53 protein-coding genes and 2 pseudogenes (1 of these 55 only partly in view) are annotated in these 56,208 nt (G+C 64.1%); 32 read left to right on the plus strand and 23 right to left on the minus strand.

Features of this window, described 5'->3' with window-relative positions:
• The first annotated feature begins 204 nt into the window (after nt 1-204).
• From ABDW57_RS18105 to ABDW57_RS18115, 3 genes are read left to right on the plus strand one after another with little or no spacing between them, the layout of a single operon-like run.
• Entirely contained in the window at nt 205-1,659 is a 1,455-nt protein-coding gene (locus ABDW57_RS18105) for an alkaline phosphatase (RefSeq protein ID WP_343731568.1), read from the plus strand.
• A gap of 25 nt (nt 1,660-1,684) precedes the next feature.
• A complete protein-coding gene (locus tag ABDW57_RS18110; RefSeq protein WP_343731569.1) occupies nt 1,685-3,079 on the plus strand; it encodes an alkaline phosphatase in 1,395 nt (464 codons plus the stop codon).
• Nucleotides 3,079-3,735 (plus strand): hypothetical protein, encoded by a 657-nt coding sequence (locus ABDW57_RS18115; RefSeq protein WP_343731570.1) that lies wholly within the window; start codon nt 3,079-3,081, stop codon nt 3,733-3,735. The genes ABDW57_RS18110 and ABDW57_RS18115 overlap by 1 nt, the downstream gene beginning before the upstream one ends.
• Nucleotides 3,736-3,831: 96 nt before the next feature.
• Here the strand turns inward: ABDW57_RS18115 and ABDW57_RS18120 are convergent, their stop codons facing one another.
• Genes ABDW57_RS18120 through ABDW57_RS18130 form a run of 3 tightly spaced genes read right to left on the minus strand, consistent with a single transcriptional unit; the run spans nt 3,832 to nt 11,131 of the window.
• Nucleotides 3,832-5,940 (minus strand): TonB-dependent receptor, encoded by a 2,109-nt coding sequence (locus tag ABDW57_RS18120; protein WP_343731571.1) that lies wholly within the window; start codon nt 5,938-5,940, stop codon nt 3,832-3,834.
• The gene (locus tag ABDW57_RS18125) at nt 5,937-10,010 is read right to left on the minus strand and encodes an EAL domain-containing protein (RefSeq protein WP_343731572.1); all 4,074 of its coding nucleotides are present in this window, start codon (nt 10,008-10,010) and stop codon (nt 5,937-5,939) included. Before ABDW57_RS18125 ends, ABDW57_RS18120 begins: the two co-directional genes overlap by 4 nt.
• 11 nt (nt 10,011-10,021) lie before the next feature.
• On the minus strand, nt 10,022-11,131 hold the full coding sequence (locus ABDW57_RS18130; protein WP_343731573.1) for an ABC transporter substrate binding protein: 1,110 nt from the start codon (nt 11,129-11,131) through the stop codon (nt 10,022-10,024).
• 204 nt (nt 11,132-11,335) lie between these two features.
• Between ABDW57_RS18130 and ABDW57_RS18135 the strand changes: the two genes are divergently transcribed.
• Nucleotides 11,336-12,718 (plus strand): MATE family efflux transporter, encoded by a 1,383-nt coding sequence (locus ABDW57_RS18135; protein WP_343731574.1) that lies wholly within the window; start codon nt 11,336-11,338, stop codon nt 12,716-12,718.
• 5 nt (nt 12,719-12,723) lie between these two features.
• Here the strand turns inward: ABDW57_RS18135 and ABDW57_RS18140 are convergent, their stop codons facing one another.
• The 6 genes from ABDW57_RS18140 to ABDW57_RS18165 form a co-directional block, all read right to left on the minus strand.
• Nucleotides 12,724-13,134 carry a hypothetical protein gene (locus ABDW57_RS18140; protein WP_343731575.1) on the minus strand — a complete coding sequence of 137 codons (411 nt, stop codon included), beginning with the start codon at nt 13,132-13,134 and terminating at the stop codon, nt 12,724-12,726.
• 10 nt (nt 13,135-13,144) lie between these two features.
• Nucleotides 13,145-14,347 carry a hypothetical protein gene (locus tag ABDW57_RS18145; RefSeq protein ID WP_343731576.1) on the minus strand — a complete coding sequence of 401 codons (1,203 nt, stop codon included), beginning with the start codon at nt 14,345-14,347 and terminating at the stop codon, nt 13,145-13,147.
• 203 nt (nt 14,348-14,550) lie between these two features.
• Entirely contained in the window at nt 14,551-14,766 is a 216-nt protein-coding gene (locus ABDW57_RS18150; protein ID WP_343731577.1) for a hypothetical protein, read from the minus strand.
• Nucleotides 14,767-14,773: 7 nt separating this feature from the next.
• Complete coding sequence (locus tag ABDW57_RS18155) at nt 14,774-15,055, minus strand: DUF1971 domain-containing protein (RefSeq protein WP_343731578.1); 282 nt, start codon at nt 15,053-15,055, stop codon at nt 14,774-14,776.
• Nucleotides 15,056-15,071: 16 nt separating this feature from the next.
• Complete coding sequence (locus tag ABDW57_RS18160; RefSeq protein ID WP_343731579.1) at nt 15,072-15,449, minus strand: group III truncated hemoglobin; 378 nt, start codon at nt 15,447-15,449, stop codon at nt 15,072-15,074.
• Nucleotides 15,450-15,516: 67 nt separating this feature from the next.
• Nucleotides 15,517-19,056 carry a CHASE domain-containing protein gene (locus ABDW57_RS18165; protein ID WP_343731580.1) on the minus strand — a complete coding sequence of 1,180 codons (3,540 nt, stop codon included), beginning with the start codon at nt 19,054-19,056 and terminating at the stop codon, nt 15,517-15,519.
• Nucleotides 19,057-19,174: 118 nt separating this feature from the next.
• Between ABDW57_RS18165 and ABDW57_RS18170 the strand changes: the two genes are divergently transcribed.
• From ABDW57_RS18170 to ABDW57_RS18190, 5 genes are all read left to right on the plus strand, one after another.
• A complete protein-coding gene (locus ABDW57_RS18170) occupies nt 19,175-20,908 on the plus strand; it encodes an ATP-binding protein (RefSeq protein ID WP_343731581.1) in 1,734 nt (577 codons plus the stop codon).
• Nucleotides 20,909-20,989: 81 nt separating this feature from the next.
• A complete protein-coding gene (locus ABDW57_RS18175) occupies nt 20,990-21,397 on the plus strand; it encodes a DUF2141 domain-containing protein (protein WP_343731582.1) in 408 nt (135 codons plus the stop codon).
• 12 nt (nt 21,398-21,409) lie between these two features.
• Nucleotides 21,410-22,828: a carotenoid oxygenase family protein gene (locus tag ABDW57_RS18180; RefSeq protein WP_343731583.1), complete on the plus strand. Its 1,419-nt coding sequence runs from the start codon at nt 21,410-21,412 to the stop codon at nt 22,826-22,828.
• On the plus strand, nt 22,825-23,991 hold the full coding sequence (locus tag ABDW57_RS18185) for a histidine kinase (RefSeq protein WP_343731584.1): 1,167 nt from the start codon (nt 22,825-22,827) through the stop codon (nt 23,989-23,991). Before ABDW57_RS18180 ends, ABDW57_RS18185 begins: the two co-directional genes overlap by 4 nt.
• Nucleotides 23,992-24,011: 20 nt before the next feature.
• On the plus strand, nt 24,012-24,752 hold the full coding sequence (locus ABDW57_RS18190) for a LytTR family DNA-binding domain-containing protein (protein WP_343731712.1): 741 nt from the start codon (nt 24,012-24,014) through the stop codon (nt 24,750-24,752).
• Here ABDW57_RS18190 and purT read toward each other — a convergent pair whose 3' ends face one another.
• Both purT and ABDW57_RS18200 read right to left on the minus strand, forming a co-directional pair.
• The gene (gene purT / locus ABDW57_RS18195) at nt 24,753-25,964 is read right to left on the minus strand and encodes a formate-dependent phosphoribosylglycinamide formyltransferase (protein ID WP_343731585.1); all 1,212 of its coding nucleotides are present in this window, start codon (nt 25,962-25,964) and stop codon (nt 24,753-24,755) included.
• A gap of 14 nt (nt 25,965-25,978) precedes the next feature.
• A complete protein-coding gene (locus ABDW57_RS18200) occupies nt 25,979-26,734 on the minus strand; it encodes a DUF481 domain-containing protein (protein ID WP_343731586.1) in 756 nt (251 codons plus the stop codon).
• A gap of 140 nt (nt 26,735-26,874) precedes the next feature.
• Between ABDW57_RS18200 and ABDW57_RS18205 the strand changes: the two genes are divergently transcribed.
• A complete protein-coding gene (locus ABDW57_RS18205) occupies nt 26,875-27,210 on the plus strand; it encodes a DUF4124 domain-containing protein (RefSeq protein ID WP_343731587.1) in 336 nt (111 codons plus the stop codon).
• A gap of 123 nt (nt 27,211-27,333) precedes the next feature.
• On the opposite strand, the pseudogene ABDW57_RS18210 reads toward ABDW57_RS18205, so the two are convergent.
• A pseudogene (locus ABDW57_RS18210) lies at nt 27,334-27,937 on the minus strand (LysR family transcriptional regulator); the annotation flags it as partial.
• An 86-nt stretch (nt 27,938-28,023) separates the two neighbouring features.
• Between ABDW57_RS18210 and ABDW57_RS18215 the strand changes: the two are divergent.
• Nucleotides 28,024-28,202, plus strand: a pseudogene (locus tag ABDW57_RS18215) (NAD(P)H-binding protein); the annotation flags it as partial.
• A 105-nt stretch (nt 28,203-28,307) separates the two neighbouring features.
• On the opposite strand, the gene ABDW57_RS18220 reads toward ABDW57_RS18215, so the two are convergent.
• Complete coding sequence (locus ABDW57_RS18220) at nt 28,308-29,108, minus strand: beta/gamma crystallin-related protein (protein WP_343731588.1); 801 nt, start codon at nt 29,106-29,108, stop codon at nt 28,308-28,310.
• A 73-nt stretch (nt 29,109-29,181) separates the two neighbouring features.
• Entirely contained in the window at nt 29,182-29,640 is a 459-nt protein-coding gene (locus tag ABDW57_RS18225) for an Lrp/AsnC family transcriptional regulator (RefSeq protein WP_343731589.1), read from the minus strand.
• A gap of 119 nt (nt 29,641-29,759) precedes the next feature.
• On the opposite strand from ABDW57_RS18225, the gene ABDW57_RS18230 reads away from it, so the two are divergent.
• Complete coding sequence (locus ABDW57_RS18230) at nt 29,760-30,041, plus strand: hypothetical protein (protein ID WP_343731590.1); 282 nt, start codon at nt 29,760-29,762, stop codon at nt 30,039-30,041.
• On the opposite strand, the gene ABDW57_RS18235 is transcribed toward ABDW57_RS18230, so the two are convergent.
• Complete coding sequence (locus tag ABDW57_RS18235; protein ID WP_343731591.1) at nt 30,026-31,324, minus strand: NCS2 family permease; 1,299 nt, start codon at nt 31,322-31,324, stop codon at nt 30,026-30,028. The genes ABDW57_RS18230 and ABDW57_RS18235 overlap by 16 nt on opposite strands.
• A 127-nt stretch (nt 31,325-31,451) precedes the next feature.
• Here ABDW57_RS18235 and ABDW57_RS18240 point away from each other — a divergent pair, with 127 nt between their 5' ends.
• The 3 genes from ABDW57_RS18240 to ABDW57_RS18250 are packed head-to-tail and all read left to right on the plus strand — an operon-like array spanning nt 31,452 to nt 34,881.
• The gene (locus ABDW57_RS18240) at nt 31,452-31,799 is read left to right on the plus strand and encodes an STAS domain-containing protein (protein ID WP_343731592.1); all 348 of its coding nucleotides are present in this window, start codon (nt 31,452-31,454) and stop codon (nt 31,797-31,799) included.
• Nucleotides 31,796-32,764, plus strand: a complete 969-nt coding sequence (locus tag ABDW57_RS18245; protein ID WP_343731593.1) for an MBL fold metallo-hydrolase — start codon at nt 31,796-31,798, stop codon at nt 32,762-32,764. Before ABDW57_RS18240 ends, ABDW57_RS18245 begins: the two co-directional genes overlap by 4 nt.
• 8 nt (nt 32,765-32,772) lie before the next feature.
• On the plus strand, nt 32,773-34,881 hold the full coding sequence (locus ABDW57_RS18250) for a CHASE2 domain-containing protein (protein WP_343731594.1): 2,109 nt from the start codon (nt 32,773-32,775) through the stop codon (nt 34,879-34,881).
• A 9-nt stretch (nt 34,882-34,890) separates the two neighbouring features.
• On the opposite strand, the gene ABDW57_RS18255 is transcribed toward ABDW57_RS18250, so the two are convergent.
• Both ABDW57_RS18255 and ABDW57_RS18260 read right to left on the minus strand, forming a co-directional pair.
• Nucleotides 34,891-35,481 carry an OmpA family protein gene (locus ABDW57_RS18255; RefSeq protein ID WP_343731595.1) on the minus strand — a complete coding sequence of 197 codons (591 nt, stop codon included), beginning with the start codon at nt 35,479-35,481 and terminating at the stop codon, nt 34,891-34,893.
• A gap of 3 nt (nt 35,482-35,484) precedes the next feature.
• On the minus strand, nt 35,485-35,925 hold the full coding sequence (locus tag ABDW57_RS18260) for a FecR domain-containing protein (RefSeq protein ID WP_343731596.1): 441 nt from the start codon (nt 35,923-35,925) through the stop codon (nt 35,485-35,487).
• A gap of 40 nt (nt 35,926-35,965) precedes the next feature.
• On the opposite strand from ABDW57_RS18260, the gene ABDW57_RS18265 reads away from it, so the two are divergent.
• From ABDW57_RS18265 to ABDW57_RS18290, 6 genes are all read left to right on the plus strand, one after another.
• Nucleotides 35,966-36,385, plus strand: a complete 420-nt coding sequence (locus ABDW57_RS18265; RefSeq protein WP_343731597.1) for an ATP-binding protein — start codon at nt 35,966-35,968, stop codon at nt 36,383-36,385.
• A 32-nt stretch (nt 36,386-36,417) separates the two neighbouring features.
• Nucleotides 36,418-37,056 carry a heme-binding beta-barrel domain-containing protein gene (locus ABDW57_RS18270; RefSeq protein WP_343731598.1) on the plus strand — a complete coding sequence of 213 codons (639 nt, stop codon included), beginning with the start codon at nt 36,418-36,420 and terminating at the stop codon, nt 37,054-37,056.
• The gene (locus ABDW57_RS18275; protein WP_343731599.1) at nt 37,057-37,710 is read left to right on the plus strand and encodes an HAD family phosphatase; all 654 of its coding nucleotides are present in this window, start codon (nt 37,057-37,059) and stop codon (nt 37,708-37,710) included.
• On the plus strand, nt 37,707-38,891 hold the full coding sequence (locus ABDW57_RS18280; RefSeq protein WP_343731600.1) for a nucleotide disphospho-sugar-binding domain-containing protein: 1,185 nt from the start codon (nt 37,707-37,709) through the stop codon (nt 38,889-38,891). Before ABDW57_RS18275 ends, ABDW57_RS18280 begins: the two co-directional genes overlap by 4 nt.
• A 196-nt stretch (nt 38,892-39,087) precedes the next feature.
• Entirely contained in the window at nt 39,088-39,864 is a 777-nt protein-coding gene (locus ABDW57_RS18285; RefSeq protein WP_343731601.1) for a DNA/RNA non-specific endonuclease, read from the plus strand.
• A complete protein-coding gene (locus tag ABDW57_RS18290; protein WP_343731602.1) occupies nt 39,861-40,109 on the plus strand; it encodes a hypothetical protein in 249 nt (82 codons plus the stop codon). The genes ABDW57_RS18285 and ABDW57_RS18290 overlap by 4 nt, the downstream gene beginning before the upstream one ends.
• Nucleotides 40,110-40,120: 11 nt before the next feature.
• On the opposite strand, the gene ABDW57_RS18295 is transcribed toward ABDW57_RS18290, so the two are convergent.
• Together ABDW57_RS18295 and ABDW57_RS18300 are read right to left on the minus strand one after the other, a co-directional pair.
• On the minus strand, nt 40,121-41,119 hold the full coding sequence (locus ABDW57_RS18295) for a diguanylate cyclase (RefSeq protein WP_343731603.1): 999 nt from the start codon (nt 41,117-41,119) through the stop codon (nt 40,121-40,123).
• 12 nt (nt 41,120-41,131) lie between these two features.
• Nucleotides 41,132-41,908 (minus strand): ATP-binding protein, encoded by a 777-nt coding sequence (locus ABDW57_RS18300; RefSeq protein ID WP_343731604.1) that lies wholly within the window; start codon nt 41,906-41,908, stop codon nt 41,132-41,134.
• 160 nt (nt 41,909-42,068) lie between these two features.
• Between ABDW57_RS18300 and queE the strand changes: the two genes are divergently transcribed.
• From queE to ABDW57_RS18325, 5 genes are read left to right on the plus strand one after another with little or no spacing between them, the layout of a single operon-like run.
• Nucleotides 42,069-42,704, plus strand: coding sequence for a 7-carboxy-7-deazaguanine synthase (gene queE, locus ABDW57_RS18305; protein WP_343731605.1), 636 nt, complete (start codon nt 42,069-42,071; stop codon nt 42,702-42,704).
• Nucleotides 42,704-43,153, plus strand: a complete 450-nt coding sequence (queD, locus tag ABDW57_RS18310; RefSeq protein ID WP_343731606.1) for a 6-carboxytetrahydropterin synthase QueD — start codon at nt 42,704-42,706, stop codon at nt 43,151-43,153. Before queE ends, queD begins: the two co-directional genes overlap by 1 nt.
• On the plus strand, nt 43,143-43,628 hold the full coding sequence (gene tadA / locus ABDW57_RS18315; RefSeq protein WP_343731607.1) for a tRNA adenosine(34) deaminase TadA: 486 nt from the start codon (nt 43,143-43,145) through the stop codon (nt 43,626-43,628). Before queD ends, tadA begins: the two co-directional genes overlap by 11 nt.
• 41 nt (nt 43,629-43,669) lie before the next feature.
• A complete protein-coding gene (locus ABDW57_RS18320; protein WP_343731608.1) occupies nt 43,670-44,611 on the plus strand; it encodes an alpha/beta hydrolase in 942 nt (313 codons plus the stop codon).
• Between the two features lie 10 nt (nt 44,612-44,621).
• On the plus strand, nt 44,622-45,542 hold the full coding sequence (locus tag ABDW57_RS18325; RefSeq protein WP_343731609.1) for an LD-carboxypeptidase: 921 nt from the start codon (nt 44,622-44,624) through the stop codon (nt 45,540-45,542).
• Here ABDW57_RS18325 and ABDW57_RS18330 read toward each other — a convergent pair whose 3' ends face one another.
• Nucleotides 45,543-46,049: a hypothetical protein gene (locus tag ABDW57_RS18330; protein ID WP_343731610.1), complete on the minus strand. Its 507-nt coding sequence runs from the start codon at nt 46,047-46,049 to the stop codon at nt 45,543-45,545.
• Between the two features lie 124 nt (nt 46,050-46,173).
• A complete protein-coding gene (locus tag ABDW57_RS18335) occupies nt 46,174-46,986 on the minus strand; it encodes a PEP-CTERM sorting domain-containing protein (RefSeq protein WP_343731611.1) in 813 nt (270 codons plus the stop codon).
• Between the two features lie 378 nt (nt 46,987-47,364).
• Here ABDW57_RS18335 and ABDW57_RS18340 point away from each other — a divergent pair, with 378 nt between their 5' ends.
• From ABDW57_RS18340 to ABDW57_RS18360, 5 genes are all read left to right on the plus strand, one after another.
• Nucleotides 47,365-48,966: an ABC-F family ATPase gene (locus tag ABDW57_RS18340; protein WP_343731612.1), complete on the plus strand. Its 1,602-nt coding sequence runs from the start codon at nt 47,365-47,367 to the stop codon at nt 48,964-48,966.
• A 6-nt stretch (nt 48,967-48,972) separates the two neighbouring features.
• Complete coding sequence (gene nadA, locus ABDW57_RS18345) at nt 48,973-50,118, plus strand: quinolinate synthase NadA (protein ID WP_343731613.1); 1,146 nt, start codon at nt 48,973-48,975, stop codon at nt 50,116-50,118.
• Nucleotides 50,115-50,981: a carboxylating nicotinate-nucleotide diphosphorylase gene (gene nadC / locus ABDW57_RS18350; protein ID WP_343731614.1), complete on the plus strand. Its 867-nt coding sequence runs from the start codon at nt 50,115-50,117 to the stop codon at nt 50,979-50,981. The genes nadA and nadC overlap by 4 nt, the downstream gene beginning before the upstream one ends.
• A gap of 105 nt (nt 50,982-51,086) precedes the next feature.
• Complete coding sequence (locus tag ABDW57_RS18355; RefSeq protein WP_343731615.1) at nt 51,087-51,866, plus strand: PEP-CTERM sorting domain-containing protein; 780 nt, start codon at nt 51,087-51,089, stop codon at nt 51,864-51,866.
• 87 nt (nt 51,867-51,953) lie between these two features.
• Nucleotides 51,954-52,709, plus strand: coding sequence for a transporter substrate-binding domain-containing protein (locus ABDW57_RS18360; protein ID WP_343731616.1), 756 nt, complete (start codon nt 51,954-51,956; stop codon nt 52,707-52,709).
• On the opposite strand, the gene ABDW57_RS18365 is transcribed toward ABDW57_RS18360, so the two are convergent.
• Both ABDW57_RS18365 and nadB read right to left on the minus strand, forming a co-directional pair.
• A complete protein-coding gene (locus ABDW57_RS18365; RefSeq protein WP_343731617.1) occupies nt 52,696-53,235 on the minus strand; it encodes a GNAT family N-acetyltransferase in 540 nt (179 codons plus the stop codon). The genes ABDW57_RS18360 and ABDW57_RS18365 overlap by 14 nt on opposite strands.
• Nucleotides 53,235-54,848 carry an L-aspartate oxidase gene (gene nadB / locus ABDW57_RS18370; protein WP_343731618.1) on the minus strand — a complete coding sequence of 538 codons (1,614 nt, stop codon included), beginning with the start codon at nt 54,846-54,848 and terminating at the stop codon, nt 53,235-53,237. Before nadB ends, ABDW57_RS18365 begins: the two co-directional genes overlap by 1 nt.
• A 165-nt stretch (nt 54,849-55,013) precedes the next feature.
• Between nadB and ABDW57_RS18375 the strand changes: the two genes are divergently transcribed.
• Nucleotides 55,014-56,208, plus strand: partial view of a TIGR03013 family XrtA/PEP-CTERM system glycosyltransferase gene (locus ABDW57_RS18375; protein WP_343731619.1) — the 5' portion only. The gene runs 179 nt beyond the window's last position; the window shows 1,195 of its 1,374 coding nt (coding positions 1-1,195); the start codon lies at nt 55,014-55,016; its stop codon lies beyond the right edge, outside the window.

Genomic DNA, 56,208 nt, shown 5'->3' on the forward strand with positions numbered 1-56,208 from the left:
CCGTGATCAGCGCCGTCATGCATAAACTCGCACACCTCATTTATGGCGTGATCCATACCGGCAAGCCTTTTGATCCCAATTACCTGTCAAAAGGCCTTGCTATTCAAGACGGTATCTGACCCCGACTCTGGCACGGATTTCGTCATAGGCCGGTCATAAACGTTTGCTATCTTGCAAGCCTTTCTAATAAGCCGGATTGACGCTATGAATTGTAAGTCTCTTTTGGTCGCTGCATTGAGTGCCGCTTTCCTGGTCGCCTGCAGCAGCGATAACGCGCCTGACCAGACTCTCCCCACCACGCCAGTGGCCGCCGCGCCGAAGAATGTGATTTTCTTTCTCGGTGATGGCATGGGCCTGACTACCATGACCGCCGCCCGTATCTATGCCGTCGGCGAGGATGGCGAGCTGACCATGGATACGCTGCCGGAAACCGCATTCGTCAAGACTTTCTCCAACGACGCCCAGGTGACCGATAGCGCACCGTCCATGGCCGCTTACATGACCGGCGTGAAGATGAACAATGAGGTGATCTCGATGTCGCAAAACACGGTGGCTGTCGATCCGATCGCCGATGCGGCCGGCAATAAGCTGGGCAATAACTGCGGCGCCAATAACGGCACCGCCGCCGCCACGCTGCTGGAACTGGCCAAGGCCGCCGGCCTGTCGGCCGGTGTGGTCAGCACCGCGCGCGTGACCCACGCCACCCCAGCCGCCACCTATGCGCATATCTGCCACCGCGATCTGGAGAACGATATCGCCGCAGCCGCAGTGCCAGGCGGCACCGGCTATAACAGCGCGCTCGGCACCACCGGCCTGGATGTGCTGATGGGCGGCGGCAGCCAGTTCTTCAAGCCAGTCAAGGACGGCGGCAAGCGCGCCGACGGCCGCGATCTGATCGCTGAACTGAAGGCCAGGAACTACGCCTACGCCAGCAACGCCACCGAGTTCAATGCCATTGACGGCACCAAGACCGACAAGCTGCTCGGCCTGTTCACCTCCAGCCATATGAGCTATGACCTCGACCGCGATCCGGCCAAGGAGCCCAGCCTGGCCGAGATGACCACCAAGGCCATGGATGTCCTGGCCCGCAACAGCAAGGGTTACTTCCTGATGGTGGAGGGCGGCCGCATCGACCACGCGCTGCACGAAACCACCGCCAAGAAGGCGCTGCAGGACACCGTCGCTTTCGATAACGCCATCAAGGCTGCCATCGCCAAGGCCAAGTTGACCGATCCAACCCTGGCCAACACGCTGATCGTGGTCACCGCCGACCACGATCACACGCTGGTCCTGAACGGCTACGCCAAGCGCACCGGCAAGACCACCGCCGCCAACGCCGGCGTGCTGGGCGTGGTGAAGAACTATGTCACCGGCGCGGTGGACAAAGATCTGGACGGCGCCCCGTACTCGATCATCGGCTTCGGCAACGGCGAGAATCGCGTGCAGGCCAGCCGCGCCAGCCAGGCGTCGCTGGACGATACCGTCACCAGCGGGAATACCTACCATCAGGAGGCCGTGGTGCGCATGGGCGTCGGTTCTGAAACCCACGGCGGCACCGACGTTTTCCTCGGCGCTATCGGCAAGGGCGCGGATACCTTCAATGGCACCATCGACAACACCAAGGTGTTCAACCTGGTGAAGAGCGCAGCTGGCCTGTAAATCATTTGAGATCGGAATATCGTACATGAAACGCACTTTTATCGCAGCCGCGCTGACGCTGACTTTCGCCCAGGCCGCCCACGCGGCAGGTGAGGCCAAGAACATCATCTTCTTCCTGGGCGACGGCATGGGCCCATCCACCATCACCGCTTCGCGCATTTACAAGTACGGTGAGGCCGGCAGTCTGACCATGGACACGCTGGAACGCACGGCACGCATTAAGACTTATTCGAACGACGCGCAAACCACGGACAGCGCGCCATCGATGGCCGCTTACATGACCGGTGTGAAGATGAACAACGAGGTGATCTCGATGTCGTCCGAAACCGTGGCCACCAATCCCGGCAAGGACGCCAACGGCAACCTGGGCATCAACAACTGCGCGGCCAGCAATGGCACCGCCGCTGTCACGATTCTGGAACTGGCCAAGGCCAAAGGTAAAGCCGTCGGCGCCATCACCACCACGGAACTGACGCACGCCACCCCGGCATCGACCTTCTCGCACATCTGCAACCGCAACGCGCAATACGCGATTGCCGCACAGGTGGTGCCGGGCGGCGCTGGTTATAACACTGCGCTGGGCGACGGCGTGGATGTGCTGATGGGCGGCGGCCGCAATCACTTTACGCCCTACAGCGCCACCAACACCGCCGGCCGTGCCGATGGCCGCAATCTGCTGACCGAACTGGCCGCCAAAGGCTATGTCGTGGCCTCGACCAAGGCCGAGATGAACGCCGCTTCCGCCGGCAAGAAGTTCATTGGCCTGTACAGCAGCAAGAGCCACCTGGAATATGAGCTGGACCGCACCGCCACGCCGCCAGTGGGCGAGGGCGCCAATCAGCCTAGCCTGGCCGAGATGACGGTCAAGGCCATGGATCTGCTGTCGGCCAACAAGGATGGTTACTTCCTGATGGTGGAAGGCGGCCGTATCGACCACGCGCTGCACGGCACCAACGCCAAGCGCGCGCTGACCGATACCATCGCCTTTGACGACGCCATCAAGGCGGCGCTGGACAAGGCCAAGGCTACCGATCCTACGCTGGCCAATACGCTGATCGTGGTGACCGCTGACCATGACCACACGCTGGCTTTCAATGGCTACGGCAAGAAGGGCAATCCTATCCTCGACATCAATCGCGGTTATCGCGATAACCAGCCGAGCAAGGATGCCGATGGCAATACCTACACCACGCTGGTGTTTGGCAACGGTCCGAATCGTCCGAACACGCGCGCAAATCTCGACAGCGCGACGGTATTGGCCGATAACTATCTGCAGGAGACTGGCGTGCGTCTGGCCAGTGAAACCCACGGCGGCGGCGATGTGAAGCTGTTTGCCACCGGTGCTGGCGCCAAGAGCTTCAAGGGCACGCTGGATAACACCAAGGTATTCGGCCTGTTGAAATCTGCCTTTGGATTCTGATGAAACGTTTGTATCTGTTGATGGCCGCGCTGTCCGTGGCCGCTTCCGCCGCCGCGACTGACCTCGATGTGAAGATCGCCTATTACAGCAAGGTGGTCACGGCGGAGGGCGTGACGCGGGAAGCGCGTTACGAGGAAAGGATGCTGCGCCGCGCCGGCCATGTGTGGAATGCGCGCGTGCTGCCCGCGCATGCGGAGAACGATCACAAGGCCGGCCCGCACAAGCATTTCAATCACGTGGTGCTGCCGCGCCATGTGATGCTTGAAAACGGCAAGCCGCGCGTGGAATTCTTCGATGCGCATGCGAAGGAGGTGGTGTCGGTGCCGCCGGCGGAATACGACAACATCAGTTTCGACGGCTCCTGGGACCACGCCTACTATCTGCTGGACAGCAAGCGCCTGAAGGCGATGCCGCTGTCCGCTCGCGCCTCGTCCGTGCCCGGCGCCCGCTGGCGCGAGCGTGAAGAGAAAGGTTTGTTCGAGCGTGTGCTGTGGGACGATCAGCGCCAGATTCCGCTGGTGATTGAGAGCGGCGACAAGGCCGCCACTTTCTTCAATCGCATGGAGTTGAGCGTGCAGCCCGGCCTGACGCGCGAGCTGCCCTGGCAACAGCTGAAAGGCTACGCGCACAAGGAATACTCGGATTTCCTCGACTGATTTGTCAGGCGATGGTGTCGACCACGCCGCCTGTCACGCGCAGCGATGGCGTAGCCGATGCCGCGCGTGAGTCAGTCCGGCCGATGCATTTTCAACCTAGCGGGTCTGGATCGATGCCTGCAGCGATATCGCCCGCGGTGCCATGGGCAGGTCGTACGGCAGGGTGAGGCCGGGCGCCGGACTCGGTTCGCGCACGTCGGCGTTGAAGACATTGCGCAGCGCCAGTGTGTAGTTCCATTGGTTGCGCCCATTGCGCGTGCCGGCCGTCAGGTCCAGCGTGGTGTAGTCGCGCGGCGCGGGACGCAGGTCGCCCACGGCGCGCTTGCGGCCCGCCACCCAGTTGACTTGCGCGCCCGATTGGTAGCCGCTGGCGAAAGCCCAGTCGGCGCGCCCATACAAATGCTGGCGCGGCGCGTAGCCGGCGTCGGTGTGGGTGGTTTCGTCGATGGAGCGCTGCCACGCATAGTTGCCGGTCAGGCGCAGGTCGCGGTTTACCGTCCAGGCTGATTCCACCTCCACACCATGGCCGTTCTGATTGCCGGTGTTGGCGTAAGTGGCGCCGGTGCCCGCCAGTGCATTTGCCACGGTGCGGATGATGTCTTTCATGTGGTAGCGATACAAGGTCAGGTTGACCGTTGCATCGGTATTGGCCTGCCACGCGAACGACAGTTCGGTGGTGGTGTTGCGCTCCGGTTTGAGGTTGGGATTCCCCAGCGCCACCGGGTTGGTGATGCCATAGCTTTCCGCGAAGGCCGGGGCGCGGAAGGCGCGCCCGTACAGCAGCTTGACGGTGAGGTCGAAGCTGGCATCCCATACCAGCGCCGTACGCGGGTTGGTGGTGCCGCCAAAGTCCGAGTACTGGTCGTGACGCACGCCTGCTGTCAGCATCCAGTCGGTGGCGAAATTCCATTCGTCCTGCAGGTAGACGTAATCGATCTGGCGCCGCTGCGGGCGCAGGAACGGCGTGGTGTACGTGGTTTCCACCACCGACGGCAGCGGAATCGGCGTGCCGTTGGCGGTGTAGTTGAAGTTGCGGTATTCGCGGGTGCGATACAGGTCGATGTCGTCGTGCCCCACGCCCAGCCGCAGATGGTGGGCGCGCACGCCGCTGTAGTCCGCATATGCGGAGAAGCGGTAAGCGCGTTCCCATGTGTTTGGCGCGGCGATCATCCCGTCCGGGAACACACCGGTCGGCAGCACCGTGCCTGGGGGCAGCAGCCGGTACAAGGTCGATATCTCCTGCACATAGGACTGTGCGCTGAGACTTGTGCCCAGCCCCAGGTCGCGCGTCACTTGCGGTTCGGCCCAGGTCAGGCTGGCGGTGGCGCGGTCGCTTTGCTGGCGGCCGACCGGATCCAGCGCCGAGGCGATGCCGGCGCCGCTGCCCATGTCGAACCGGCGTTTGTAGCCGAAGCGCGCGCGCCATTGGCCGTAGGCCAGGTCCAGATTGGCATCGATGGCCTTCAACTGGTTATTCAGCTGGCCCGGCGCCAGCGAAGCATGGGTGCGGAACAAGGTGTCGTTGCGGCTTTGCGCATCGGCTTCGATGGTGCGGTGGAAGCCGTCGGTGCTGCCGACGCGCAGATAGGCCGCCACGTCCAGCGCGCCGACTTTGCCGCCGTGCTGCACCCAGGCGTCGTAGGTGCTGAAGGAGCCGGCGCGCACGCCGATCTCGGTGCCCGCGGTTTCGTTGGCGCCCTTGGTGATGATGTTGATTACGCCGGAGTAGGCATCCGATCCGTACAGCGCCGAGCCGGGGCCGCGGATGATTTCGATGCGCGCAATATGTTCGACCGGGTAGCCGCCCCACACATTGCCCTTGTTGCCGACGTAGGCGGTGGTGATCGGGACGCCGTTTTGCAGCATCAGAATCTGCGGCGTGTAGGCGCTGACGATGCCGCGCACCACGTACAGCGGCGAATAGCTGTTGGGTGTGCGGTTGACGTGGATGCCGGCCACGCTTTCCAGGATCTGATCGAGGTCGGTGGCGCCCATGGCGGCGATGTCGGCCGCCGTGATGACCGAGGCCACCGCCGGTGCGCGGCGCAGCGCTTGCAGATTGCCGGTGGCGATGCTGACGCTGTCGCCGGCGCCGTACACCAGCGCCAGTTCATCGTCATCCGCGACCGGCGTGGCCTGCGCGGCCATCAATGGGAGGGTGAGTGCCGCTGCTACGCACAGCCGTTGGGCGCCCGACTTCTTCAAGATGCTGACTCCGTATTTGTTTTTTTCATCAAACGTCGCGCCAGCTCCTCGAATTGATCGGCGGGGATGGCGGGACTGAGGTGGTAGCCTTGCATCAGATCACATTCGCGGCCCGCAAGGTAGGCCAGTTGGGCATCGGTTTCCACGCCTTCCGCCACCACTTCCAGACGCAGGCTGTGCGCCAGCGCGATGATGGCGCTGACGATGGCGCCGTCGTCCGGATCCTGCGGCAGATCCTGCACGAAGGAGCGGTCGATCTTGATGATGTCGACCGGGAAGCGCTTCAGGTAGGACAGCGACGAGTAGCCGGTGCCGAAGTCGTCGATCGACAGGCGCACGCCCAGCTCGCGCAGGCGGTGCAGCGCGGCCAGCGTGTCCTGCGCGTTTTCCATCAGCGTGCTTTCGGTGATTTCCAGCTCCAGCAGGTGCGGCGGCAGGCTGGTGTCGCCCAGCACCGCCTCCACCGAGGCGGCGAAGTCTTTTTGCAGCAGCTGGCGTACCGACAGGTTGACCGCCACGCGCATCTCCGGCAGGCCGGCGCGGATGAACTGCTGCAGCTGGGCGCAGGCGGTGCGCAGCACCCAGTCGCCCAGCTGGTTGATGATGCCGGTTTCCTCGGCCAGCGGGATGAAATCGGCCGGCGGTATCATGCCGCGCACCGGATGGCGCCAGCGCACCAAGGCTTCCATGCCGACGATGCGGCCGCTGTTCAGGCAGGCCTGCGGCTGGTAGAACACTTCCAGCTGCTGCTGTTGTTCCATGGCGCGCCGCAGGTCGCTCTCCAGCCGCACGTGTTCGGAGATGGAGTGTTCCATCGACGACTCGTAGAACTGGAAGCCGGTGTTGGTGCGCTTGGCGCGGTACATGGCGCTGTCGGCATGCTTGACCAGGTTGGCGACGTCGCTGCCGTCATGCGGGAACATGGCGATGCCGACGCTGGCGGTGACGAAGATGTCGTGGCCGTCGATCGGGAAGGGCGCGGACAGCGCACGTACGATGTTGTGGGCCGCGGTGGCGGCGGCGGCCGGGCTGTCCAGTTCATTCAGGACCACGGTGAATTCGTCACCGCCCAGGCGCGCCACCGAGTCGGCCAAACGCACGGTCTGTCGCACGCGCTGCGCCACCGCCTGCAGCAGGCGGTCGCCAATGGCGTGGCCGAGATTGTCGTTGACGTATTTGAAGCGGTCCAGATCCATGAACAGCACCGCCACCTGCTGGCCGGCGCTGCGCGCGTGGTCGATGCTCTTGCCCAGCAGTTCAAAGAACAGGGTGCGGTTGGGCAGGTTGGTCAGCACGTCGTTGTAGGCCAGGTGGCGGATGCGCTTCTCGGCGCGATTGGCCTCGATGATGCGGCGCACGCGCTGCGACAGCACGGCGTAGTGGATCGGCTTGGGGATGTAGTCGCTGGCGCCGGCGGCAAACGCGCGCTCCACCGAGGAGTTGTCCTGCAGCGCGGTGATCATCAGCACCGGGATGTCGGCGCCGTTGGGCAGTTCCTGCATGCGCGCGCAGGCGGTGAAGCCGTCCATCACCGGCATCATGGCGTCCATCAGGATCACGTCCGGCTGGAAGCGGCTCAGCATCGACAAGGCCTGCTGGCCGTCCGAGGCTTCCTCCACGCGGAAGCCGTCGCGCTGCAGGGTATGGCGCAGCGTGCTGCGGGTGCTGCGGTCGTCGTCCACCACCAGCACTTGCGGCGTGTCGTCGTTCAGGTGCAGGTCGTCCGGTTCGGTGTAGCTCAGTTCCGCGCGCAGGAAGGCGGCAACGGCCTGATATTGATCGTTCAGTGGCGCCAGCAGCGGCAGGATGCGCTCCGGCTGGCCGGCCGCCGCCAGCTGTTCCGCCTGCAGCGCCAGTTGCGCCAGAGCGTCGGCGCCGAAATTGCCGGACGAGCCCTTGAGCGCGTGGGCGCGGTTGCGGGCGGTGTCCATGTCGCCGTTGCGCACCGCCTGCGCCAGTTCGTCGAGGCAGATCGGCGTGTCTTCCAGATACGGTGTGACGGCATGCGGCAGCGAGCCGCCCAGCACTTCGCGCAGCTTGTCGAAGATGTCCAGGTCCAGCGGCGCCGGCCCCGCCGCCCGGCGCGCCGGCGGCGTGACGGTGAGCGAGGTTGGCGCCGGCGCGCCGGCCACGCCGCCGGGGCCACCCTGCGGCAGCCACTTTTCCAGCTTGTGGCGCAGTTCGACCAGGGTGATGGGCTTGGCCAGATAATCGTCCATGCCGGCGGCCAGGCACTTTTCCGCATCGCCGATCTGGGTGTTGGCGGTCATGGCGATCAGCGGCGTGCGGCGGCCCAGCGCCTGCTCGGCCAGGCGGATGTGGGCGGTGGCTTCGTAACCGTCCATCTCGGGCATGCTGCAGTCCATCAGGATCAGGTCAAAGCGGTCGCGCTGGGCGGCGCGCACGGCCTCCAGGCCGTCGGCGGCAAACTCGCATACGCAGCCGTTCATGGTCAGCATGCCGGCGGCCACCATCTGATTGGTGCGGTTGTCTTCCGCGATCAGCACGCGGTACTGGCGCGCGGGCAGGGCGCGCGGCGGCGCATGCGGCACGGTGGCAGCTGCCACCTGCGCCGGCTGCACCGGCGCGCGGCGCGACGGCACCGAGAAGGTAAAGGTGGTGCCGCTGCCGGCCACGCTGCGCACGCTGATCTCGCCGCCCAGCAGTTCCACCAGCTGCTTGCAGATGGCCAGACCCAGCCCGGTGCCGCCGTAGCGGCGGGTGGTGCTGGGGTCGGACTGCATATACGCTTCGAACAGGCGGCGCTGCACTTCCTCGCTCATGCCGACGCCGCTGTCGCGCACTTCAAATTCAAGTACCAGCGGCTCGGCCGTCATCGCGCTGACGCTGATGACCACTTCGCCGCGCTCGGTGAACTTGACTGCGTTGCCGGTCAGGTTGATGAGGATCTGGCGCAGCCGCAGCGAGTCGCCGATCACGCAGTCCGGCACGCCGTCGGCCACCAGCCAGCTGACGCCCACGCCTTTCTGCTGCGCCGGACGGGCGACCAGTTCCGTTACCTCCGACAGCAGTGCCGCCAGGCTGAACTCCGCTTCTTCCAGCGTCAGCTTGCCGGCTTCCATTTTGGAGAAGTCCAGGATGTTGTTGATCAGCGCGATCAGGGTGCGCGAGGAATTCCACGCGACGTCGACAAACTCCTGCTGGCGTTGGGTCAGGCGGGTTTCCTTCAGCATGTCCAGCATGCCGACCACGCCATTGAGCGGGGTGCGCACTTCGTGGCTGACGGTGGCCGCAAACTGCGCCTTCATCTGCGCCATGTTGACGGCGGCGTCGCGCGATTCCTTCAGCTCCGCCTCGCGCTGTTCCAGCACATTCATCATCTGGTTGAAAGCCTGGCCCATCTCGATCAGGTCGCGCGGGCCGGCCGGCGTGGCGCGCATGCCGGATTCGCCGGCTTCCGCGCGCCGCATCAGGCGCGAAAGCGCATTGAGGGGATTGAGCATATGGCGCGTGAGCAGGCGCGCCAGCACCAGCAGGATGACGGCAAACGACAGCGTCAGGCCCAGGTTGCCCAGCAATAGCGACCAGGTCAGCTTGTTCAGCGTGGCCTTGGACAGCTGCACGTGCACATAGCCCAGCAGCTGCTGTTGATGCTCCTGCAGTTCAAACGGCGACGCTTCCGCCTGGCCGCCGTACACCGGCGCCGCGAACACCCAGCCGTCCGCGGTTTCGCCGGCCATGCCGGCCAGCGACGCCGGCACCCGGTTGAAGATGGCCGGATCGAGCCTGGCGCCGCCCTGCGCGCGCGACAGCAGCACCGCGCGGCGCGCATCCATGATCTGCAGGCCGGCCACGTCCGGGAAGGCCAGCGTGGCGTTGACCACGTCGCGCGCGTTTTCCGGCGAGTGGAACAGCAGCGCCAGCGTGCTTTGACGCGCCAGGCTGTCGGCAATGCGCTGGCCCTGGTCGACAAAGTGGTCGCGCATGCGCGAGTTGGCGGCCCATGCGTTCATCAGGGCCGAGAACACCGCCAGCCCGAGAATCGCGGCAGAAACGATGATGGTGAGCTGTCGCTGAAATCCGGTGCGGCGCAGGAATTGACGGATCATATTCATCGGGCTCAGGGTTGTGGATACACGAAATCGAAGCTGCGCTGCTGCAACGCGCCCAGATTAAGACCGATATGGCTGGCGGTACGCAGATTGATCGCGGTTTGCAGTTCGCGCAGCGGCACCAGCGGGCGGCGCCGCACCTCGCCGGCGATCACGCCCATGGCCGACGCGGCCAGGGTGCGGCCCAGTTCCACGTTGTCCGGCACCATGGCAAACAGGGCGCCTTTTTTCACGTGCAGCACATTGCTGGAGAATAGCGGCAGGTTGCTGTTCCACGACTCGCGCAGCACCAGCGGCAGGATGGTGCTTTCCTCGACGGTGGTGCTGTCGTGCGGCAGCCAGACGGCGTCGTGGCGGTTGTCGGCGCTGGCAATCAGCTGGTTATACAGCTTGGCGGCGCTGGCCAGATCGGTCGCCACGTGGGCCGACAGTTCCAGGTTCTGCGCCCGCGCCGCTTCGCGCGCCAGCTTGATCAGCCAGTCGGATTTGGCCGGGTTGTACACCACCACGATGCGGCGCAGCTCCGGCAGCAGCACGCGCAGGCGCGAGAACAGCATGGCCGGATCGGGCGTCATGCTGATGCCCATCACGTTCTCGGATTCCGACAACAGCAGCACGCCGCCGGCCAGCACCGAGATTTCGCGGTCAAAGCCGGCGGTGGCGTTCAGGCCCTGGCGGCCCAGCGCGATCACCACCTTGGTGCCGCTGCGCTTGAGGATGTTATTCAGTTCGGCGGTATCGACCTTGGGATCGACCGGATAGCTGCGCACTTTGAGCTTGATGCGGTCTTCGATACCCTGGATCATGGCCAGAAAGGCGGAGCGGAACGGCTCTTCCACATTCGGATACACCACCGCGATGCTGCCTTTGTTGAGCGAGGCCTGCACCTCGGGGCGGCGCAACTGGTCTTCCAGTTGCGCCAGCGTGACCGGGCGCACGTCCGGACGCAGTGGAGCGGGGATGGTCACCACGTCCAGCGGTTCGATCAGCATGCCGGTCTCGGCGGCAGCGGCGCCGGCGGCGCTGAACTGCAGCACCGAACCGGTCGCTTGCGCGGCGCCGGCCAAGATGAGCTGCACAGCGGCGGCAAACAGGGCAATTATTATCTTTTTCATCATGCTAACGTTACTGCACCGGCAGGCGGACAGCGCCGTGATGATGCTTTCATAGTATAAGTCGAGTCTTTGCTAAATCGGAAACTAAATCGGACAGGGATCGTTGTTGGCTGGCGACAAGTAAGGGGTGTGATAGATTTTGCAAATAATACGATTGGAAGCGCTTCCGCATGGTAGAGTAAGCAGCAATACTTTATTCCAATCATCATGTCCGCCTCCAGAACGCCGATCCGCACGCCGCCCATGTTCAACCTAGCGTGGCCGCTGCTGGTCGAGCTGGGGCTGGCGATCGTGGCCAGCGTGGTGGGCACGGCGCTGGCCGCGCGCATTTCAGACCAGGCCGGCGGTGCGTTTGCCATTGCCAGCCAGGTGTCGGCGGCCTTGTTCATCCTGTTCCGGATTATCGGCGCCGGCGTCAGCGTGGTGGTCACCCAAAATCTCGGCGGCGGCCAGCGCGAGGCGGCCAACAAGGTGGCGCGCGCGGTGGTCGGCGCCAGCACCTGGCTGGGCGCCGCCACCGGTTTAATCGCCATGCTGGGCGCCACGCCCTTGCTGCATCTGCTGAATACCCCGGCCGAAGTGTTCCCGCTGGCGGCCCCATTTTTGGTGACGCTGGGGCCGGCCATGCTGTTCGACGCCTGGAATGCTTCCATGGCCGGCGTCATGCGCGCCCACCTGCGCACGCGCGACACGCTGGTGGTGCTGATCATCATGCACGTCACCCATCTGCTGCTGGCGCTGCCGTTGATGTACGGCTGGGGGCCGCTGCCGGCACTGGGCTTGCCCGGCTTTGCCATTGCCCTGACCGTCAGCCGCATGGTGGGCCTGGCGCTGCACCTGCTGATGTGGCGCGAGCATTTGCACATCACGGTGGCACGCCAGGACTGGTGGCGCCTGCCGCGCCGTGAGCTGGCGGCCGTGCTGCATATCGGCCTGCCCGGCGCCGCCGAAAACATCGCCTGGCGTCTGGCCTTCATGGTCAGCGTGGCGACGGCGGCGGAACTGGGCGCCAAGGCGCTGGCCACCCAGGCCTACGTGCTGCAGCTGATGGGCGGGGTAATGATGTTCAGCATCGCCACCGGGCTGGCGGTGGAAATCGTGGTCGGCTATCTGATCGGCGCCGGCCAGCTGCGCGAGGCACACCGGGTGGTCAGGCGTTCGCTGGCGCGCGGGCTGGTGGTGTGCGTGCTGATTGCCGCCGCCGCGGCGCTGTGCGGGCGCTGGCTGCTGGGCTGGTTCACCCAGGATCACGAGATTCTCGCGGCCGGCGCCACGCTGCTGTGGATTACCGTGGTGCTGGAGCCGGGCCGCACCTTCAACCTGGTGGTGATCAATGCGCTGCGCGCGGCCGGCGATGCGCGTTTCCCGGTGATGGCGGGCGCGTTCTCGATGCTGTTCGTGCTGGCCGGCGGCAGCTGGCTGCTGGGCGTGGTGCTGGGCTGGGGACTGCCAGGCGTATGGGCCGCCTACGCCGCCGACGAGTGGATCCGTGGCCTCATCATGTGGCGGCGCTGGCAAACCCACGCCTGGGTGCCGCATGCGCGCCATTCGCGCAAGCGGCTGCGGCCCGCCATCGTGGTCGAAGGCTAGCGCGCTTACTGCACGGTGAGGATGACTTTGACGCTGTCGTCCACCGCCGACTTCTCGATGTAGCCGATGGCGCTGGTGTCGGCCGCCACCGCTTTCTTCACTTCCGCGCTGGAGCCATATTCCTTGGGCGCGCTGGCTTTGCCGGTGAACACCAGCTTGGACCAGATGGCCTTGACCTGGGTGGCATCTTTGTCCAGCACCTTCTTGTAGAACTCGTTGCGCAGCGCGCCGTCGGTATGCTCGACCGGCGTGAACAGCGTCGACTTGCCGAGGAAGAACTGGGCTGCCTGTTCGCTGAACATGCGCGTGGCCGGGTTCTTGGGATTGACGATGACGACGATTTCCGCCGCAAGGACGGGGGCCGCGGCCAGCCATACGCCGGCCGCCAGCAGCAGCTTGCCGATAAGGTTGTGCATGGCGTTCTCCTTAGAAGACGAAATCGATCGCGGCGGCATACACATTCACGCTGCTGCCGGCGAAACCGGGTTTGGCGTTGACGAAGTAGCCGTTGCCTTCGCGCGTCTTGATGCGGTCCATCTGGATCTTGAGCGCGGCGGACTTGTAGAAGTCCCAGCGCAGGCCGATCGCATTGGTCGACTGCAGGCCGCCCTTGACCGCGCCGTTGATGGCGGCGCTGAGCGGCGCCAGCGGTCCGCTGGTGGGCAGGGTGGAGAAACTGCGGCGGCTGTCCTGCCTGACGTCGCCATGCATGTAGTAGGGCACGAACTTGCCGTAGCGGTAGCCCAGCATGATGTACCAGGAGCTGGTGTCCTGCACCAGGCGGGTATCGGTCTTGCGCTTGGCGTATTCGGCCTGGCCGATGATGTTGTTGTAGTCCATCGAGATGCCGGCCGAGTTGAACGTGCCTTTCACGTCGGTCAGCGGCAGTTCGGCCAGCACGCTGCTCAGGCCGGCCGCGCGGGCGGTTGCCACCAGCGTATTCAGGCTGGCGTTTTCGTACAGGCCGAAGGTGGCGCGCGAATGGCCAAGGCGATAGGTGAACGGACCGTTTTCCAGCACCACCTGGGTCGAAATCACCGGTTTGAATTCAATGTAGTAGTTGCCGGGCGCGCGCACCTTGCTGCGGCCCACCGCGGCTTGTGCGGTCACGGTGCTGTCGCCAAAGCTGTGCTGGTAGATGATGTCGGCACCGTCGGCGTTGTCGACCGTGACCTGGCGGTACACCTCGTTGGGCGGACGCAGCATGGTGTTGGCATAGCCGACGTTGCGGACGTCGGAAATCATGTAAACCGGCAGGCCGATGCGGCCGAGGCGCAGCGAGAATTCATCGTTGAGGCGGATCTTGGCAAAGGCCCAGGCCAGTTCGGCGCCGAACTGGTCGTTGTTGCCGTTCTTGCGCACCAGTCCCTGCACGGTGAAGGACAGGGTATCGCTGTATTTGGCAGTGGCTTGCAGGCCGAGGTTGGAATCGACGCCGGGCCGGGCATCCTTGCCGACGCCGGCCGCCTGGTTGGTGCGGTTGAATTCCGCCTGGTCGGTGTTGGTCATGGTCAGGGCGCCGGTGCCGAAGCCGCTGACAGTGATGGGCATGCCGTCCTGCGCATGGGCGGTCATGCTGAGCGTACTGAGGATCGCTAAAGTGGTGATGGCGAGCTTGGGTTGTTTCATCGTGTCTCCCCTCCGTGGTTATCGTTGTAGTACGGCAGTGCCAGTATCGGCGTTTTCCCCGGAAATGTCACAATTCCGTTGTGAGACGGCAACGATGGGAGATGAGCTGTGATGCAAACGGCAAGCTTACCTAAAGGGCATTGAGCGTATCGGCCAAATACGCTGGCAGGCGCTCATGACACAGTTTTAGCGACAGCCCGCCGTCAGAGCGCCTCGATTGCGGGATAGAATTCGCGGTCTTCGCGCTGCATGCGTTCATACAGTGCCTTGAGCACCTGGTTGGCTTCATCGCGGAAAGTCTCCGGTTCGGCTTCCAGCAGGCGCGGGGTATTCCATTTGGCGGCAAAGTTCAGATAGCTGCCAGCCAGCGTCTTGTTGGCGCTGGCCTCCAGCGCCGGGTACAGGATGCGGTCTTCCACCGCCAGATTAACGGTGAAAGTCCACTTGAAAACGTACCGGACCGACCAACTGGACTTCGTGTTCGATCTGCGGTTCGACCACGCCATCGTGGCCTGGAGTGAGCAGCACTTCTTCCGGCGCCACACGGGCATCGGTAATGCGGTACAGCAGGCTGCCTTCGAGGATGTGAATGCGGCCCCACACGCCGGCGGCGGTAGTGTGGCCACGCTGGAGAGCAGCCGGCGTGCTGTCCTGGGTGAAGACCGCCGTGCTTTTGTAGTGGGCGGCGCTGGCGGGAATGCTTTTCATGACATGCTCCTGATGGTCAAGCGGCTTTTACTTCGCCGAAGAAGCCATACTGCAGGCTGGCGGCGATGCGGCAGGCCACGGTCTCGAATTCGGCGGCATCGGCGGGGCCGAACAGGCGCCTGGTGGTGGCGCGGAACAGTTGCAGCCAGCGCCGGAAGTGCTCGGGCGTGATGCCGCTCAGCGCCATGTGCTTGCCGTAGACATTGCCCTGGAAGCCGCGCTGGCCCAGCATGACGGTGCTCCAGAAGTCCACCATGCGCGCCAGGTGAGACGTCCAGTTGCGGCCGATGGCCAGGTCGAACACCGGCCCCAGTTCCGGATCGGCGCGGACGTCGTCATAAAATGCATGGACCAGCGTGGTGATTGAGTCGGGGTTCAATGGCAGCGGCGACATGATGGCTCCTTAAAGATTCATTTGAAATACTACATTAAATCCGCGTTGTGTTCAACCGGCAGGCGCTTTAGCGGCCGGCCGCGGTCTTCAGGGCAGGAGGGAGATTGCGGGCGATCACGCGCAGCATTTCCTCGACGTCGATCGGTTTGGCGATGAAATCGTTCATGCCGCAGGCGAGGCAATGTTCGCGCTCGGACGCCATCACGCCGGCGGTCATGGCCAGCACCGGCAGATGCAGCCCCAGTTCGGTGCGGATTCTGGTGGTGGCTTCAAAGCCGTCCATCTCCGGCATCTGCACGTCCATCAGCACCAGGTCGTAGCGGTGGGCGTCGGTGCGCAGGCGCTCGACGGCTTCGCGGCCGTTGTCGACCGCCTCGATCACCGCGCCGGCGTGGGTCAGCATGCTGGTGGCCACCAGCTGGTTGACCGGATTGTCTTCCACCAGCAGCAGGCGCACGCCGTCCAGCCGCTGGCCGCCGCTGTCGGTGTTCACATCGGCCGGCGCGCCCTCCGTGTCGCGCGCGCTGGCCTGCGCCTGTTGCAGCGTTTCGGCCAGGCGGGTGCCGGTGACAGGCTTGAGCAGCACCGCGTCCGCAGTCTGCGCGCCATCGGTATGCAGCAGCTTGCCCTGGCCGAAGGCGCTGATCATCAGGATTACCGGCAGCCGGCGAATAGCGGCGTCGCCGCGTATCGCCTGCATGGTGGCCAGGCCGTTCATGCCCGGCATGTCCCAGTCCACCAGCACGGCGTCGTAATGCACCGCCGGGTTGCGCAGCCGCGCCAGGCCCTGTTCGCCGCCGTTGGCGCTGTCGCAGGTCCAGCCGCGCGCATGAATGCTGCGGCACAGGTAGTCGGCGCTGGTCTGATCGTCGTCGATCACCAGCAGATGCTGCACCGGACCGATGGCCGGCGCGCTGTCCGCATTCAGTTGCAACGGCACGCTGAGTATGAATTCGCTGCCGACGCCGGGCGTGCTGCGCACGTCGATGGCGCCGCCCATCAGCGCGGCGATGCGGCGCGAAATCGCCAATCCCAGCCCGGTGCCGCCAAAGCGGCGCGTCATCGAAGCGTCGGCCTGGGAGAATGGCGCGAACAACTGCGTCAGCCGCTCGGGTGGAATGCCGATGCCGCTATCGCGCACCGTAAAGCGCAGCGTGGCCGGCGCCGCCTCCAGCTCCACCAGTACCGATACCGCGCCTTTCTCGGTGAACTTGATGGCATTGCCGACCAGGTTGATCAGCACCTGCTGCAAGCGGTGGCCGTCGCCAATCAATGCCTGCGGCACGCCGGGCTCCACGCCGATGGCCAGCTCCAGGTCCTTCTCGCCGGCGTTGACGGTCATGATGGTGGCGATCGCTTCCAGCATGGCCGACAACTGGAATGGCGCTGGCGCCAGCTCCATGCGGCCCGCCTCGATCTTGGAAAAATCCAGCACGTCGTTCAGGATGCTCAGCAGGGAATTGCCCGATGAACGTATCATCTCCACATACTTCTGCTGCTCGGCCGACAGCGAGGTATTGCTGAGCAGGTGCGTCATGCCCAGCACCGCGTTCAGCGGCGTGCGGATTTCATGGCTCATATTGGCCACGAACTCGCTCTTGGCACGGCTGGCCGCCTCGGCCTGGTCGCGCGCCGCGATCAGCGAACTTTCCGACTGGCGCAGGGCGCCGGTCATCTGGCGTGCCAGCGCGGTGGCGTAGGCCTGGCGCGCGGTCAGCGCACGCACCACGCCAAAGAACAGCAGGCTGATAATCACGCCGGCCAGCAGCACGATGTGGGATTTTTGCCGGTCGATGGCATTTTCAAACGCCGGCTGCGACGCGAAGCGCAGCGTCCACTGATGATGCAGCAGTTCCAGCGGCATGGTGCGCAGATAGGGATTCGGGTACAGGCGCGGATCGGCCGGCTCGCGGTCGCTGGTGTACAACAGTGCTGCCGGGGCGGGCGTGGCGCCATCGAAAATCTCCAGCCGCACCGTACGGTCGGCCGGGCCGAGCAAGTCCTGCATCAATTCGTCGGCGCGAATCGGACTATAGGCAAAGCCCTGCAATGCCGCCATGCGCTGCTCGGGCGTGGCGTGCTGCGTCAGGAGCGCCTGTTTGCGGTAGATCGGAAAATAGATCAGAAAACCCGGCAGGCCAGCCTTCAATTCATCCTGCACCAGCACCACCTTGGCGGTCATGGCCGGCACGCCGCTGCGGCCGGCCTGCAGCAACGCCACGCGGCGGGTCGGTTCGGACATCATGTCGTAGCCGAAGGCGCGCAGGTTGCGGCCGGCGAATGGCTCCAGGTATGTCACCACCGCGGACATGCCGAAGTCCTTCGCGTCGTGCTTATTGTTCCAGATGCGGAAGTCCTCATACCCTTGGTAGCGCAGGTCTTTTTCCATGGCGCCGCGCTGCTCCGCGTGCAGGAAAATGGCGTAACCAAGTCCCATCACGCCGGGGAAGTTGTTGTGCAGGTCCATGCCCTCGGTGAAATCGCGCCACTGGTCGCGGCTGGGATCCTGCTGCGCCTTGAACAGGGCCTGGGCACCGCGCAGGCCCGATTCGTACAGCGTCATGCGGCGGCTGATACGCTTGGCGATGTCCGCGCACTCGGCGTCGAACTGCTCCTGGGCGCGGCGTTCGGTGCTGGCGGCCAGCAGGTGCCACACCGCCACCGTCAGGCCGACGCCGATCAGCAGTGTGCCCCATTGCGCGGCGCTGTAGCTGGCCGCGTCGCCGGCGCGCTTGCGTTCGTTGGCATCCGCGCACAGCACCATGGCGATCAGGCTGCACAGCATGATGAAGGTGGAGAGCGAAATCAGCGCGTCATTCAGGGTGCCGACGGCGAACGGACCGCGCCCGTTGATGGTGCCGAACACCGCGCTGCCGGCCGCGATGATGCAGACCATGCTGGCGCCGCGCAGGCCATGGCGATGCGAAGACCAGGCGATCGCCAGCACGAACAGATAGGGCAGCCATCCCAGACCGTCGTCGTAGGAATAGCGGCGGCCGAATACGACCAGCGACAGCAGCAACAGCAACAGCAGCGACAACGCAATTTCCAGCGCCATGCGCCAGTTCCACTGCGGCCGACGGCGCAGACACCACACCAGAATGGCAGGACCGACCAGCAGCACGCCGGTGGTATCGCCGACCCACCAGGTCAGCGCGATGGTGTTGTAGGCGGCGGCTGGCGCCAGGCCGAGAAGCACCAGCGTGGTGCTGCCGACACCGGCGCTGACGGTGCACATGGCCATGGCCACCAGCGCGAACTTGTAGACGTTCTGCTGCTGGCCCATGGGCTGCTTGATGTCGAAATAGCGCCGCACCAGCCACACGCCGGTCAGCGCTTCCAGCGTATTGCCGCTGGCGATCAGCAGCGAAGCCAGACTGACGTTGCCGCTCAATGGCAGGTCGTTGCCGAGGAAGGTGGTGACATTGGCGATCAGCGCGCCGAGGAACACGGCAGGCCAGGCGCGATAGCCCATCAGCAGCAGCGCCGCAAAGGCAATGCCGGACGGTGGCCAGACCGGCGTCGCGTTGGTGTGGGCAAACGCCAGCTGCAGGCTGGCGTGGGCGATCAGGGCATAGCACAGCGTGAGAAGCGTCAACGCGCGCATGGCAGAGTCTTGGGTTTGTCAACGATGAGTCACTATAGCGTAATTATAGTCATAATGGTTTGGCATTCATGTCGCTGACAGGTTATATTTTGACATCCTGTTTCATAGCGAGCTTATCTTGTCCCTGCCGTTCAACGATGCCTTGATTGTCGCCTTGTCGGTGGTATTCGCAGCATTGGCCGGCCTGTTTTCCCTGGTCAGCAATGCCCGCCAGAAGGCCGGGCGCGATGCGGCGCTGCTGCGCTCCAGCGAAAGCGAGCGCCGCGCGCGCGTGCTGGCCGATACGCTGCCGCTGCTGATCGCCTATATCGACCGCGATCTGCGCTACCGTTTCGCCAACGCCCATTACCGCACGCAATGGGGGCTGGACCCGCAGGCCATGCTGGGCAAGACCGTCAGCGAAGTCTTTGGCCCGGCCGCGGAACCCTGGCTGAACGACTTGCGCAGCGCGCTGGAGGGCCGTCGCTTGCATTACGAACGTGACTACCAGGGAGCAGACGGTGTGCACCACTTTCTGGTGGACCTGGTGCCGGATGTGGGCGCCGACGGCAAGGTGTCGGGTTTCTATCTGACCGCGATGAATATCACGGACCGCAAGAACAGCGAGCAGCGCGCCGAAGCGGCCAGCCGCGCCAAGAGCGAATTTGTGGCGAATATGAGCCACGAGATCCGCACGCCGATGAACGCGGTGCTGGGCGTGGCCTATCTGCTGGAGAACACCCCACTGAATGAAACGCAGCAGGAATACGTCGGCATGATACGGTCCTCCGGCCAGGTGCTGCTGGGGATACTGAACGATGTGCTGGACTTTTCCAAGATCGAGGCCGGCCGCATGGAGCTGGCGCCGGCGGCGTTCCGTCCGCGCGAGCTGCTGGACTCGGTGGCAAACGTGATGACGCCGAATGCCAGCATGCGCGGCATCAGTCTCTCCATCGGCGCCGACCCGCAGGTGCCGCAGGTGCTGATCGGCGATGCCATGCGGCTGCAGCAGATCCTGATTAATCTGGTTGGCAATGCCATCAAATTTACCGAGCGTGGCGGCGTGACGGTGCGGGTGTCGCTGCCGCAGGACGATGTGGGGCAGGGCAGCGCGGTCAATCTGCGCTTCTCGGTGCGCGATACCGGCATTGGCATGGACAGCGAGCAGCAGAGCCGCCTGTTCTCCGCCTTCAGCCAGGCCGACGCCTCGACCACGCGCCGCTTTGGCGGCACCGGCCTGGGACTGGCGATCTGCCGCCGGCTGGCGGAGCTGATGGGCGGCGATATCTCGGTGCGCAGCATGCAGGGCGCCGGCAGCGAGTTTCTGGTGACGCTGCCGTTTGCCGTCGCTGCCGCGGATGCGGTGGTGGAGCAGCCGGTGTGGCATAACGCGCCGACGCAGGGCTGGCTGCTGGAGCAGCCGCAGGAACCGATTGCGCCGCCGCCCACACCGGCCGCGCAGGAACCGGCGGCGGATGCGCCGCGCCTGCAGGGACTGCGCCTGCTGCTGGTGGAAGATCATCCGCTCAACCAAGTGGTAGCGCGTGGCATGCTGGAACATGCCGGCGCCAGCGTGGTGGTGGCGGAGAACGGCCAATTGGCGCTGGAGCGCCTGCGCGAACAGTCGTCCGATTACGACATCGTGCTGATGGACGTGCAGATGCCGGTGATGGACGGCTTTGAAGCCACCCGCAGGATACGCGTTGAGCTGGGTCTTAAACTGCCGATATTGGCCATGACGGCGGGCGTGATGCAATCCGAGCAGGATCAGTGCATTGCGGCCGGCATGGACGATTTCATCGCCAAACCGGTGGATGTCGAGCAGATGCTGGATACCATTTCGCGCCACTGGAACGCAGTTCGCGCCGTTTAGCCGCACTTCGTCGCAAGGCCGCGCGGGCTTGCGTGGAGCTGGATAAAGTGGCATCACACTTTATCCACCCAGGAGTTCAGCATGTCCAAATTGATACTCACCGCACTGTTTGCCGCCGCCGCGCCGGTGTTTGCCGCCGACCTGACCATCAACGTGGAGGGCATCGCCAGCGCCGAAGGCCAGGTGATGGTCGCCATCTACAACTCGGCGGACACCTTCCCGACCAAGCCGGTACGCGCGCTGGCCGTACCTGCGCACGCCGGCAGCGTGCAACTGGTGGCATCCGACCTGCCGCCCGGCGATTATGCTTTCGCGCTGTATCACGACGCCAACGGCAATGGCAAGCTGGATCGCAACCCGGTGGGTATGCCGACCGAGGACTATGCCTTCAGCAATAATGCCATGGGCAAGCGCGGTGCACCACGCTTTGACGATGCGCGCGTCTCGCTGCCGGCCGATGGCGCCAGCACCACTGTCAGCCTGCGCTGATCGGAGGCCGTGATGATCAACCGTCGCCAATTTATCAGCCTCGCCGCTCTGGGTGTGGCGCCATTTCCGGCGCTGGCAGGCAGCACCTTTTCCGCCGTCGGCGAACTGTCCGGCCAGGCCACGGTGCTGGGCCGCTTGCCGGCTGACCTGCGCGGCGTCTTCTATCGCAACGGGCCGGGACGCTATGAACTGGGCGGCGAGCGCTATCATCACCTGTTCGATGGCGATGGTTTTGCCCAGCGCTGGCAAATCGCCGATGGCAAGGTAAGCCACATGGGCCGCTTCGTCGCCACGCAGAAGTTCGAAGAAGAGAGCAAGGCCGGCCGCTTCCTCTATCCAGCCTTTGGCACCTACATCGGTCGCAAGGGCGTGAAGAACAACGATACTGTCAACGTGGCCAATACCAATCTGCTGCCGTTCAACGGCGGCGTGTACGCTCTATGGGAAGGCGGTTCAGCGACCGAAGTCGATCCGCAAACCCTGGCCACGCGCGGCGTCAAGACCTGGCGCAAGGACTTGAAGGCGATGCCGTTTTCGGCCCATCCCAAGATGGATCCGGACGGCGGGCTGTGGAACTTCGGGAATATGCCGGGCGCCGACCAACTGATCATCTACCGCCTCAATGCCGCCGGCGAGGTGGCGCGCACCGCCATGATTCCGGTGCCGCAGTTGAACATGGTGCACGACTTTGTGGTCAGCGGCCGCCATCTGATTTTCCTGCTGGCGCCATACGACATGCGTCCAGCGCCCGAGCGCAGCCTGGGCGAAAGCCTGCAATGGGCCGGCGACCAGCGCCCGCTGCGGGTGGTGGTGGTCGCCAAGGACACGCTGACGCTGCGCCAGGTGTTCGAACTGCCGGCGCGCTCGGTTTTCCATCTGGGGAATGCTTATGATGACGGCGCCTGCACCCGGCTGGACGCGGTGCTGCACGATGGCGATGCGCTGATCAAAACCTCGCTGGCGGCGCGTGAGCAGATACGCCCGCTGCGCGACAATCAGAGCAGCACGGTGCAAATCACGCTCGATTACGCCACCGGCACGGCGCGCGAGGCGCGGCTGTTCGGCGTCAGCGAATTTCCGCGGGTGGCGCCGCAAGTGGTATCGGCACGCCACCGCAAGCTGCTGGTGCTGGGCGCCAGCAGTAACGAGCTGACGCTGGACAGCGTGAACCTGATCGATACCGATAGCGGCAAGGCAGACAGTTACGCCTTCGGCGCCGGCTGGGAGGTGGAAGAGCACGTGCTGGCGCCGCGCCGTGGCGCGCGCTCGGAGACGGATGGCTATGTGGTTGGCGTGGCCCAGCACCACCATCGCGCCCAGACCGTGCTGACGGTGTTTGATGCGCACAACATGAAAGCCGGTCCGATGGCATTGGCGCGCTTGCCCTATCGCGCACCGCTTTGCTTTCATGGTAACTTTCTGCCGACATGAAAAATTCAACCGATATTCCCACGCTGTCGCATCCGCTGGAGCTGATCCCCTTGTTTCGCCGCTGGCCGCGTTCGGCGCGGCGCGACATGCTGTACACCGTCATCTGGAGCACCGGCATGGGCCTGATGTTTGCCTCGGTGGAGATCGTGGTGCTGCGCCAGAATGCGCTGGCCGCGCAGAACATCTGGCCTTTGCTGCTGATCTCCAATCTGATCGGCGCCATGATCCATGCCGGCACGGTGCTGTCCAACCGCTTCCTGCATGGCTGGCCGCGCCGCGCGCGCGGATTGCCGCGCGTGTTATTCAGCATGCTGCTGATGGGCGTCAGTGTGCCGCTCGGGATCGCGCTGGGGAATCTGATCTGGCGCGGCACCAGCCCGCTCCGGGTGCTGTCCAACCGCAGCGTGCTGGCCGAGGCGCTGGTGATCGGCGCCAGCTTGGCGGTGCTGCTGTATCTGGTGCGTCTGGCCGCGGACCGGCGCGCGGCACGCGCGGTGGAGGAGGCCAGGCAAAAGGAATTCCTTGCATCCAGCGCGCGCATGCTGGCCGAAGCCCGCCTGCGCGCATTGCAGGCACAGATCGAACCGCACTTCCTGTACAACACGCTGGCCAATGTGGTGAGCCTGATCGGTCCGCAGCCGGCGCAGGCGCAGCACATGCTTGAGCGCTTCATCGACTATCTGCGCGCCAGCCTGGCCGCCAGCCGCAGCGAACAAGTCACGCTCGGCTCCGAGAGCAAGCTGATTGCATCCTATCTGGACGTGCTGGCGGTGCGCATGGGCGACCGGCTGCGCTACCGTATCGAGTTGCCGGACGAATTGCGGCAGTTCCCGATCGCGCCGATGCTGCTGCAGCCGGTGGTGGAAAACGCCATCGCGCACGGGCTGGAACCGAAAGTGGAGGGCGGCGAGATTGTGCTCAGCGCCCGGGTGGAGGGCGGCCATGTGGCGGTGCGCATCAGCGATACCGGTGTGGGCCTGAATGAGGCGGCGCCACGCAAGCCGGGCGGCGGCGTGGGCCTGAGTAATCTGCGCGAACGCCTGCGCAGTTTGTACGGCACCAACGCTAAGGTAGAATTATTGGAAAATCAACCTTGCGGCATGACGGTGCGCCTGATGCTGCCTTTGAATGCGAGTCCAACATCGATACCATCCGCGCCCTGATCGCAGACGACGAAGCCCATCTGCGTGAATACCTTGAGACCCAGCTGAAGACCGTATGGCCCGGGCTGCGCGTGGTCGCGCGCGCCGCCAACGGCATCGAGGCGCTGAGCATGATCGACGACGAGGCGCCGGACGTGGTGTTCCTCGATATCCGCATGCCGGGCCTGACCGGGCTGGATGTAGCGGCACGGCTGGCCGATAGCCCCAAGCCGCCGCACATCGTGTTTGTCACCGCCTACGATCAGTATGCGGTGGAGGCGTTTGAACATTCGGCGGTAGATTATCTGCTCAAGCCGGCCAGCCTGGCGCGGCTGGAGAAGACGGTCGCCAAGCTGAAGACGCGTTTGGCCAGGCCGGCGCAAGCCGTGCCGGCAGAGGCGTTACAGGCCTTGCTGGCGCAACTGACGGCACCCGCAGCGCCAGTGCCGGCCGCCGCGCCGCTGCAATGGATACGCGCCTCGCACGGCGAGGAAACGCGCCTGATCCCGATCGATGAAGTGATTTACTTCCAGAGCAACGACAAGTACACCAGCGTGTTCGTGGCGGACGGGGAAAGCCTGATCCGCACCCCGATCAGCAAGCTGCGCGAGCAGCTCGACGAGCAGCAGTTCTGGCAGATACACCGCAGTGTGATCGTCGCCGCGCGCCATGTGGCAGGCACGCGGCAGGACTTTCGCGGCCGCCTGATGGTGCAGCTGAAAGGCCGCCCGGAACAGCTGGTCGTCAGCCGTAACTACGTCGATCTGTTCCGGGGTATGTGATTACTTTTTGACGACCGGCTTGACGCGGCCGGCGGCGGCCTTGGCGTTGATGCGCGCGGTTTCCACGTCGTCGTCGGTGGCCAGCGCCACGCCCATGCGGCGGCGCGCGAACGATTCCGGTTTGCCGAACAAGCGGATATCGCTGTTTGGCACGCGCAGCGCGTCAGCCACGCCTTCAAAGGCGATGCCGGCCGCTTCGTGCTGGCCATAGATCACCGCCGAAGCGCCCGGCGCTTTCAGCGCCACGTTGACCGGCAGGCCGAGAATGGCTTTGGCGTGCAGTTCAAATTCGCTTTGCACCTGCGTCGCCATGGTGACCATGCCGGTGTCGTGCGGACGCGGGCTCACTTCCGAGAACCACACCATGTCGTTCTTGACGAACAGCTCCACGCCGAACAGGCCGAGGCCACCCAGATCGCCGGTCACCTTGGCGGCGATGTCGCGCGCGCGCTCCAGCGCCACCGGGTCCATGCGGCATGGCTGCCAGGACTCGACGTAGTCGCCATGCACCTGCACGTGGCCGATCGGATCGCAGAACTGGGTAACGACCTTGCCGTCAGCACCCAGCGAACGCACGGTCAGCAGGGTGATTTCGTAATCGAAGTCGATGAAGCCCTCCACGATCACGCGGCCGGAATCCACGCGGCTGCCGGCGGCAGCGTAATCCCATGCGGCCTTCACGTCAGCGGCCGAATCCACTTTCGACTGGCCTTTGCCCGACGACGACATCACTGGCTTGACCACGCAAGGGAAACCCACGGCGGCGGCGCCGGCCTGCAGTTCTTCCAGGCTGCTGGCGAAACGGTACGGCGAAGTGGCCAGGCCCAGCGTCTCGGCGGCCAAGCGGCGGATGCCCTCGCGGTTCATGGTCAGCTGCGCGGCGCGCGCGGTCGGGATGCAGGTGATCTTGCCGGCGGCTTCCAGCTCCGCCAGTTTGTCGGTGGCGATGGCTTCGATCTCCGGCACCACCAGATCCGGTTTTTCCTGCTCGATCAGCGCGGCCAGCGCGGCGCCGTCAGTCATGTTGATGACGTGGGCGCGGTGCGCCACCTGGTGGCCCGGGGCATTCGGATAACGGTCAACGGCGATCACTTCCACGCCCAGGCGCTGTAGCGCGATGATGACTTCCTTGCCGAGTTCACCGGAGCCGAGCAGCATGACTTTGGTGGCGGTAGGGGACAGGGGCGTACCGAGAGTGCGTGGAGTGTTCATAGTTAGTCTTGGAGTTAGAAAGAGTAAACCAGCGTTACCGAAGTTTGGGTATCGGTGTTCTTTTTATCGGCGGGCACGTTGGTGTCGTTGCGGATGTTGTAGGCCGCCTTCATCTGCATCGTGCTGTTGATTTTGGTGAGGATCGCCGTCTCGGCAATCGAATGTATGTTCGAGGTGCCGCGTTCCACGCTGACGTTCTGGCGGAACTGGGCGTTGTCGCTCAGCTTCCACTTCAGGATGGCCGCGCCACGGATGGTCATGCCGTTTTCGACATTGCCTTCGGAACGTACGCCGCGGAAGTAGCCAGGACCGATTTCCACGTCCAGCGTGTGGGTGTCCGACTGGTAGGTCTGGGTGCCGTAGCCGATGCCGACGGTGGAGTAGCGCGTGTACGCGCCGAAGCGGTCGTCGACGTGGGTGGCCAGCGCGAACAGCTTGCCGTGATCGTCGTGCAGCAGCTTGTAGCCGGCTTTGGCCGACAGCGAGTAGCGCTGGGCGGAACGCTCACGCACTTTATCGCCATTGTCGTCGGTGACTTCCTCGTCCTTGAAGTAGCCGGCCAGGATGTATTCATTGCTCCACTTTTCGGTTTCCTGCTTGGAGTCGATTTTGCCGGTGACCGAGGTGCCGACCGTGTTGCCTGAAGTGGAGATGGCGCCCAGTTCTGCGGAGGTGTTCCAGCCGTGGGCGTTGACTGGGTCTATCGAGTCGGCGGCAGCGGCGCCACCGCTGGCCAATGCAAGCGCGGAGAAAATGAAAAGAGATTTCATGGGCATGCGTGTTGCTGAAAGAAGGCGATATTGTACTCGACATTACGCGAAGATGCCGCATCATAGGGGGTGCGGGGCCGCACAGACGCATCCCATGCCCAAGGCGGATGATGGTGTCACTTGTCAAAGGGGCATCGATCATGAAACTCATCCTGTGCGCGGCGTTGGCCGTGATGAGCGGCGCGGCCGGCGCTGCAGTGAATAAATGCGTGGACCAGGAAGGCCGCGTGCTCTACACGGATGCGGACTGCCCGCAGTCCACCACCCTGCAGGAGGAGGGGGCGGCCGACGCGCATGTCGCGCCACCGGTGCTGCCGCCTGTGCTGACGCCCGCGCCGCGCAGCCGCTGGGCCGATCTGCCGCGGCCACTGGTGCGCAAGGCCAGTGTCGACTCGGCGACGCTGAAGGCCGCGCATCAGACCATGCAGCTGGAAGATGAGCTGCACAAGTCGCGCCGCTTGCTCAGTTCCCGTTAATGTAGTCTTCCAGCCCGGCGGCCAGCACCGTGTAGACCGCCGCGCAGGCTGTCGCTGCGGACCGTATAGTTGCCACCTTCGAGCGCCGCCAGCAGCGGCATGATGCTGCGCGCGCGTGCTTTCGCGGTCAATGCCGATCAGCGCGTGCTGCGCCAGTTCCTCCCAGGTGCGCGGCGTGCCGTGGCGTTCCGGATAGCTGCGGTGCGCGTGAAAACCGAGATCGATATTGCCGATGCGGCGCGCCACCAGCACGTCCTGCCGCGGGCGTTGCATGCGCACGCAATGTCGGCGTCACGGCGCAGCAGGTTTTCGATGCGGTTCGATACCGCCAGTTCAATGTGACGCCGGGATGTGTCTCGCGCAGCCGTGCCAGTACCGGCGGCAGCACCTCCACGCCCACCACCTCACTAGCGGTGACGCGTACCGCGCCCTTGATCTGTGCATCCTCGCCCCGGCCGATGCCGGCAGCGGCGCGCAGCAGGGCGGAGGAGGCTGAGGCCAGCGTCTCGGCACAGGGCTGCAGCGCATGCGCGGCGTCGGTGGCGATGAAGCCCGCCTGCGAGCGCGTGAACAGCGACAGGCCAAGCGTTTGTTCCAGGGCGTCGATATGCCGGCCGACCGTCGGCTGGGTCAGCCCGAGCGCGCGTGCCGTTCCGGACAACGAGCCTTCCTGCCGCACGGAGAGGAAGGAACGGTACAAATCCCGGACTGGTTCGGCAGAGGTCATACGAAATTGTATAGCGGCTAAGTAATTTTCTTTTAGCCTGCGCAGAGCCACACTGCATCCATCGGCACTCACTCAAGGAGAACGACATGGAAGCATTGGTTCTGGGCGCAAGCGGCGGCATTGGCGGCGAGGTGGCACGTTTGCTGGTGGCGCGAGGCTGGCAGGTGAGGGCACTGAACCGCGCGCCGAAGCAGGGCGACGGCTTGCAATGGCTGGTCGGCGACGCCATGAATCGCGAGACGTGGTGCGCGCAGCGGAAGGCGCCAGCCGGTGCCCATGTCAAACGCACGTCTGCTGGCCGTGTTGGGAAGCGAACCGCATACGCCCCTGGACGTCGCGGTCCGCCGCACGCTGGAAGGGTTGGGCTGCCTTACATCCGAGGTTCGCCGGTCTTACTGTTAACCGCGATGGTGTTGCCCGGCGGCGTGCTCATTTGTACGCGGTGCTGCACGCCCCGGTAGTTGTAGGTCACGTCCCAATATTCCGGTCGCGGATTGCTGACGTTCTCGCAGCGGCGCACATCGCGCGAGTAGCTGTTGTTCTGATTGGCGACATTGTTGCCGATCGCCGCGCCGGCAATCGCGCCGCCGGCGGTGGCCACATCGCGTCCGGTGCCGCCGCCAACCTGGTGGCCGAGGATGCCGCCAATGATGGCGCCTGCGATCACGCCGCCGGCGTTCGGGCGCGAAGGTTCGTTGACCTGCTGGCGTTCGACCCAGCAGCGCTGTTCCGGCGTGCCCACCACGGCGCGCACGTCGCTGACCGGCACCTCGACAATGCGCTCGCTCGGGCGGCGGCGCCATTCATAGCTCGGCTGAGCCAGTGGCGGCGGCGCTTCGTTGTCGTAGCGGTCGCGCGCCTTGATCGGCCGTACCGACGAGATGCGGTTGTTCAGCCCCATGCCGCGCAACGATTCGTAACTGCCGCGGCGCAGCACCATGCATTGCCCGCGGAAGTTGGCGTCTTCGCACACTTCCCAGCGGCCGCGATCGACCACCACCGACGAGGCGCGGTCGTTAAAGCCCAGGCGCGACAAGTCGCGCACCTGGCCGTTGGCGGTGTAGGCGCGGCCGCGCCAGCCATCCGCTTCGTAAAAAGTAATTTGTGCGCAAGCCTGCGCGCCCACGCCCATAGCGGCAAGCGCCACGGCGAGCTTCATCGTTTTGTTCATTATCTTCTCCTGATGGGATGAAGCCTGAGCCTAGACCATCATGGCGCAGCACTCTGTACGCTTGCGCACCATGTCAGGGTTCGACCGAGTGCGTGCGCTTCAGGCAGCGCAGCACGAAGGTGGAGCGGCTGTGTTTGAGGCCAGGCAGCTTGTACAGTTTTTTGCGCAGGAATTCCTCGTAGCCGGCGGTGCCGGCGACCGCCACCTTGATCAGATAATCGTAATCGCCGGTCAGCAGGTAGGCTTCCATTACTTCCGGCAGTGTGGCCAGCGCCTGGCCGAATTTTTCAAAGATCTCGTCATCGTGACGGTCCAGCGTGACTTCGATGATGACGGTATCCGGGTAGCCCAGCGCGGTCTGGCTGATCAGCGCCGTGTAGCCCTCGATCATGCCGCCTTCCTCCAGCGCCCGCACGCGGTTCCAGCACGGCGTGGTGGACAGGCCGACTTTTTCAGCCAGCTTGGTGTTACTCAGGCGGCCATCGTTGCGCAGTTCGCGCAGGATGCGACGGTCCATTTCATCGATTTCCATACTGGCTCCAGAAAGATATTCCATTCATTCTACGACAGAAAGAATAATCTGCTGCAAAAAGTGAGAGGAAGGGTAAATTCAGGAAGCCTATTTTTCACTGTTCTGGCTATGCTATCAGCATGGATACCACACAAAAAAGCTACCGATTCTGCATCGAGCCAGATGCGCCCATCGCCACACTGGAAGCGGCCTTGCAGGTGGTGCGCCGGCTGGATATTGAGCTGCGCGCCCTGCGCACCACGAGCATGCCGCACGGGATGGAAGTGCAAATGCGGCTGGCAGCGCCGGAGGAAGATCTTCTCACCCTGTGCCGCATGCGGCTGCATAACCTGATCGGCGTGCTGCCGATCAGGGAAATGCCGATGCTGGTGGTGGATAACGTGCGTCAGGCGGCGACGTAGCTGTACTTGATGAGGAACACCACAGCAATCACCCACACCACCGGCTTGACCTGGCGCGCCTGGCCGGTGGCCAGTTTCAGGCCGGCGTAGGTGATGAAGCCAAAGGCGATGCCGTGCGCGATCGAGTAGGTGAACGGGATGGTCAGCGCGGTAATCGCGGCCGGCACGCTTTCGGTGGTATCGCTCCAGTCGATGTCGATGAAGTCACGCAGCATCAGGCAGGCGACAAACAGCAGGGCCGGCGCGGTGGCATAGGCCGGCACCACGCCGGCGATCGGTGCGAAGAACAGGGCGGCCAGGAACAGGCCGGCCACCACCAGCGCGGTCAGGCCGGTGCGGCCGCCGGCCTGCACGCCGGCCGCGCTTTCCAGATAGGCGGTGGTGCTGGAGGTGCCCAGCACCGAGCCGGCCACGATGGCGCAGCTGTCAGCCAGCAGTGCCTTGTTCAGGCGCTCCATGCGGCCATTCACCAGCAGGCCGGCGCGCGAGGCGACGCCCATCAGGGTGCCGGTGGCGTCGAACAGTTCAACCAGGAAGAACACCAGCACCACATTGAACAGGCCCATATTCAGGGCGCCCTGCAGGTCGAGATGGAACAGCGTCGGCGCAATCGACGGCGGCAGCGAGATGAAGCCGTGGAAGGTATTCCCGCCGAAGAAAAAGCTAAGTATGGTCACACCGACGATGCCGATCAACAGCGCGCCCGGCACCTTCAGGCGGTCCAGCGTGACGATCAGCAGAAAACCGAAGATGGCCATGATGGTGTGCGGATTGTGCATGTCGCCGACCCGCACCAGCGTGTCGGGATTGGCCACCACCAGCCCGGCGCTTTTCATGGCGATCAGCGCCAGGAACAAGCCCAGGCCCACGGTGATCGCAACCCGCAGCGAATGGGGGATGCCGTTGACGATATGCTCGCGCACCTTGAACAGGCTGACCACGATGAACAGGCAGCCCGAAATGAACACCGCGCCCAGCGCCGATTGCCACGGCACGCCCATGCCCAGCACCACGGCGTAGGCGAAATAGGCGTTCAGGCCCATGCCGGGCGCCATGCCGATCGGGTAATTGGCGTACAGGCCCATGATGATGGTGCCGAGGGCGGCGGCAAGGCAGGTGGCCACGAACACCGCGTCCTTGGGCACGCCGGCGTCGCCCAGGATGGCCGGGTTGACGAAAATGATATATGCCATCGTCAGGAAGGTGGTGACCCCGGCGACGACTTCGGTGCGGATATTGCTGCCGTGCTCAGCGAGCTTGAAAAATTGATTAAGTGACGGCATGCGCACGCTCCTCCAAATACATCAAGCGCGAAGAATAGCATGGATGGACGCAACATTAGGTGGTGTCAAAAGGATAAAAAGATGTGATAATGCAAAAATAGTTGTTCAATTTCTCCGGGTTTTCACCATGGAACTACAGCCTAAACAAGAGGGCCGCACGGTTGTGCTGAGCCCCGCCGGCCGCATCGATCACACCCATGCCGATGCCTTTAAACTGGCACTGGATCCTTATCTGGCGGACTGCCGCAAGGACGGCGCGCCGTTGGTCATCGATTTCTCCGAGGTCAGCTACATCAGCAGCATCGGCCTGCGCGCCTTGATGGTGGCGATCAAGCAGGTCAAACCGCAGGGCGGCCGCATGGTGCTGGCGTCCCTGCAGCCGCTGGTGCTGGAGGTATTCACCATCAGCCGCTTCGACATGCTGTTCGAGATTTTCCCTGACCGCGCCGCGGCGCTGGCTGCGGTGGGCACATGAAGGCGCGCATCTGGGGCGCACGCGGCTCGTTGCCGGTGGCGCTCACGCACAAGCAGATTCGCGCCAAGCTGTTGACGGCGCTGGAAGGCGCCATCGGCCGCAATCTTGATACGCCGGAGAAGGTGGCGCACTACGTTGATCATGATCTGGGTTTTGAGGTCAGCGGCACATACGGCGGCAATTCCAGCTGCGTGGAAGTGGAGGCGTGGGACACCGACGCCATTCATGAACACATCATTCTCGATCTGGGATCGGGCGTGCGTCCGCTGGCCGGTTCCAAACTGGCGAAGTACGGACCGGGCAAGCCGCAGACCTATCACGTGTTCATGTCGCACCTGCACTGGGACCACATCATGGGGTTCCCGTTCTTTACCCCGGCGTATATTCCGGGGAACCGCATCATCATCTACGGCTGCCACAAAGAGCTGGAGACGGCGTTCCGCCGCCAGCAGGAGCCAATCAGTTTTCCGGTCGCCTTCCACCAGCTGGGGGCCACCATTGAATTCGTGCAGATGGAGCCGGGCGTGCCCTTGCGGGTGCGCGATGTGACGGTGACCGCCAAGCTGCAGCTGCATGCCGGCGATTCGTACGGCTATCGGCTGGAACATGGCGGCAAGACGCTGATCTACAGTACCGACTCCGAGCACAAACTGGATAACGCCGCCGAACGGGTGGCCTTCGTCGACTTCTTCCGCGACGCCGACCTGGTGATTTTCGACGCCATGTACTCGCTGGCCGATTCGATTTCCGTCAAGGCCGACTGGGGTCACTCCAGCAATGTGGTGGGGGTGGAGCTGTGCCAACTGGCCGGCGTGCACAAGCTTTGCCTGTTCCACCATGAGCCGATCTACGATGACGCGCAGATCTCGCGCGTGCTGGCTGAAACGCGGCGCTATGCGGAAATCACCGGCGAGGCGCCGCTGGAGATCGTGTCCGCGTACGACGGCATGGAAATCCCGCTGTAAGCGCCGCCATGTTGCGTCGCTTGCTTATCAGCGCCTGGAGCGGCGTGCGCGCCGGGCAGGGGCGGCCTTTGGCGCTGCTGCTGACCGTCGCGCTGGCATGGCTGTTGACAGGCGGCGGCGACGGGCCGCTGCCAGCCTTGCGCCTGGCGCTGTTCGATGCCTATCAGGTTCATTTTCCGCGCGAGCGCCAGTCCGGCCCCGTTCACATCATCAGCATAGACGAAGCAGCGCTGAAGGAATACGGCCAATGGCCATGGCCACGCACCGTGTTCCGTGAGCTGCTGGCGAAGATTGCGGAACAACGCCCGCTGGCCATCGGCCTGGATATCCTGATGCCGGAGCCGGACAATACCTCCCCTGAAGCGCTGGCGGCGCGCCTGCCGGACGGCCGCCTGCGTGATGAACTGGCGCTGCTACCGTCGCACGATGCGCTGCTGGCGGAGCAGATGCGGCGCGCACCGATCGTGCTGGGCACGGCCGGCTTCATGCACGCCGAAGCCGGCACCAGCGACGCCCTGCGCGTCTGGCCGATGCGCGTGCACGGCGCGGCCGGCGCCGGCGGCCTGCCGGTGATGCGCTTTCCGCAGGCGATGTCCAGTTTGCCGATGCTGCAGGCGGCAGCGTGCGGACAGGGGCTGTTGTCGGCCAATCTGGAAAAAGGCATTGTGCGCCGCGCGCCGCTGGTCGGTGCGGTTGGCGAGACGCTGGTGCCTTCGCTGTCGATGGAGCTGCTGCGCGTTGCCACCGGCACCCCCGCGCTGGAGATTGAAGCGGATGGAGCAGGGGTGCACAGTGTCTCGGTCGGCGACCTGCGCGTGCCGACCTTGCCGGATGGCGCGGTGTGGGTGAATTTCTCGGCGCCGGCCATGGACCGCTATATCTCCGCACTGGATGTGATGCGCGGCCTCGTCGATCCGGCTGCACTGCAGGACAAGATCGTCATCGTTGCCATGACCGGCCTTGGCCTGAGCGACTACAAAACCAATGCGCGCGGCGACCTGCTGCCCGGCGTCGACACGCACGCGCAAATGATCGAAAGCTTCTTTGACGGCGCCTTCCTGCAACGTCCGCATTGGATGCGCTGGGCGGAAGTGGCGGCGTTTGCCGCCTGCAGCCTGCTGACCATCTGGCTGCTGCCGCGCCAGCGCCTGCGGGTTGGCGTGCCGATGGCGCTGTTGCTGGGCGCTGCGTTGTTTGGCGCCGGCGCCTTGCTGTTTGCACGCGCCGGCCTGCTGTTTGATGCGGCCGGCGTGGCGCTGGGCTATGTGGCGATCTGCCTCAGCCTCCTCACCAGCATGCTGGCCGCCGCGGTACGTGACCGCAAACTGTCCGAACGCGCCTTGCAGGCCGCACGTGAAGCGGCCGCCCGCACCGCCGGTGAACTGCATGCCGCGCGCCGCATCCAGATGGCGTCCCTGCCGCAGGCCGCCAGCGCCTTCCCCGGCGAACGCCGGTTTGAACTCGATGCGCTGCTGGAGCCGGCGCGGGAAGTGGGCGGCGACCTGTATGACTTCTTCATGCTGGATCAGGACCGGGTGTTTTTCATGGTCGGAGATGTCTCGGGCAAGGGACTGCCGGCCAGCCTGTTCATGGTGGTGGCCAAGGCGCTGTCGCGCAGCATCGCCTTGCGCAGCCAGGCCGACATGAGCGTCATCATGAACGGCGCCAACCGCGAACTGGTGCGCGAGAATCCCGAGATGCTGTTTGTGACCAGTGTGGCCGGCATACTGGATGCATCCAGCGGCCAGGTTTTCCTGTGCAACGCCGGGCATGATGCGCCGCGCCGCATCACGGCCGACGGCCGCGTCGAACTGCTGCAGGCAGCGGATGGTCCGCCGCTATGTGTGATGGATGATTTCGAATACCCGGTCCAGCGCTACCAGCTGCAGCCGGGGGAAAGCCTGTGCCTGACCACGGACGGCATCAGCGAAGCGATGAACGCGGTAGGGGAGTTGTATGGCAATGAACGCTTGAACGGCTTGCTGGCCGGCGTCGCCGCCACCGCGCCGGCCGCCGTGGTGCAGGCCGTGCGCGATGACGTGCGCCGCCACGTGAACGGCGCGGAAGCCTCGGACGATCTGACGCTGCTGGTGCTGCGCTGGAACGCCCCGGCCTGAAGCGCCGGTTCAGCGCACGCGGATTTCGACGCGGCGGTTGCGCGGTTCGTCGACGCCGTCCGCGGTCTTGATCAGCAGCTCGCGCTCGCCGCGGGCCTGCACCACGATCTGGTCAGCGGCAATGCCGGCTTCCACCAGGATGCGCTTGACCGACTCGGCGCGGCGCAGGGACAGGGCGTCGTTGTATTCACGCTTGGCCACGGTGTCGGTATGGCCAATCACGATAATCTCCGGCGCCGGGCGCGATGCCAGTTGCGCCTTCACTTCGGCCAGTTGCGCCGCCGATTCCGGCGTCAGGTTGTCGGTATCGGTCACGAAATAGACGATGAACACGGCGGCGCGCTGCGGCAGCGTATCGAGCAGGGCGCGGTAGCGGTTCTTGATCTCGGCGCTGTCGCTGACGGTGGCGACGGCGCCGCGGCTGTCGACGGCGGCGGTCTGGTAAGGCTGATCCAGCACCGTTTCCTTGCCCGCCGAGGTGATGATCACGGCACTTGGCTTGCCGTCCTGGTTCGGCAGCAGGGTAATTTGTTCGGTCGGTCCGCGTTGTAGTTGCGACACAGCGGCCAGCAGGCACACAGCCCAAAGCAGCAGGGCCATGGCTTATTCTCCATCCTTGACGTCGATGACAAACTCGGTGCCGCGCACGCCCAGTATCGAGGTCGGGGTGCGGAACTGCACCGCACCCGGCGACTGCTTGGACAGCTTGCCCGAAATGACGCCCAGCGTGCCTTTCTTGACCGTGGCGTTCAGCGTCCCCTCGTGCGAGGTCGGATCGAAGGCGTACTTCTCCAGCCACACATTGCTGTTCGGGCCTACCGCCAGCAGCGTTTCGTCGCGCAGCGTGATGCCCACGCTGCCGTCGGCGCCGGTGACCACGCGGTCGCTGGCCATCAGTGCGGCGCCGGCTTTGGCTGGTGTTTTTTGTCCGTCGCGCTCGATGGCGGCGCTGCCCTTGGCGGTTTTGATCATGCCGGCCGGGAGGTCGGCGGCGTTAGCCAGCAGCGTGATGGAAGCTGCCAGCATCGTTATTATTGTTTTCACGGTTCTTCTCCTGACGAAAGCATTCCGATAATATGCTTGAATGGACAAAAAAGAAACCGGTATCGCACATCTGCTGCGTTTTCCGGCACGACTCGATGCCGTCCCCGGCGCCATGGCCTTCGCCGCCATGGCGTTAACCCAGGCCGGCCTGGCGCCAGGCGTGGTGGCGCGCGCGGAGCTGATATTGGAAGAGCTGCTGCGCAACAGCATCCTGCACGGCTATGGCGGCGACAGCACGCACGACGTGTGGGTCGGCGTGCGCGGCACGGTGCTGTGTTATGAAGACGCGGCGCCGCCATTCAATCCGCTGACCGAAGGTCCGCCGCCGCCCGACCCCGGTTTGCCGCCGGATGAATTGCAGGTGGGCGGCGTGGGCCTGCTGCTGATCCGCCAGCTGGGCGGCGCCGTGGCCTATGCCTATAGCGCAGGACACAACCGCATTGAGATCACCTTACAATAGCGCCCGCAAGACTATCAACCACAGGACCACGCATGACCGAGTTTTCTACCGATATCTACACCGAACCGCATCCGATCGACGTCAACACCCTGAACAACCTTGGCCCGCTGGCGCCGATGGCCGGCATCTGGAAGGGCGAGCGCGGACTGGATATCAAACCCAAGGCCGACGGCGCCCGCAAGCAGGCTTATGTCGAGCGCATCGAGCTCTATCCGATCGACCCGGTCACCAACGGCCCGCAGCTGTTCTACGGCCTGCGCTACCTGATCATCGTGAACAAGCCGGATAACGTCAAGACCTACCATGAGCAGGTCGGCTACTGGCTGTGGGAGCCGAAGACCAGGACCGTAATCCAGACGCTGGGCATCCCGCGCGGCCAGATCGCCATGGCATCCGCCGTGGTGGAGCCGGACGCGAAGGAGTTCGAACTGGTGGCGCGGCTGGATTCCGATACCTACGGCATCCGCTCCAATCCCTTTCTCGAATACGGCTTCAAGACAGTGGAGTACCGCATCAAGGTCACCATCAACGACGACGGCACCTGGGGCTACGAGGAGGATACCGTGATGCTGCTGCGTGGCGAAGAGGAGTTCCATCACGTCGACCGCAACCTGCTGCACCGCGTGGCCGACCCCTTGCCGAATCCGCTGGCCAGCGGCGTGCCGGCGTAAATGACAACCATGCTGCGGGCGATCCTGTGGGATAACGACGGTGTGCTGGTCGATACCGAACAGCTGTTCTACGAAGCCAACCGCGACCTGTTCCGGCCTTTGGGGCTGGACCTCAGCGCGCAGCACTTTTTCGACTGGTACCTGGCCGATAACTGCGGCGCCTGGCATTTGCTGGAGCCGCGCCTGTCCCAGGCCCAGGCCGAAGCGCATCGCGTTGAGCGCAACCGCCGCTATGCCGCAAGGCTGGCGTCGGAACACATCCCGGCCATCGACGGGGTGGCGGAAACCCTGGCCGCACTGGCGCCGCGCGTGCGCATGGGCGTGGTCACCAGCGCCAATGCCGACCATTTCGAGATCATCCATCAGCGCCTGCCGCTGCGGCCTTACTTCGAGTTCGTGCTGACGCATGAATCCTACCGCCACAGCAAACCATCGCCAGAGCCTTATCTGCTGGGACTGGAGCGCATGGGCGTGCGCGCCGATGAAGCGCTAGTGATCGAGGACTCGCCGCGCGGCCTGCAAGCCGCGACAGCGGCCGGCATCCGCTGCATCATCCTGCGCAACGCCTTGACGCGGCACCACGATTTTCCCGGCGCCTGGCGGGTAGTCGACACCATGGCCGAGGTGCGGGCGGCGGTGGAGTCGCTGCTGTGAGCCATATCCACCTGTGCTGGGAACTGGGCGGTGGCCTGGGCCACGCTGGCCGGCTGAAGATGCTGGCACAGGTGCTGCTGGCGCGCGGCCACCGCGTCACACTAAGCTTGCGCGACCTGATGCAAACCCACGCCTTGCTGGCGGACCTGGACGTGCCCAAGCTGCAGGCGCCGGTGTGGCTGCACGATGCGGTCGGCCTGCCGCCGTCCGGCAACCTGGCCGAGATCCTGTTCAACTGCGGCTACCTGGAGCCGTCCGCACTGCGCGGCATGGTGGCCGGCTGGCGCGACCTGTACGCCGTATTACAGCCGGATCTGGTGGTGGGCGATTTTGCGCCGACCGCCTTGCTGGCCGCACGCTGCATGGGCCTGCGCTGCGCCACGGTCGGCAATGGTTTTTACATGCCGCCCGCCGGGATGCCGCTGCCGAGCTGGCAGCAGGCGTCGTCGGCGCGCCTGGCCTCATCCGAGGCGCGCATGCTGGCGACCGCCAATGCGGTGCTGGCGGAATATGGCGCGCCCGCGTACGCGCAGGCGGCGGAGGTGTTGCTGGGCGACTTGCCATTGCTGTGCACCTGGCCCGAACTGGATCACTGCGATACGCGCGGGCCGCAGACTGAATGGCTGGGTCCCAGCTTTGTCGATCAGGGCGGATTGGCGCCGCACTGGCCGGCTGGCGACGGCCCCAAAGTCTTCGCTTACCTGAAAGGCTCACATCCCGCGCATGCGGCAGCCCTGGCGGCCTTGGTCGATGAAGGCTGCCGCGTGCTGGCCTATGTGCCGGATGTGGCGGCAGGCGCGCGGCCGCCGGTATTGAGTGAACGCGTGCTGTACGCCGAAACGCCGGTGTCGCTGCCGCTGGCGCTGGCAGAGGCGGACCTGTGCGCCTGCCACGCCGGCGAAGCCACGCTGGCGCAATCGCTGCTGGCCGGCGTGCCGTTGCTGATGCTGCCTTCGCATACCGAGCAATTCCTCAATGCGCGCCGCGTGGCCATGTCCGGCGCCGGTTATAACGCGGCGCTGCTGACGCCGGCGTCGGACTGGCGCGCGGTGGTGCGGCTGCTGCTGGACGATGGCAACTACCGGGCCGCGGCGCAGGGATTTGCCGCGCGCCACCAGGGCTTTGACCAGCGGCAGCTGAACCAGTTGCTGGCGCAGCGGCTGGAAACCCTGCTGGCATGAAGAAATCAAGCGACAATGGTTGAGCGGCAGGGCAGAGTTGATGTATAATTGCAATCTGTGTTGTCGCAATTGAAATAACAAAACATTGCCTCTGGTAGGGCTGGATGTTTGGAAGGGCTGGCGCGTTACGTGCCAGCCCTTTTTGTTTGCCGGGGCGTCCGCTAAAATGCCGGGACTGCAATGTTCCAAGGTAAATATGTCTCTGTTTCAGCGATCGCTGGCGGTGGCGGCCCTGCTGGCCGCCAGCCTGGCTTCCGCCGGCGAATGCCCGGCGCACTATGTCGACGGCCGCCTGCCGGAAATCCGCAACCCGAAAATGAGCGCCACCACCACCGAGCTTTGCTATGGCGTGTTTGGCGTGATGCATTCCGGTATCACCCGTACACCGCTGTGGTCGGCCGAGCACCTGACGGCGGACAATATCGCCGCCGCGAAAACCCTCTCACGCGAGAATTCCTTCCATCCCGAGCCGCGCCTGCCGCCCAAGGCGCGTGCGGAGTTGGCGGATTACGCCCGCAGCGGTTACGATCGGGGCCATATGGCGCCGAATGGCGACATGCCGGACCGCGACAGTCAGCACGAAAGCTTCACCCTGGCCAATATGGTGCCGCAGGATGCGGAAAATAACCGCCACATCTGGGCCGGCATCGAAGGCGTGGTACGCAAGCTGGCGCAGAAGGAGGGCGACCTGTACGTGATCACCGGCCCGGCCTTCATCGGCGGCAACCTGCAAAAGGTGGGCAACGTGCTGGTGCCGACCCATCTGTATAAACTGGTGTACAGCCCGCGCCAGCGCGCCGGCGCCGCCTTCTTCATCGAAAACCGGGGCGATGCCCAGTATGAGGTGCTGAGCATCGCCCAGCTGGAAGACAAGGTGGGCATCAACCTGCTGCCGTCGCTGTCGCCGGCGCAAAAACAGGTGATGCTGCGCCTGCCGAAGGTGAGACAACGTAAGGACGGGAGCAAAGGATGAGCAAGTTTGTACCCTATAAAAACGAGTCGGACGTGCTGCACATCGGCGGCCTGACCGTGGAAAACCGCCTGGACCGGATTACCATTGCCGGCGACATCGATCTCACCGCCGACCAGGCCGGCCTGAAAGATGCGCGCGCACTGGCGCAGTTGCTGGCTGACGTGGTGGCCAGGCTGGAAGCGCAAACACTGCCGGACCACCTGCCGCCGGCCGCCAACACCATCGTTGCCAATCCCTTCGAGTAGCGCCGGCGGCCTCAGGAAGGCTCATCCGCGCCCGGCAGGCTGATGCGGTTGCGCCCCATGTGCTTGGCGCGGTACAGCGCCGAGTCGGCGGTGGCCACCAGCTGGCTGGGATCGGTTTCCGGCGCCGCCAGGGCGGTGGCCGCGCCTATGCTCACCGTCACCACATGCTGCTTGCTGCCCAGGTTGGGCAGCCGCAGCTGCTCGACCCGGCAGCGGATGCGCTCGGCCACGATGGCCGCGCCTTTCAGCGACTGATTCGGCAGGATGACGGCAAACTCCTCACCGCCGTAGCGCGCCACCAGGTCGTTGGCGCGCATCTCGCTTGACACCGCGGTGGCAATGCGTTGCAGGCACTCGTCGCCGCCCAGGTGGCCGTAGGCATCGTTGTACTGCTTGAAGTTGTCGACATCCACCATCAGCAGCGACAGCGGCTGCTGGTGGCGCAGGGCGCGCTGCCATTCGGCGTGCAGGGTATCGTCGAAACAGCGGCGGTTGGCCAGCCCGGTCAGGCCGTCGCGCGTGGCCAGCTGCTCCAGCGCCACTTGCGCGCGCTTTTCATCGGTGACGTCGCGCAGGGTTTCCACCACCGCCACCAGCTTGCCGTCGCTGTCGAAAATGGGGCTGGCATCGGCCGCCAGATAGCGGCGCCGGCCGACGCGCGGCATGTCGCACCAGTTTTCCGCGCACAGGTTGTTGTCGCTGTCGTTGCGGCGCGCGTGCTGGCGGTAGAGCCGGTGCAGGTCGGCGCTGCGGCCCTGGATCACCAGGTCGGCCAGGGTCGGGCGCTGCTCCTGGTAAAAGCTCTTCCAATGGTCGGCGGTGCCCAGCACTTCCCAGGCCGGGGTGCCGGTCAGGCGCTCGCAGGCCAGGTTCCAGATGATGACCTTGCCGTTGATGTCGATCACAAAGGTGGGGATCACCAGCAGCTCCATCAGCTTGAGGGCAAAGCCATGCTGTTGGTCTGCCTGGGAGAATTCCATCAGGTGCTGGATTTTTTGGGTTCCGCTCATGGACGCCGCCTTCTATGATGGTTGGATGGGGAAAGACATGGTGAGCGCGGTGCCGGCGCCGGGCGCGCTGGCGATATCGAGCCGGCCGCCGGCCTCGCTGACGCGCTGGGCGATGCCGCGCAAACCGCTGCCGCGCCGTGCCGCCGGTTGCGGCAGGCCGACGCCGTTGTCGCGCACGGTCAGGCTCAGGCAGTGCTGGTGGCGGCACAGCCCGACGCACACCTCGGACGCTTGCGCGTGGCGCACGATATTGCTCAGGGATTCCTGCAGCACCCGGTACAGCACCGCCTCGATCCCCACCGCGCCGGGCGCTGAGGCGGCAAAGGCGGCCGGCTCGGCGTCCAGCCGGCAGCGGATGCCGCTCAGGCGCGAGAACTGGTCGATTTGTTGCTGCACGGCGCCTTCCAGTCCGTGCTGCAGCGCCTCGGCCGGCAAGTCCTGGATGATGGCGCGCATGGCGCGGGTGGCATACTGGATGCGCTCCTGCAGCTGCTCCAGCGGCTGGCGCAAGCCGGGATGGCGGGCGCCCAGGGCGCGCAGATCGTAACCGAGCGCCAGCAAATGCTGGCCCAGGTCGTCGTGCAGGTCGCGCGCGATGCGGCGGCGGTCGTCATCGCGCAGTGCCTGCTGGCTGGCGCACAAGCGCTGGATCTGACGGCGCGCCTCGGCCAGCGCGCGCCTGGCATGGACATGCTGGCGCCACCACAGCAGCAGGCAGGCCGCGCCGGCCAGCAGCAGGGCGCCGGCGCCGAGGAGATCGATTTCAAGGAGAGGCGGCGCGTATCTCATGGTGTATCTTCCTGGGATGGAGGACAACGTTGGCAGGCGTCCACGAGCCAACATACCGTGCTTGCCTTTCGGAAGCATTGTGAAATGTCAACTTTCGGTGATGCTTTCCGGAAAACTGTGGCGTGAGATATAATTGAGGGTTGTCCTATCAGGAACTATCGTGACTTACAGCATCAAAGAGATTTTCTACACGTTGCAGGGTGAGGGCGCCCACGCCGGCCGTCCGGCCGTGTTCTGCCGCTTTTCCGGCTGCAACCTGTGGACTGGCCGCGAAAGCGACCGCGCCAGCGCCATCTGCCAGTTCTGCGATACCGACTTCGTCGGCACCGACGGCGAAGGCGGCGGCAAGTTCAAGACACCGCAGGAACTGGCCGACACCATCAACGCGCTGTGGCCGGCCAGCTACCCGGCCAGCAAGTACGTGGTGTTCACCGGCGGCGAGCCGCTGCTGCAGCTGGACACGGCGCTGATCGAGGCGATGCACGCGGCCGGCTTCACCATCGCGATTGAAACCAACGGCACGCTGCCAGTGCCGGACGGCGTGGACTGGATCTGCGTCAGCCCGAAAATGGGCGCGGAACTGGTGGTGAAGAAGGGCAGCGAAATCAAGGTCGTGATTCCGCAGACCAACCAGGACCTGTCGGTCTACGAACAGCTGGACTTTGAGCATTTCTACGTGCAGGCCATGGACGGCCCGCTGGCCGAGTTCAATACCAGACTGGCGATCGAAACCTGCAAGCGCCATCCGAAATGGAAGCTGAGCCTGCAAACCCATAAACTTTTACAGATACCATAATGTTGACCATCACCCGCAAGCTGGAATTCGACGCCGGCCACCGTATTCCCGACCACAAGAGCCAGTGCCGCAACCTGCACGGCCACCGCTACACGCTGGAGATTACCCTGACCGGCAATATCATCGACGTCGAGGGCAATTCCGACAACGGCATGATCATGGACTTCTCGGACATCAAGGCGCTGGCCAAGGGGCATCTGGTCGACATCTGGGATCACGCCTTCATCGTCTATGAAAAAGATGCGGCCGTGCGCGATTTCCTGGCCACGCTGCCGAACCACAAGACGGTGGTGATCGACCGCATTCCGACCGTGGAAAACCTGGCCCAGGTGGCGTTCTCGATCCTGAAAGCAGCCTACAAGGACCGCTACGGCACCGGCCTGCACCTGCACAAGCTGGTGTTGCACGAAACCCCGAACTGCTGGGCCGAGATCACCGATGGTGACTGATACGGCCTTCATGCGGCTGGCGCTGGAACAGGCGCAGCAGGCGTGGGACCTGGGCGAGGTGCCGGTTGGCGCCGTGGTCGTCAAGGATGGTGAAGTGATTGCGGTCGGCTGCAATCAGCCGATCGGCAGGCATGACCCTACCGCGCATGCTGAAATCGTCGCCCTGCGCGCCGCCGCTGAAAAGCTGGGCAATTACCGCCTGCCCGGCTGCGAGCTGTATGTCACGCTGGAGCCGTGCGTGATGTGCTCGGGCGCCATGATGCACGCGCGCCTGGCCAAGGTGGTGTACGGCGCCGCCGATCCCAAAACCGGCGCCTGCGGCTCGGTGGTCAATCTGTTCGAGCAGGAGCAATTGAATCACCACACCGAAATCGAAGGCGGCGTCATGGCCGAGGAGTGCGGCGCCATGTTGAAGAACTTTTTTGCCGCGCGCCGCGCGGCAGCCGCCGCAGCCAGGCGCGCCACCCAGGAATAAAAATGGTATGCTGAATCCCAGGTTCGATCTGGGAGACGGTCTTGGTTACGGCGCACGCAAACGGCATCACAATTGCCTACGAAACCAGCGGTAATCCGCTTGATCCGCCCGTGCTGCTGATTATGGGCCTGGGCATGCAGCTGATCGCCTGGCCGCAGGATCTGGTTGACGGCTTGGTTGAGCAGGGCTATTACGTGATCCGTTTTGACAACCGCGACATCGGCCTGTCCAGTAAATTCCACCAGCACAAAAAGCCCATTCTGTTGTGGGCGTATCTGAAATCCCTGGTCGGCTTCAGGCAGTCGGCAGCTTACACCCTGAATGACATGGCGGACGATGCACTCGGGCTGCTCGATGCGCTCGGTGTGGCGCGCGCGCACGTGGTGGGCGCCTCCATGGGCGGCATGATCGCGCAGATTTTCGCCGCGCGCTTCGCCAGCCGCACCCTCAGCCTCACTTCCATCATGTCCAGCAGCGGCAGGCGTGGCTTGCCGGGGCCGTCGGCAGCGGCACGTGGCGCCATGATGCGTTCAGCCGATGCCGCCGACCGCCAGGCGGTCATCGAACGCGCGGTGGCGGTGCTGAAGGTGATCGGCAGTCCGTCTTTTCCGACCCCGGAGCGCACGCTGCGCGCCAATATCGAACGGGCGCTGGAGCGCGGCACCAATCCCGACGGCGTGGCGCGTCAGCTGGTGGCCATCGTTGCTTCGGGCGACCGCACGCCCTGGTTGCGCAAGATCCGCTGTCCGGCGCTGGTGATCCACGGCGCGGCCGACGTGCTGGTGCCGGTGGCGTGCGGCGTCGATACGGCGCAAGCCATTCCCGGCGCGCGGCTGCACGTGATCGAAGGCATGGGCCACGATTTGCCGCAGCAGCTGGTCGAGCGCCTGCTTGCCTTGCTCGACCACCACCTGCGCGGTAATATGACGCCGGAACTTCCCCCGCTTGCCGCGCATCGTGCCGGCAGCGGCACCCATCACTGACAGAGATACTTTGAGTACGACGAAACCCGGCATCGCCATCGCCGCGCCCAGCGGCCGCCCGCTCGACATCGAGGCCTACAAGCTAGGCGTGCAGCGCCTGCAGCAGCAAGGCTTCCTGGTCCACGATTACTACGACGACGATAAGAAATTCCAGCGCTTCGGCGGCACCGACGAAGGACGCCTGGCGCAGCTGAATGCGGCGGCGGCCGATCCGGAGGTGCAGGTGGTGATTGCCTTGCGCGGCTCGTACGGCATGTCGCGCCTGCTGCCGGCGATTGATTTTCACAACATGGCCGACAGCGGCAAGCTGTTCGTCGGCTACAGCGATTTCACGGCCTTCCAGATGCCGCTGTTCAGGCAGACCGGCCGCATCAGCTTTGCCGGGCCAATGATGTGTGATGATTTTATCCGCCCGCAGCCGGTCGACTACACCTTGAACCAGTTCTGGGATTGCCTGCGCGGGCCGGTGCACCGGGTGCGCGGCACGGTGGCGGAGGGCGGCGCGGATAATCCGCTGGTCGACGTCAGCGGCAAGCTGTGGGGCGGTAACCTGGCCATGCTGGTCAGCCTGCTCGGCACGCCGTACTTCCAGGCGCTGGAGCGCGGCATCTGCTTTATCGAGGATATCAGCGAGCATCCGTACCGCATCGAGCGCATGGTGCTGCAGCTGTTTTACGCAGGGGCGCTGGATGGGCAGCAGGCGCTGGTACTGGGCGACTTCTCCGGCTACAAGCTGGCGCCGATGGACAATGGCTATGATTTCGAGGCGATGCTGGCCTATCTGCGTGCGCGCCTGCCGATGCCGGTGCTGACCGGGCTGCCGTTCGGCCACATCAAGGAGCGCGCCACACTGCCGTATGGCGGCATGGCGCATCTGGTGTCGGATGTGCGCGGTTTCGATCTGACGATCAGCGATTATCCAACGCTGTAATTACTGCAGGCGGCGCACGCGCGGCGCCTGGTTGGTGCCTTCGATTTCCAGGAACATGGTGCCGATGGCGTTGCGCGTGATTTTCACCTTGGGATTTTCAATTTCCGTGACCGAGCCGGCACTGTCATCCGCCACCCGCCAGACCTGGCCGTTGGCCAGGCGGAACTGGGTGGTCGGGCCCCAGCCTTCAATGCGGCCGAGCAGGGTGCTTTCGATGAAGTTCGGTTCGTCAGTCTTGCGCATCTGCGTGGCGGACAGGCCGAAGTTGGCGGCCTGCGTGGCGGCGGTTGCGACCGGTGCAGCTGGTGCGATTGGCGCAGCTGGTGCGGCTGGCACGGCGGCGGCCGGTGCGGCCGCCGCCGTTGCCGCGCGGGCGCCGGCCACAGGAATCGCATCATAGCAAGCCACGCGGCTGGCGATATCGGGAATGGCGCGGCAGCGCAGCAGGTCGGCGTCAGCGGCCGCGGCGGCGCCGGAGACCGCCAGCAAAAGAAGCAAAGCTTTCATCAAACTCTTTCCAGGTTGAGGGCGCCACCGTCCGGGCGCCGCGTCTGCGGATTATACGATGCCGCCATCCGGACATGAAAAAGCCCGCCGCATTGCTGGGGCGGGCTCAACGGAAGGGTGGGTGTTACGATTGCTTGCGACGGCGTGCGGCCCAGCCGACCAGGCCCAGGCCGCCCAGCAGCATGCCATAGGTGGCTGGTTCCGGTACCGGCGCGGCGGTCAGGATGTAGTCGTAGCCGATGTTGATTTCCTTGTTGTTGGCAAGGGACGCAAACTGGTAGCCAAGGGCGACCACGCCATCGCCGTTGCCATCGTCATGTGGCGTGCCACTGAGCAGGTAGGGATTGGTTTGCCAGTTGCTGTACACGGTGGCCTCCGCCGACCAGCCGCCCGTGCTGCTCAGCGTGATGCTGTAACCCGTGCCCGGGCCGGTTGCCATCACTTCCGCCCCCACACCCTGCGCCAGAATGGTATTGACGGTGTTGTAGTCGTTAAAGCCGGCATAGTCCTGGTCGGGGTCAAAGCCGACGGCGTAGGCAATGTTATTGAGCGTGCCGCCGGAAACATTCTTCAGCACAACGCTGGTATGAATCACGTTCGAGTCGAGGTCGAAGGTGATGGTTTGCGAGACCTTCAGCCCCTGGTAGGTCCCGCCGGAGCTGATGATGAAGGCGGTGCCAGAGGCAACCACGTCCGAGGTGGTGGTGTTGAACGGATTGTACGAGCTGCCGGCGCCGGCGTTGTCCCAGATGCTGTTCACGCCGATCGAATAAAAGGCAAACGACGTGCCCGGGACCAAAAAGTCCGGTGCATTGGTGAAATTGCCCATGCCAGTAGGGTCGAACTTGAGGCCGAGATTGTCGCCAAAGTTGATCAAGGCGCCATTATGGCCGACACCCACCTGCAGGTAATCGCCAGCCACTGTGACGTCCGCCATTGCGGTTTGTGCTCCCATCAGCAGGACCGCTGATAGCACCGCGTTGCGTAGATTATTTTTCACTGCTCACCCCCGTTAAGGATTAGTGTTAGAAGAGGTTGGTTATGCCATCGATAAAGGGCCGATGACTCAACACGCAGGTGCCAGGAAGGAGCGGCGCGAGGTGATTACTCCGGCAGGTCTGCGCCCGCCTACAAGTTATCAAATCGAATAATGGAATTATCATGTACGAACTTTGTTTTGCATATTACAACTTAAGTATAGTAATAGCAACAAAATAAGTAGCTTGTCGCTATCCTGCGACGACGGCTGCGGGCGTGTATAATCGAGGGTTTCCGCTTAACCGCATGATTTAATTCAGAAAAGCTCACTTCACCAATGCTCAGCACAGCAAATATCACGATGCAGTTCGGCGCCAAGCCGTTGTTTGAAAACATCTCCGTCAAGTTCGGCGATGGCAACCGTTATGGCCTGATTGGCGCCAACGGTTGCGGCAAGTCCACTTTCATGAAAATCCTCGGCGGCGATCTGGAGCCGTCGGCCGGCAACGTGATGCTGGATGTAAACGAGCGCCTCGGCAAGCTGCGCCAGGACCAGTTCGCCTATGAAGAGATGCGCGTGCTGGACGTGGTGATGATGGGCCACACCGAGATGTGGGCCGCCATTCAGGAGCGTGACGCCATCTACGCCAACCCGGACGCCACCGACGACGATTACATGAAAGCCGCCGACCTGGAAGGCAAGGTCGCCGAATACGACGGCTACACCGCCGAAGCGCGCGCCGGCGAACTGCTGCTGGGCGTGGGCATCTCGATCGACCTGCATCAAGGCCCGATGAGCAATGTGTCGCCAGGCTGGAAGCTGCGCGTGCTGCTGGCGCAGGCGCTGTTCTCGAATCCGGACATCCTGCTGCTGGACGAACCGACCAATAACCTGGACATCAACACCATCCGCTGGCTGGAAGATGTGCTCAACGAGCGCAACTCCACCATGATCATCATTTCCCACGATCGTCACTTCCTGAACCAGGTGTGCACCCACGTGGCCGACATGGATTACGGCACCCTGAAGATCTACCCAGGCAACTACGACGACTACATGCTGGCCTCGACCCAGGCCCGCAACCAGCAGCTGGCCAACAACGCCAAGGCGAAAGAGAAAGTCGCCGAGCTGCAGGAATTCGTGCGCCGCTTCTCGGCCAATAAGTCCAAGGCCCGTCAGGCAACGTCGCGCGCCAAGATGATCGACAAGATCAAGGTGGAAGACATCAAGCCATCCTCGCGCGCCTATCCGTTCGTGCGCTTCGAAGGCGAGAAGAAGCTGCACCGCCTGGCCGTGGAAGCGGAAAACCTCAGCAAGAAATACGACCGCCAGCTGTTCAACAACTTCAGCATCATGGTGGAAGCGGGCGAGCGCATCGCCATCATTGGCGCCAACGGTGCCGGTAAGACCACCATGCTGCGTTGCATCGGCGGCGCCGACATCACCGGCCTGGATGCCGATCACGGCACCGTGAAGTGGGCGGAAAACGCCAACGTCGGCTACATGCCGCAAGATCCGACCGAAGACTTCGCCACCGATATCAATCTGACCGACTGGATGGGCAAGTGGACCAAGGAAGGCGACGACGATCAGGCCGTGCGCTCCATCCTGGGCCGCCTGCTGTTCGGCGGCGACGAGGTGAAGAAGTCGGTGCGCGTGCTTTCCGGCGGCGAGAAGGGCCGCATGATGTACGGCAAGCTGATGCTGGGCCGTCACAACGTGCTGCTGCTGGACGAACCGACCAACCACATGGACATGGAATCGATCGAGTCGCTCAACATCGCGCTGGAAAAATACGCCGGCACCCTGATCTTCGTGTCGCACGACCGTGAGTTCGTGTCGTCGCTGGCCAACCGCATCATCGAGATCAAGGACAATGAAGTCGTCGATTTCCGCGGCGGCTATGAAGAGTATCTGACCAGCCAAGGTATCGCCTAAGCCATCATGCAAGCCATCGAGATCAAACCCGTCGAGTACGAACATCCACAAGACGGCGCCAGCTGCGTAGCCCATGCGTGGGCGCGCACGCCGGCCACGCCGAGCCCTGAAGAACGCCTCGCCCTCAAGGAACGCATCAAGCGCCTGCTGAAGGAAAAGGAAGCGGTGCTGGTGTCGCACTACTATGTCGACGCCGACCTGCAAGACCTGGCCGAGGAAACCGGCGGCTGCGTCTCCGATTCGCTGGAGATGGCGCGCTTCGGCCGCGATCACCCGGCCAAGACGCTGGTGGTGGCCGGCGTGCGCTTCATGGGCGAAACGGCCAAGATCCTCAGCCCGGAAAAACGCATCCTGATGCCGGACCTGGACGCCACCTGCTCGCTGGACCTGGGCTGCCCGATCGAGGAATTTGCCGCCTTCTGCGACCGGCATCCGGACCGCACGGTGGTGGTGTACGCCAACACCAGCGCCGCCGTCAAGGCGCGTGCCGACTGGATGGTGACCTCGTCGATTGGCCTGGATATCGTCAAGCACCTGCACGAGCAGGGCAAGAAGATCCTGTGGGCGCCGGACAAGCATCTGGGCTCCTACATTCAGAAGCAAACCGGCGCCGACATGCTGCTGTGGCAGGGCTCCTGCCTGGTGCACGATGAATTCAAGGGCGTGGAGCTGGAGCTGCTGAAGGCCCAGTACCCGCAGGCGAAGATTCTGGTGCACCCGGAGTCCCCGGCCAATGTGGTGGCGCTGGCCGACGTGGTTGGCTCGACCACGCAGATCATCAACGCCGCCGTGGAATCGGATTGCGATACCTTCATTGTCGCCACCGACAACGGCATCCTGCACAAGATGCGCGCGGCAGCGCCGGGCAAACGCTTCATCGAAGCGCCGACCGCCGGCAACAGCGCCACCTGCAAGAGCTGCGCGCACTGCCCATGGATGGCCATGAACGGCCTGCAGAACCTGGCCGACGTGCTGGAAAACATGGACAACAGCAGCGCCAACGAAATCTTCGTCGATCCGGAAATCGGCAAGCAGGCCGTGACCTCGATCACCCGCATGCTGGACTTCGCGGCGGCCAAAAAGGCGAAGGTGCAGCCAGGTCCGGATCTGGCGCAAGAAGCTAAACTGTTTTCGGGAATCGGTCCTGCATGAGTACCTTGTTGAACAAGTTCGCGCCGTTTGACGACGCGTTGAAGTCCGCTTTTGAAGCCAATCTGCTGGCGGCCCTGCTGGAAGACGTGGGCAGCGGCGACCTCACCGGTTTGCTGGTGCCGGAAGGCGGCCGCGCCAAGGCGCGCGTGATCGTGCGTGAAGACGCCGTGCTGTGCGGCGCGCCGTGGTTCGAAGGCATCATGAACTGCATGCAGGCCGGGGTTGAAATCGACTGGAAGTACGCTGAAGGCGATCTGATGAACGCCGACAGCGTGGTCTGCACCATCGAAGGTCCGGCGCGCGCGCTGCTGACGGCGGAACGCGCCGCGTTGAACTTCCTGCAGTTGCTGTCCGGCGTGGCCACCGCCACCCGCAAGTACGTGGACGTGATTGCCGGCACCCGCGCGCACATCCTCGACACCCGCAAGACCTTGCCGGGACTGCGCCTGGCGCAGAAGTATGCGGTGCGTGTGGGCGGCGGCCAGAATCAGCGCCTGGCACTGTACGACGGCATTCTGATCAAGGAAAACCATATTGCGGCGGCGGGCGGCATCACCAACGCGGTGCTGGCGGCCAAGGCGCTCAACAAGGGCGTGTCGATCCAGGTGGAAGTGGAGTCGCTGGACGAACTGAAGGAAGCGCTGGATGCGGGTGCCGTCTCCATCTTGCTGGATAATTTCAGCACTGAAATGATGCGCCAGGCGGTCACGATCAACGCCGGCCGCGCGCTGCTGGAAGCATCGGGCGGCATCAATTTCGACACCGTGCGGGCGATTGCCGAGACCGGCGTCGACCGCATTTCGATCGGCAGCCTGACCAAGGACATCCGCGCCACCGACTATTCTTTACGGGTAATCGGTTAATAAAATTTTATTGTTGAGTTACCCCGCGCACGATTGAAATTGTTAAATTGAGTAATCAATAAAACAATAAAATCTAGGCTCTTTTTTAACAAAGGAGCAATCTAGATGAAACTAAAATACGTTGCGGGGGTAGTGGGGATGTTGTGCCTGGCGGGCGCTGCGCATGCGGACAGCTTCGTCAATGGCGGTTTTGAAGCAGGTACCACCGCCGGTTGGACCACCGGCGGCGGCTACCGCGGCAATGTGGTGAACGCCGACCTGACGCCGGCCCGTCTGCTGCCGGGCGGCGACCTGAATTCGGATGACGGCGGCCGCGGCGCCATCATCGACAGCAGCTACGTCGATCCGCGCCTGGGTTCGCTGATCGGCTCGACCGTCTACAGCGGCCAATATTCGTACCGCGCGGAAGACACCTGGGATGGCGGCTACGGTACGGCCATCAGCCAGAAAGTCAGCAATTACACCGACTCGCAAATCGTTTTCGCCTGGAAAGCCGTGCTGGAGAACGGCGGCCACGTCGAGGACGAGTCTGCCGTCATGAAGCTGACCCTGACCGACGACACCACCGGCCAGCTGCTGGTCAGCCGCACCTACAATGCCGGCTATACCGGCTCTGGCGTCGACTCGCGCTTCCTGAGCGAGAATGGTTTGTTCTACACCCCGCAATGGCAGGTTGAATCGCTGAGCATTGACTCCTCGCTGTCCGGCCACAGCTTCACGCTGTCGCTGCTGGCGGCCGACTGCTACCCGACCGCCCACACCGGCTACGTCTATCTGGACGGCTTTGGCGCCGCGCTGCCAGTGCCGGAACCGGAAACCTATGGCATGTTGCTGGCTGGCCTGGCCATGATCGGCATGGTGGCGCGCCGCAAAAAGTCGGCATAGAATAGGCGACGGCCGGCATCGCCGGCGTGAGGAGGATACTTGACCGACAAGGCCTCATTGCACTGTTCTGATTGCCGGCGACATCTGTTGATCGGCCTGTGCGGCATTGCGCTTGGCGCCTTGCCGCATTTTTCATGGGCGCGTCCGCCTGTGGGGCGCGAACTGGTGGTGGCCGGCACCCGTTTCGAAAGCATCTACGAGCGCCGGCCCAACGGCGAGTTTGCCGGCATGGGCGTGGACCTCCTGTGTCTGTTTGCGCAGCGCTACGGCTATCAGCTGCGGCTGGAGATCTATCCGTGGCGCCGCGCGCAGGAATTGATCAATGGCGGCAAGGCCGATGTGCTGGTCGGTCCGTATAAGTCAGCCGACCGCCTGCGTACCATGCGCTTCAGCGAACAAGCGTTCTTTCAGGATCAGGTGGCGTTTTACGTGCGCGCCGACAGCCTGCCGTTGTGGGAGGGGGACTACGGCATGCTGCGCGGACGCCGCATCGCCACCCTGAACGGCTGGAATTATGGCGCAGCCTTCACCAAGGCGGCGCCGCAGCTGACCATCAGCGTGACCAACTCGGTGGAAAGCGGCTTGAAAATGCTGGCGGCCGGCCACGTGGAGATGTTTGCCACCAACCGGCGCGATACCGATCCGGTGGTGACGACGCTGGGCATGACGGACAAGGTGATGGCGCTGGCGCCGCTGATCGATGTGCAGGATGCTTATTTCGCCTATCCGCTCACGCCGCGGTTTGCGGAGGTGCCGCGGCAGATGGATCGCCTGCTGGCCGAGATGAAGGCGCGTGGCGAGCTGCAAAAACTGGCGCGCCGTTACGGCGTCATTCCGCCTTGATCCGTTTGCGCATTTTTGCCAGCGGCACCTTGACGTCGCCCGGCAGGTCCAGCTCCATGCGTTCGACCATCTCAAAGCCGCAGGCGGTGTAGAGCGGCACGCCGGGCATGGTCGCGGCCAGTTCCAGCGTATGGAAGCCGCCGGCCAGCGCGGCGACGCTGCAGTGCTGCAGCAGCAGGCGCCCCAAGCCTTGACGCGCCGCCGAAGGATCGACAAAGAAGGCGCGGATGCGGGCCGGCTCGTGCGCCGGATCGAGCAGCGGATCGGCGCCTTGCTTGGTGCGGTCGGCGCCGAACAGGGTGCTGCGCTTGCTCCAGCCGCCGCAGGCCGCCAGCTTGCCGTCCTTTTCGATCACAAAGTAGGTCTGGTCCGCCACCAGCTGCGTATCCACGCCGAACACGTGGCGCGTGACGGCCTGCGCCTGTTCGCTGGTGTAAAAACCATCGCTCAATTCAATGCCGGAACGCGCGATCAGCGCTTCCATGGCGGGAATGTCGGCTGGGGTGGCGTGGCGGACCGAGATCATTATTTGCGGCGCGGCGGCGTCAGGATGGTGGGCAGGGCCTTGGCCAGCGTCTCCGGATAATCGCGGCTGAAGTGCAGGCCGCGGCTTTCACGGCGCAGCAGGGCGCTGTTGACGATCAGGCTGGCCACTTCGACCAGATTGCGCAGTTCCAGCAGGTCGTGCGTGACGCGGAAGTTCTGGTAGTACTCGTCGATTTCTTCCTTGAGCAGCGCAATGCGGTGCTGGGCGCGTTCCAGGCGCTTGGTGGTGCGCACGATGCCGACGTAGTTCCACATGAAGCGGCGCAGCTCATCCCAGTTGTGGGCGATGACCACTTCCTCGTCGGCGTCGGTGACACGGCTTTCGTCCCAGTCAGGCAGATACGGCACTTCGCCTTTTTCGCGGCTGGTGATGTCCAGCGCGCAGGCGCGGCCGATCACCACGCATTCCAGCAGCGAGTTGCTGGCCAGGCGGTTGGCGCCATGCAGGCCGGTGCAGGCGGTTTCGCCGACGGCGTACAGACCGGGCAGGTCGGTGCGGCCATGCAGGTCGGTGACGATGCCGCCGCAGGTGTAGTGCGCGGCCGGCACGATCGGAATCGGCTCCTTGGTGATGTCGATGCCCAGCTCCATGCAGCGCGCATAGATGGTCGGGAAGTGCTCGATCAGGAATGCGGCCGGCTTGTGGCTGATGTCCAGATGGACGTAATCCAGGCCGCGCTTCTTGATTTCAAAGTCGATGGCGCGCGCCACCACGTCGCGCGGCGCCAGTTCGGCGCGTTCGTCGTGGGCCAGCATGAAGCGCTGGCCGGCAGCGGCACCGGCCTCCGGCGGCAGCTTGAGCAAGCCGCCTTCGCCGCGGATTGCCTCGGTAATCAGGAACGACTTGGCGTACGGGTGGTACAGGCAGGTCGGGTGGAACTGGATGAACTCCATGTTCGACACGCGGCAGCCAGCGCGCCAGGCCATGGCGATGCCGTCGCCGCTGGCGGTGTCCGGATTGGTGGTGTACAGGTACACCTTGCCAGCCCCACCGGTACACATGATGGTGTATTCGGCGGCGAAGGTGTGCACCTGGCCGGTTTGCTCATCTTGTACATACAAGCCGTAGCACTTCGGCTGGGCATTGCCTTTTTTGACAGGGTGCAGCTTGTCGGAGGTGATCAGGTCGACCGCGCAGTGGTGCTCGAACAGGGTGATGTTCGGGTGGGCGCGGACTTTTTCTTCCAGCGTGGTCTGCACCGCACTGCCGGTGGCGTCGGCGGCGTGGATGATGCGGCGCTGGCTATGGCCGCCTTCGCGCGTCAGATGGAAACCCAGTTCCGCCGATTCGTCGCGGGTGAACGGGACGCCTTGTTCGATCAGCCATTCAATCGCTTCACGGCCATGCTCCACGATGTAGCGGGTGGCCCCTTCGTCACACAGGCCGCCGCCGGCGATCAGGGTGTCGTCGATGTGCTGGGTGTGGCTGTCGCCGGAATCCAGCACGGCGGCAATGCCGCCCTGAGCCCAGTTGCTGGCGCCGTCCTTGAGGGCGCGCTTGGAAATGATCGCTACGGTACGCGTTTCGGCGAGGTGCAGGGCGACCGAAAGGCCGGCCAGGCCGCTGCCGACAATGGCAACATCAAATTTCATGATTACGTTAGTGGAAGGCACGAAAGAAGCATGACTATAGACCATTTGTCATAGTCTCGTCACAAATAGCCCTTTTGATGGCGGGGATTGCAGCTCGGTTGTGGGCGCTCAAAACGGTTTGATCCGCAGTTCCCCATGATGAAAGCTCCGTTCGGGGAGCTAATCGTGATCAGGATCTTTCATCATTATGTGTCCAGGATAGCCTTCATGCTGCTGGTGCTGGAGTTGTCCATCCTGCTGGCGGCGGCCGTGGCCAGCGCGCCCCTGTGGCTGTCCGACACCGGGCAGCTGTATTGGCCGGCGCTGGCGTTTGCGCTGGTGATGGTGTTCAGCATGGGCACGCTGGGCATGTACCAGCATGACCAGTCGCGCGAAGATATCAAAAGTACACTGCTGCGTATCACGCCATCCTTTATCCTGGGCTTTTGCCTGATGCATCTGCTGGCGGGGCTGGTGCCGGCCATGCAGCTGGGGCGGCTGGGCGGCATGGTGTTCTGGCTGGGCGGCGGCGCGGTGCTGCTGGCGCGACTGGTGGTATTCACCTCGGCGCAATCGAGCATGCTGGAACAGCGGCTGATTATCGTTGGCGACGGCACCATTGCGCGCGAGTGCCTGGATCTGGCCAACGGCAGCGTGGGTTTTCATCCGTTCCGGGTGGTGGGTTTTGTGCCGGTGCCGGGCGAGCTGCGCGCGGTGCCGCCGGCCATGCTGTTGCCGGCCGACTTGCCCTTGCTGGCATTGGCGCGTCGCTATGCGGCCGATGAAATCGTGGTGACGGTCGGCGACCGCCGCAACGGCGCCTTCCCGGTGCGTCAGCTGCTGGAATGCGCGCTGGGCGGCGTGCCGGTGATCGATGCCGCCACCTTCTTCGAGCGCGAGGCATGCCAGATCCGCGTCGATTCGCTGCAACCCAGCTATCTGATTTTCGGCGGCGGCTTCGATCAAAGCCTGCTGCGGGCCACGGTCAAGCGGGTGTTCGATCTGCTGGCCAGCGCCGCCATCGGCGTGCTGGCGATGCCGGTGATGCTGGCCACTGCCGCCGCCATCAAGATCGAAGACGGCGGTCCAGTGTTTTACCGGCAGGAGCGGGTGGGGCGCGACAACCGGCTGTTCAAGGTGCTGAAGTTCCGCAGCATGCGGCAGGACGCGGAGCGCGACGGCATGCCGCAATGGGCGTCGCAGGATGATCCGCGCGTGACGTCGGTCGGCCACTGGATACGCAAGCTGCGCATCGACGAACTGCCGCAGATGCTGAATGTGTTCAGGGGCGAGATGAGTTTCGTCGGGCCGCGGCCGGAGCGGGCTTATTTTGTCGAGCAGCTGTGCGGGAAAATCGCCTATTACAACGTACGGCACGGTC

The sequence above is a fragment of the Duganella sp. genome (genome assembly GCF_039595735.1).
In the GTDB taxonomy this organism is placed as follows: domain Bacteria; phylum Pseudomonadota; class Gammaproteobacteria; order Burkholderiales; family Burkholderiaceae_D; genus Rugamonas.

Bases quoted from the DNA above. Each gene is read 5' to 3' on its own strand.
- ABDW57_RS18330 (WP_343731610.1), bottom strand. From the start codon at position 46,049: ATGAAAGCTTTGCTTCTTTTGCTGGCGGTCTCCGGCGCCGCCGCGGCC.
- ABDW57_RS18290 (WP_343731602.1), top strand. From the start codon at position 39,861: ATGAGCAAGTTTGTACCCTATAAAAACGAGTCGGACGTGCTGCACATC.
- ABDW57_RS18220 (WP_343731588.1), bottom strand. From the start codon at position 29,108: ATGAACAAAACGATGAAGCTCGCCGTGGCGCTTGCCGCTATGGGCGTG.
- ABDW57_RS18155 (WP_343731578.1), bottom strand. From the start codon at position 15,055: ATGAAAAGCATTCCCGCCAGCGCCGCCCACTACAAAAGCACGGCGGTC.
- ABDW57_RS18245 (WP_343731593.1), top strand. From the start codon at position 31,796: ATGAAGGCGCGCATCTGGGGCGCACGCGGCTCGTTGCCGGTGGCGCTC.
- ABDW57_RS18180 (WP_343731583.1), top strand. From the start codon at position 21,410: ATGATCAACCGTCGCCAATTTATCAGCCTCGCCGCTCTGGGTGTGGCG.
- ABDW57_RS18165 (WP_343731580.1), bottom strand. From the start codon at position 19,056: ATGCGCGCGTTGACGCTTCTCACGCTGTGCTATGCCCTGATCGCCCAC.
- ABDW57_RS18140 (WP_343731575.1), bottom strand. From the start codon at position 13,134: ATGCACAACCTTATCGGCAAGCTGCTGCTGGCGGCCGGCGTATGGCTG.
- ABDW57_RS18225 (WP_343731589.1), bottom strand. From the start codon at position 29,640: ATGGAAATCGATGAAATGGACCGTCGCATCCTGCGCGAACTGCGCAAC.
- ABDW57_RS18270 (WP_343731598.1), top strand. From the start codon at position 36,418: ATGACCGAGTTTTCTACCGATATCTACACCGAACCGCATCCGATCGAC.
- ABDW57_RS18135 (WP_343731574.1), top strand. From the start codon at position 11,336: ATGTCCGCCTCCAGAACGCCGATCCGCACGCCGCCCATGTTCAACCTA.
- ABDW57_RS18145 (WP_343731576.1), bottom strand. From the start codon at position 14,347: ATGAAACAACCCAAGCTCGCCATCACCACTTTAGCGATCCTCAGTACG.
- ABDW57_RS18160 (WP_343731579.1), bottom strand. From the start codon at position 15,449: ATGTCGCCGCTGCCATTGAACCCCGACTCAATCACCACGCTGGTCCAT.
- ABDW57_RS18110 (WP_343731569.1), top strand. From the start codon at position 1,685: ATGAAACGCACTTTTATCGCAGCCGCGCTGACGCTGACTTTCGCCCAG.
- nadA (WP_343731613.1), top strand. From the start codon at position 48,973: ATGCAAGCCATCGAGATCAAACCCGTCGAGTACGAACATCCACAAGAC.
- ABDW57_RS18240 (WP_343731592.1), top strand. From the start codon at position 31,452: ATGGAACTACAGCCTAAACAAGAGGGCCGCACGGTTGTGCTGAGCCCC.
- ABDW57_RS18105 (WP_343731568.1), top strand. From the start codon at position 205: ATGAATTGTAAGTCTCTTTTGGTCGCTGCATTGAGTGCCGCTTTCCTG.
- ABDW57_RS18205 (WP_343731587.1), top strand. From the start codon at position 26,875: ATGAAACTCATCCTGTGCGCGGCGTTGGCCGTGATGAGCGGCGCGGCC.
- ABDW57_RS18355 (WP_343731615.1), top strand. From the start codon at position 51,087: ATGAAACTAAAATACGTTGCGGGGGTAGTGGGGATGTTGTGCCTGGCG.
- ABDW57_RS18340 (WP_343731612.1), top strand. From the start codon at position 47,365: ATGCTCAGCACAGCAAATATCACGATGCAGTTCGGCGCCAAGCCGTTG.
- ABDW57_RS18265 (WP_343731597.1), top strand. From the start codon at position 35,966: ATGGACAAAAAAGAAACCGGTATCGCACATCTGCTGCGTTTTCCGGCA.
- ABDW57_RS18275 (WP_343731599.1), top strand. From the start codon at position 37,057: ATGACAACCATGCTGCGGGCGATCCTGTGGGATAACGACGGTGTGCTG.
- ABDW57_RS18250 (WP_343731594.1), top strand. From the start codon at position 32,773: ATGTTGCGTCGCTTGCTTATCAGCGCCTGGAGCGGCGTGCGCGCCGGG.
- ABDW57_RS18230 (WP_343731590.1), top strand. From the start codon at position 29,760: ATGGATACCACACAAAAAAGCTACCGATTCTGCATCGAGCCAGATGCG.
- ABDW57_RS18335 (WP_343731611.1), bottom strand. From the start codon at position 46,986: ATGGCGGACGTCACAGTGGCTGGCGATTACCTGCAGGTGGGTGTCGGC.
- nadB (WP_343731618.1), bottom strand. From the start codon at position 54,848: ATGAAATTTGATGTTGCCATTGTCGGCAGCGGCCTGGCCGGCCTTTCG.
- ABDW57_RS18175 (WP_343731582.1), top strand. From the start codon at position 20,990: ATGTCCAAATTGATACTCACCGCACTGTTTGCCGCCGCCGCGCCGGTG.
- ABDW57_RS18200 (WP_343731586.1), bottom strand. From the start codon at position 26,734: ATGAAATCTCTTTTCATTTTCTCCGCGCTTGCATTGGCCAGCGGTGGC.
- ABDW57_RS18125 (WP_343731572.1), bottom strand. From the start codon at position 10,010: ATGATCCGTCAATTCCTGCGCCGCACCGGATTTCAGCGACAGCTCACC.
- purT (WP_343731585.1), bottom strand. From the start codon at position 25,964: ATGAACACTCCACGCACTCTCGGTACGCCCCTGTCCCCTACCGCCACC.
- ABDW57_RS18300 (WP_343731604.1), bottom strand. From the start codon at position 41,908: ATGAGATACGCGCCGCCTCTCCTTGAAATCGATCTCCTCGGCGCCGGC.
- ABDW57_RS18130 (WP_343731573.1), bottom strand. From the start codon at position 11,131: ATGATGAAAAAGATAATAATTGCCCTGTTTGCCGCCGCTGTGCAGCTC.
- ABDW57_RS18295 (WP_343731603.1), bottom strand. From the start codon at position 41,119: ATGAGCGGAACCCAAAAAATCCAGCACCTGATGGAATTCTCCCAGGCA.
- tadA (WP_343731607.1), top strand. From the start codon at position 43,143: ATGGTGACTGATACGGCCTTCATGCGGCTGGCGCTGGAACAGGCGCAG.
- ABDW57_RS18285 (WP_343731601.1), top strand. From the start codon at position 39,088: ATGTCTCTGTTTCAGCGATCGCTGGCGGTGGCGGCCCTGCTGGCCGCC.
- ABDW57_RS18255 (WP_343731595.1), bottom strand. From the start codon at position 35,481: ATGGCCCTGCTGCTTTGGGCTGTGTGCCTGCTGGCCGCTGTGTCGCAA.
- queD (WP_343731606.1), top strand. From the start codon at position 42,704: ATGTTGACCATCACCCGCAAGCTGGAATTCGACGCCGGCCACCGTATT.
- nadC (WP_343731614.1), top strand. From the start codon at position 50,115: ATGAGTACCTTGTTGAACAAGTTCGCGCCGTTTGACGACGCGTTGAAG.
- ABDW57_RS18365 (WP_343731617.1), bottom strand. From the start codon at position 53,235: ATGATCTCGGTCCGCCACGCCACCCCAGCCGACATTCCCGCCATGGAA.
- ABDW57_RS18115 (WP_343731570.1), top strand. From the start codon at position 3,079: ATGAAACGTTTGTATCTGTTGATGGCCGCGCTGTCCGTGGCCGCTTCC.
- ABDW57_RS18185 (WP_343731584.1), top strand. From the start codon at position 22,825: ATGAAAAATTCAACCGATATTCCCACGCTGTCGCATCCGCTGGAGCTG.
- ABDW57_RS18235 (WP_343731591.1), bottom strand. From the start codon at position 31,324: ATGCCGTCACTTAATCAATTTTTCAAGCTCGCTGAGCACGGCAGCAAT.